58 protein-coding genes, 8 tRNA genes and 4 pseudogenes (1 of these 70 running past the window's edge) are annotated in these 54,704 nt (G+C 62.0%); 19 read left to right on the top strand and 51 right to left on the bottom strand.

The features are described 5' to 3' along the window. From ACQ4MM_RS11245 to dbpA, 4 genes are all read left to right on the top strand, one after another. On the top strand, positions 1-410 hold the 3' portion of the coding sequence (locus ACQ4MM_RS11245; protein WP_431477442.1) for a hypothetical protein. It extends 139 nt beyond the left edge of the window; only the last 410 of its 549 coding nucleotides appear in the window; its start codon lies off the left edge, out of view; the stop codon is at positions 408-410. A gap of 46 nt (positions 411-456) precedes the next feature. Next, positions 457-2,118, top strand: a complete 1,662-nt coding sequence (locus tag ACQ4MM_RS11240) for an acid phosphatase (protein ID WP_431477441.1) — start codon at positions 457-459, stop codon at positions 2,116-2,118. Between the two features lie 82 nt (positions 2,119-2,200). Then, positions 2,201-2,434: a hypothetical protein gene (locus ACQ4MM_RS11235; protein ID WP_431477440.1), complete on the top strand. Its 234-nt coding sequence runs from the start codon at positions 2,201-2,203 to the stop codon at positions 2,432-2,434. 3 nt (positions 2,435-2,437) lie between these two features. Next, positions 2,438-3,847, top strand: coding sequence for an ATP-dependent RNA helicase DbpA (gene dbpA / locus ACQ4MM_RS11230; RefSeq protein ID WP_431477439.1), 1,410 nt, complete (start codon positions 2,438-2,440; stop codon positions 3,845-3,847). A gap of 39 nt (positions 3,848-3,886) precedes the next feature. On the opposite strand, the gene ACQ4MM_RS11225 is transcribed toward dbpA, so the two are convergent. From ACQ4MM_RS11225 to apbC, 21 genes are all read right to left on the bottom strand, one after another. Then, a complete protein-coding gene (locus tag ACQ4MM_RS11225) occupies positions 3,887-5,464 on the bottom strand; it encodes an amidase (RefSeq protein ID WP_431477438.1) in 1,578 nt (525 codons plus the stop codon). 133 nt (positions 5,465-5,597) lie between these two features. Then, a complete protein-coding gene (locus tag ACQ4MM_RS11220; RefSeq protein ID WP_431477437.1) occupies positions 5,598-6,173 on the bottom strand; it encodes an elongation factor P in 576 nt (191 codons plus the stop codon). A gap of 65 nt (positions 6,174-6,238) precedes the next feature. Next, complete coding sequence (gene earP / locus ACQ4MM_RS11215) at positions 6,239-7,378, bottom strand: elongation factor P maturation arginine rhamnosyltransferase EarP (protein ID WP_431477436.1); 1,140 nt, start codon at positions 7,376-7,378, stop codon at positions 6,239-6,241. 47 nt (positions 7,379-7,425) lie between these two features. Beyond that, positions 7,426-7,501: transfer RNA gene (locus ACQ4MM_RS11210), tRNA-Glu, on the bottom strand. 28 nt (positions 7,502-7,529) lie between these two features. Beyond that, positions 7,530-7,605: transfer RNA gene (locus tag ACQ4MM_RS11205), tRNA-Glu, on the bottom strand. A gap of 39 nt (positions 7,606-7,644) precedes the next feature. Beyond that, the gene (locus ACQ4MM_RS11200) at positions 7,645-7,980 is read right to left on the bottom strand and encodes a cytochrome C oxidase subunit IV family protein (RefSeq protein ID WP_431477435.1); all 336 of its coding nucleotides are present in this window, start codon (positions 7,978-7,980) and stop codon (positions 7,645-7,647) included. Between the two features lie 9 nt (positions 7,981-7,989). Beyond that, a complete protein-coding gene (locus ACQ4MM_RS11195; RefSeq protein ID WP_431477434.1) occupies positions 7,990-8,646 on the bottom strand; it encodes a heme-copper oxidase subunit III family protein in 657 nt (218 codons plus the stop codon). A 3-nt stretch (positions 8,647-8,649) separates the two neighbouring features. Then, positions 8,650-9,255 (bottom strand): cytochrome c oxidase subunit 3, encoded by a 606-nt coding sequence (locus ACQ4MM_RS11190; RefSeq protein ID WP_431477433.1) that lies wholly within the window; start codon positions 9,253-9,255, stop codon positions 8,650-8,652. Then, entirely contained in the window at positions 9,252-11,060 is a 1,809-nt protein-coding gene (gene ctaD / locus ACQ4MM_RS11185; protein WP_431477432.1) for a cytochrome c oxidase subunit I, read from the bottom strand. Before ctaD ends, ACQ4MM_RS11190 begins: the two co-directional genes overlap by 4 nt. A gap of 11 nt (positions 11,061-11,071) precedes the next feature. Further along, positions 11,072-12,169, bottom strand: a complete 1,098-nt coding sequence (locus ACQ4MM_RS11180) for a cytochrome c oxidase subunit II (protein ID WP_431477431.1) — start codon at positions 12,167-12,169, stop codon at positions 11,072-11,074. A gap of 81 nt (positions 12,170-12,250) precedes the next feature. Then, complete coding sequence (locus ACQ4MM_RS11175; RefSeq protein WP_431477430.1) at positions 12,251-12,754, bottom strand: hypothetical protein; 504 nt, start codon at positions 12,752-12,754, stop codon at positions 12,251-12,253. 113 nt (positions 12,755-12,867) lie between these two features. Then, positions 12,868-12,943 (bottom strand) — tRNA-Glu (locus tag ACQ4MM_RS11170). Between the two features lie 30 nt (positions 12,944-12,973). Beyond that, a tRNA-Ala gene (locus ACQ4MM_RS11165) sits at positions 12,974-13,049 on the bottom strand. Positions 13,050-13,074: 25 nt separating this feature from the next. Beyond that, positions 13,075-13,150 (bottom strand) — tRNA-Glu (locus ACQ4MM_RS11160). Positions 13,151-13,188: 38 nt separating this feature from the next. Continuing rightward, a tRNA-Ala gene (locus tag ACQ4MM_RS11155) sits at positions 13,189-13,264 on the bottom strand. 26 nt (positions 13,265-13,290) lie between these two features. Further along, positions 13,291-13,366 (bottom strand) — tRNA-Glu (locus ACQ4MM_RS11150). A 36-nt stretch (positions 13,367-13,402) separates the two neighbouring features. After that, positions 13,403-13,478, bottom strand: a tRNA-Ala gene (locus ACQ4MM_RS11145). A 75-nt stretch (positions 13,479-13,553) separates the two neighbouring features. Continuing rightward, positions 13,554-14,948, bottom strand: coding sequence for a glutamate--tRNA ligase (gene gltX / locus ACQ4MM_RS11140; RefSeq protein ID WP_431477429.1), 1,395 nt, complete (start codon positions 14,946-14,948; stop codon positions 13,554-13,556). Between the two features lie 132 nt (positions 14,949-15,080). After that, the gene (locus ACQ4MM_RS11135) at positions 15,081-15,467 is read right to left on the bottom strand and encodes a DUF4399 domain-containing protein (protein ID WP_431477428.1); all 387 of its coding nucleotides are present in this window, start codon (positions 15,465-15,467) and stop codon (positions 15,081-15,083) included. Positions 15,468-15,477: 10 nt separating this feature from the next. Next, positions 15,478-16,569 (bottom strand): WD40/YVTN/BNR-like repeat-containing protein, encoded by a 1,092-nt coding sequence (locus ACQ4MM_RS11130; protein ID WP_431477427.1) that lies wholly within the window; start codon positions 16,567-16,569, stop codon positions 15,478-15,480. Then, the gene (apbC, locus tag ACQ4MM_RS11125; protein WP_431477426.1) at positions 16,569-17,651 is read right to left on the bottom strand and encodes an iron-sulfur cluster carrier protein ApbC; all 1,083 of its coding nucleotides are present in this window, start codon (positions 17,649-17,651) and stop codon (positions 16,569-16,571) included. The genes ACQ4MM_RS11130 and apbC overlap by 1 nt, the downstream gene beginning before the upstream one ends. Before the next feature lie 82 nt (positions 17,652-17,733). On the opposite strand from apbC, the gene metG reads away from it, so the two are divergent. After that, complete coding sequence (gene metG / locus ACQ4MM_RS11120; RefSeq protein WP_431477425.1) at positions 17,734-19,884, top strand: methionine--tRNA ligase; 2,151 nt, start codon at positions 17,734-17,736, stop codon at positions 19,882-19,884. 2 nt (positions 19,885-19,886) lie between these two features. Beyond that, positions 19,887-20,366: a GNAT family N-acetyltransferase gene (locus ACQ4MM_RS11115; protein ID WP_431477424.1), complete on the top strand. Its 480-nt coding sequence runs from the start codon at positions 19,887-19,889 to the stop codon at positions 20,364-20,366. Positions 20,367-20,399: 33 nt separating this feature from the next. Here ACQ4MM_RS11115 and ACQ4MM_RS11110 read toward each other — a convergent pair whose 3' ends face one another. The 3 genes from ACQ4MM_RS11110 to ACQ4MM_RS11100 form a co-directional block, all read right to left on the bottom strand. Continuing rightward, positions 20,400-20,906, bottom strand: coding sequence for a hypothetical protein (locus ACQ4MM_RS11110; protein ID WP_431477423.1), 507 nt, complete (start codon positions 20,904-20,906; stop codon positions 20,400-20,402). Positions 20,907-21,134: 228 nt separating this feature from the next. Then, complete coding sequence (locus tag ACQ4MM_RS11105) at positions 21,135-22,037, bottom strand: DMT family transporter (protein ID WP_431477422.1); 903 nt, start codon at positions 22,035-22,037, stop codon at positions 21,135-21,137. Between the two features lie 29 nt (positions 22,038-22,066). Beyond that, on the bottom strand, positions 22,067-22,246 hold the full coding sequence (locus ACQ4MM_RS11100) for a hypothetical protein (RefSeq protein ID WP_431477421.1): 180 nt from the start codon (positions 22,244-22,246) through the stop codon (positions 22,067-22,069). A 183-nt stretch (positions 22,247-22,429) separates the two neighbouring features. Here ACQ4MM_RS11100 and ACQ4MM_RS11095 point away from each other — a divergent pair, with 183 nt between their 5' ends. Genes ACQ4MM_RS11095 through panC form a run of 4 tightly spaced genes read left to right on the top strand, consistent with a single transcriptional unit; the run spans position 22,430 to position 25,489 of the window. Beyond that, positions 22,430-23,437, top strand: coding sequence for a porin (locus tag ACQ4MM_RS11095; RefSeq protein WP_431477420.1), 1,008 nt, complete (start codon positions 22,430-22,432; stop codon positions 23,435-23,437). Between the two features lie 51 nt (positions 23,438-23,488). Further along, positions 23,489-23,698, top strand: a complete 210-nt coding sequence (locus ACQ4MM_RS11090; protein WP_431477419.1) for a DUF3460 family protein — start codon at positions 23,489-23,491, stop codon at positions 23,696-23,698. A 21-nt stretch (positions 23,699-23,719) separates the two neighbouring features. Then, positions 23,720-24,640 carry a segregation and condensation protein A gene (locus tag ACQ4MM_RS11085; RefSeq protein ID WP_431477418.1) on the top strand — a complete coding sequence of 307 codons (921 nt, stop codon included), beginning with the start codon at positions 23,720-23,722 and terminating at the stop codon, positions 24,638-24,640. A gap of 9 nt (positions 24,641-24,649) precedes the next feature. Then, a complete protein-coding gene (gene panC / locus ACQ4MM_RS11080) occupies positions 24,650-25,489 on the top strand; it encodes a pantoate--beta-alanine ligase (RefSeq protein WP_431477417.1) in 840 nt (279 codons plus the stop codon). A gap of 13 nt (positions 25,490-25,502) precedes the next feature. Here the strand turns inward: panC and ACQ4MM_RS11075 are convergent, their stop codons facing one another. Both ACQ4MM_RS11075 and ACQ4MM_RS11070 read right to left on the bottom strand, forming a co-directional pair. Next, positions 25,503-25,757 carry a hypothetical protein gene (locus ACQ4MM_RS11075; protein WP_431477416.1) on the bottom strand — a complete coding sequence of 85 codons (255 nt, stop codon included), beginning with the start codon at positions 25,755-25,757 and terminating at the stop codon, positions 25,503-25,505. Positions 25,758-25,894: 137 nt separating this feature from the next. Next, positions 25,895-26,242 (bottom strand): hypothetical protein, encoded by a 348-nt coding sequence (locus tag ACQ4MM_RS11070; RefSeq protein WP_431477480.1) that lies wholly within the window; start codon positions 26,240-26,242, stop codon positions 25,895-25,897. Here ACQ4MM_RS11070 and ACQ4MM_RS11065 point away from each other — a divergent pair. From ACQ4MM_RS11065 to ACQ4MM_RS11045, 5 genes and pseudogenes are all read left to right on the top strand, one after another. Further along, positions 26,217-26,561 (top strand): annotated as a pseudogene (locus ACQ4MM_RS11065) (exo-alpha-sialidase); the annotation flags it as partial. The gene ACQ4MM_RS11070 and the pseudogene ACQ4MM_RS11065 sit on opposite strands and share 26 nt — an antisense overlap. 70 nt (positions 26,562-26,631) lie before the next feature. Next, complete coding sequence (locus ACQ4MM_RS11060) at positions 26,632-27,150, top strand: exo-alpha-sialidase (RefSeq protein WP_431477415.1); 519 nt, start codon at positions 26,632-26,634, stop codon at positions 27,148-27,150. Next, positions 27,147-27,800 carry a hypothetical protein gene (locus ACQ4MM_RS11055; RefSeq protein ID WP_431477414.1) on the top strand — a complete coding sequence of 218 codons (654 nt, stop codon included), beginning with the start codon at positions 27,147-27,149 and terminating at the stop codon, positions 27,798-27,800. The genes ACQ4MM_RS11060 and ACQ4MM_RS11055 overlap by 4 nt, the downstream gene beginning before the upstream one ends. Beyond that, on the top strand, positions 27,794-28,597 hold the full coding sequence (locus ACQ4MM_RS11050; protein ID WP_431477413.1) for a hypothetical protein: 804 nt from the start codon (positions 27,794-27,796) through the stop codon (positions 28,595-28,597). The genes ACQ4MM_RS11055 and ACQ4MM_RS11050 overlap by 7 nt, the downstream gene beginning before the upstream one ends. A gap of 4 nt (positions 28,598-28,601) precedes the next feature. Continuing rightward, complete coding sequence (locus ACQ4MM_RS11045) at positions 28,602-30,566, top strand: LTA synthase family protein (protein ID WP_431477412.1); 1,965 nt, start codon at positions 28,602-28,604, stop codon at positions 30,564-30,566. A 49-nt stretch (positions 30,567-30,615) separates the two neighbouring features. On the opposite strand, the gene ACQ4MM_RS11040 is transcribed toward ACQ4MM_RS11045, so the two are convergent. The 15 genes from ACQ4MM_RS11040 to flhD form a co-directional block, all read right to left on the bottom strand. Continuing rightward, on the bottom strand, positions 30,616-31,827 hold the full coding sequence (locus ACQ4MM_RS11040; RefSeq protein WP_431477411.1) for an EAL and HDOD domain-containing protein: 1,212 nt from the start codon (positions 31,825-31,827) through the stop codon (positions 30,616-30,618). A gap of 76 nt (positions 31,828-31,903) precedes the next feature. Further along, entirely contained in the window at positions 31,904-32,293 is a 390-nt protein-coding gene (cheY, locus tag ACQ4MM_RS11035; RefSeq protein WP_028104141.1) for a chemotaxis response regulator CheY, read from the bottom strand. A gap of 121 nt (positions 32,294-32,414) precedes the next feature. Beyond that, a complete protein-coding gene (locus ACQ4MM_RS11030; RefSeq protein ID WP_431477410.1) occupies positions 32,415-33,494 on the bottom strand; it encodes a protein-glutamate methylesterase/protein-glutamine glutaminase in 1,080 nt (359 codons plus the stop codon). Positions 33,495-33,513: 19 nt separating this feature from the next. Beyond that, positions 33,514-34,134: a chemoreceptor glutamine deamidase CheD gene (cheD, locus tag ACQ4MM_RS11025; RefSeq protein ID WP_431477409.1), complete on the bottom strand. Its 621-nt coding sequence runs from the start codon at positions 34,132-34,134 to the stop codon at positions 33,514-33,516. After that, positions 34,115-34,963: a CheR family methyltransferase gene (locus tag ACQ4MM_RS11020; RefSeq protein WP_431477408.1), complete on the bottom strand. Its 849-nt coding sequence runs from the start codon at positions 34,961-34,963 to the stop codon at positions 34,115-34,117. Before ACQ4MM_RS11020 ends, cheD begins: the two co-directional genes overlap by 20 nt. A gap of 29 nt (positions 34,964-34,992) precedes the next feature. Then, a complete protein-coding gene (locus ACQ4MM_RS11015; RefSeq protein ID WP_431477407.1) occupies positions 34,993-36,702 on the bottom strand; it encodes a methyl-accepting chemotaxis protein in 1,710 nt (569 codons plus the stop codon). 46 nt (positions 36,703-36,748) lie between these two features. Then, entirely contained in the window at positions 36,749-37,228 is a 480-nt protein-coding gene (locus tag ACQ4MM_RS11010) for a chemotaxis protein CheW (protein WP_431477406.1), read from the bottom strand. After that, complete coding sequence (cheA, locus tag ACQ4MM_RS11005) at positions 37,225-39,456, bottom strand: chemotaxis protein CheA (protein WP_431477405.1); 2,232 nt, start codon at positions 39,454-39,456, stop codon at positions 37,225-37,227. The genes ACQ4MM_RS11010 and cheA overlap by 4 nt, the downstream gene beginning before the upstream one ends. Before the next feature lie 14 nt (positions 39,457-39,470). Beyond that, entirely contained in the window at positions 39,471-39,836 is a 366-nt protein-coding gene (locus ACQ4MM_RS11000) for a response regulator (RefSeq protein ID WP_055936079.1), read from the bottom strand. Positions 39,837-39,872: 36 nt separating this feature from the next. Further along, positions 39,873-40,421, bottom strand: coding sequence for a chemotaxis protein (locus ACQ4MM_RS10995; RefSeq protein ID WP_130311381.1), 549 nt, complete (start codon positions 40,419-40,421; stop codon positions 39,873-39,875). A gap of 7 nt (positions 40,422-40,428) precedes the next feature. Continuing rightward, a complete protein-coding gene (gene motB, locus ACQ4MM_RS10990; protein WP_431477404.1) occupies positions 40,429-41,373 on the bottom strand; it encodes a flagellar motor protein MotB in 945 nt (314 codons plus the stop codon). A gap of 18 nt (positions 41,374-41,391) precedes the next feature. Beyond that, complete coding sequence (motA, locus tag ACQ4MM_RS10985) at positions 41,392-42,252, bottom strand: flagellar motor stator protein MotA (RefSeq protein WP_431477403.1); 861 nt, start codon at positions 42,250-42,252, stop codon at positions 41,392-41,394. 95 nt (positions 42,253-42,347) lie between these two features. After that, positions 42,348-43,115 (bottom strand): class I SAM-dependent methyltransferase, encoded by a 768-nt coding sequence (locus ACQ4MM_RS10980; protein WP_431477402.1) that lies wholly within the window; start codon positions 43,113-43,115, stop codon positions 42,348-42,350. Further along, positions 43,090-43,644 carry a flagellar transcriptional regulator FlhC gene (flhC, locus tag ACQ4MM_RS10975; protein WP_431477401.1) on the bottom strand — a complete coding sequence of 185 codons (555 nt, stop codon included), beginning with the start codon at positions 43,642-43,644 and terminating at the stop codon, positions 43,090-43,092. The genes ACQ4MM_RS10980 and flhC overlap by 26 nt, the downstream gene beginning before the upstream one ends. Before the next feature lie 10 nt (positions 43,645-43,654). Beyond that, on the bottom strand, positions 43,655-43,972 hold the full coding sequence (gene flhD, locus ACQ4MM_RS10970) for a flagellar transcriptional regulator FlhD (RefSeq protein ID WP_055936061.1): 318 nt from the start codon (positions 43,970-43,972) through the stop codon (positions 43,655-43,657). A 635-nt stretch (positions 43,973-44,607) separates the two neighbouring features. Between flhD and kynU the strand changes: the two genes are divergently transcribed. The 4 genes from kynU to ACQ4MM_RS10950 all read left to right on the top strand — a co-directional run bounded on the left by kynU (position 44,608) and on the right by ACQ4MM_RS10950 (position 48,081). Further along, positions 44,608-45,846 (top strand): kynureninase, encoded by a 1,239-nt coding sequence (kynU, locus tag ACQ4MM_RS10965; RefSeq protein WP_431477400.1) that lies wholly within the window; start codon positions 44,608-44,610, stop codon positions 45,844-45,846. Positions 45,847-45,854: 8 nt separating this feature from the next. Beyond that, positions 45,855-46,694: a tryptophan 2,3-dioxygenase gene (gene kynA, locus ACQ4MM_RS10960; protein ID WP_431477399.1), complete on the top strand. Its 840-nt coding sequence runs from the start codon at positions 45,855-45,857 to the stop codon at positions 46,692-46,694. After that, on the top strand, positions 46,691-47,410 hold the full coding sequence (locus ACQ4MM_RS10955; protein ID WP_431477398.1) for a ribonuclease T2 family protein: 720 nt from the start codon (positions 46,691-46,693) through the stop codon (positions 47,408-47,410). Before kynA ends, ACQ4MM_RS10955 begins: the two co-directional genes overlap by 4 nt. Positions 47,411-47,490: 80 nt before the next feature. Further along, on the top strand, positions 47,491-48,081 hold the full coding sequence (locus ACQ4MM_RS10950) for a CHRD domain-containing protein (protein ID WP_431477397.1): 591 nt from the start codon (positions 47,491-47,493) through the stop codon (positions 48,079-48,081). Here the strand turns inward: ACQ4MM_RS10950 and ACQ4MM_RS10945 are convergent. The 10 genes and pseudogenes from ACQ4MM_RS10945 to ACQ4MM_RS10900 form a co-directional block, all read right to left on the bottom strand. Further along, positions 48,058-48,523: pseudogene (locus tag ACQ4MM_RS10945) on the bottom strand (carboxymuconolactone decarboxylase family protein). The gene ACQ4MM_RS10950 and the pseudogene ACQ4MM_RS10945 sit on opposite strands and share 24 nt — an antisense overlap. Positions 48,524-48,613: 90 nt before the next feature. Continuing rightward, complete coding sequence (locus ACQ4MM_RS10940) at positions 48,614-49,189, bottom strand: GGDEF domain-containing protein (RefSeq protein ID WP_431477396.1); 576 nt, start codon at positions 49,187-49,189, stop codon at positions 48,614-48,616. Further along, the gene (locus ACQ4MM_RS10935; protein ID WP_431477395.1) at positions 49,108-49,656 is read right to left on the bottom strand and encodes a PAS domain-containing protein; all 549 of its coding nucleotides are present in this window, start codon (positions 49,654-49,656) and stop codon (positions 49,108-49,110) included. The genes ACQ4MM_RS10940 and ACQ4MM_RS10935 overlap by 82 nt, the downstream gene beginning before the upstream one ends. 36 nt (positions 49,657-49,692) lie before the next feature. Then, positions 49,693-50,550: an RNA polymerase sigma-70 factor gene (locus tag ACQ4MM_RS10930; RefSeq protein ID WP_431477394.1), complete on the bottom strand. Its 858-nt coding sequence runs from the start codon at positions 50,548-50,550 to the stop codon at positions 49,693-49,695. Next, positions 50,547-50,855, bottom strand: a complete 309-nt coding sequence (locus ACQ4MM_RS10925; RefSeq protein WP_431477393.1) for a response regulator — start codon at positions 50,853-50,855, stop codon at positions 50,547-50,549. The genes ACQ4MM_RS10930 and ACQ4MM_RS10925 overlap by 4 nt, the downstream gene beginning before the upstream one ends. A 214-nt stretch (positions 50,856-51,069) precedes the next feature. Beyond that, positions 51,070-51,270 (bottom strand): annotated as a pseudogene (locus ACQ4MM_RS10920) (ATP-binding protein); the annotation flags it as partial. Between the two features lie 271 nt (positions 51,271-51,541). Then, positions 51,542-52,630: pseudogene (locus ACQ4MM_RS10915) on the bottom strand (GAF domain-containing protein); the annotation flags it as partial. Further along, positions 52,627-53,076 carry a hypothetical protein gene (locus ACQ4MM_RS10910; protein ID WP_431477392.1) on the bottom strand — a complete coding sequence of 150 codons (450 nt, stop codon included), beginning with the start codon at positions 53,074-53,076 and terminating at the stop codon, positions 52,627-52,629. The pseudogene ACQ4MM_RS10915 and the gene ACQ4MM_RS10910, both read right to left, overlap by 4 nt. 5 nt (positions 53,077-53,081) lie before the next feature. Next, complete coding sequence (locus ACQ4MM_RS10905) at positions 53,082-54,089, bottom strand: ABC transporter substrate-binding protein (RefSeq protein WP_431477391.1); 1,008 nt, start codon at positions 54,087-54,089, stop codon at positions 53,082-53,084. Further along, positions 54,082-54,704 (bottom strand): sensor histidine kinase (locus ACQ4MM_RS10900; protein ID WP_431477390.1); only part of this gene is annotated, 623 nt, incomplete at its 5' end. The genes ACQ4MM_RS10905 and ACQ4MM_RS10900, both read right to left, overlap by 8 nt.

Genomic DNA, 54,704 nt, shown 5'->3' with positions numbered 1-54,704 from the left:
GGTGCGCCGACCATGCCATGGCGACGCCGCCGAAAATCGTCGCACGCCTGGTGCGCGGTGCAGACCAGGCGGCCAGCGCCGAAACGCTTGCCCGGCTGGGCGCTGCCAGCGCAGATGTCAAATACCGCCGCGTGCAGCTTTACTGTGGCACTCACCTGTTTTCCGAGGCCGACAACTGGTACGTCCCGAGCCGCCTGACGCCTGAAATGAACCGCCTGCTGGAGCAAACCGACACGCCATTCGGCAAGGCGGTGCAGCCATTGGGGCCATATCGCCGCACATTCTCCAGCACCATGCTGCACTCGCCAGCCGCCCTGTTCGAACATGCCGCGGTGCTGTACTCCGCCACCCACCAGCCTATCGCCGAAGTACGAGAGACCTACCAGCGCGGTGCCCTCGCCTTTTTGTAGTTGAACTGTCACAATTGCACGCGACAAGAACCGCAAGGAGCAACGCGTGAACGACGAAACGAAGAAAGTGACACAAGACCTGCCGGCCAGCCCTGCGCGCCGCCGCATCTTCCAGGCAGCGGGCGCCGCCGGCCTGGCAGCCAGCCTGCCAGGCGTGACGGCCGCCCCGGCCGCGAAACCGGCCAAGCCGGCCAAAGCCATCTCGCTGGACGACAAGCTGCAGGCCAACGTCAAGAACGTGGTCGTGATCTACCTCGAGAACCGCAGCTTCAACAACCTGTTCGCCGATTTCCCCGGCCTGGCCGCGCCGATGTCGGCCCTGAAGCCAGCCGATTACCAGCAGCGCGACTACGACGGCAGCATCCTGCCGACCCTGCCGAAAGTCTGGGGCGGCCTGGTGCCGGTCCCGCAGGATATCGCCGGCAAGCGCTATGAACTGAAAGAAGACCAGCTTGCCGGCCTGCCGAACGCGCCCTTCAAGCTGGTCGATGCCGAAGGCAAGCCGCTGCCGGAATCCGTTATCACGCGCGACCTGTGGCACCTGTTCTACCAGAACCAGATGCAGGTCAATGGCGGCAAGAACGACAGCTTTGTCGCCTGGGGCAACACCGGCGGCATGGTGATGGGCTACTACAGCGAGATGGAAAAGAACCTCGGCCTGTGGCAAGTAGCGCGCCAGTACACCCTGTGCGACAACTTCTTCATGGCGGCCTTTGGCGGCTCTTACCTGAACCACCAATTCCTGGTCTCCGGCCGCTGCCCGGTTTACCCGGATGCCGCCAACAGCCCGGCCAAGCGCAAGATCGCGGTGCTGTCCGATGGTCCCACCGGCCACACCCTGGCGCTTGATCCAAAGAGCCCGAAATCCGCCCTCGAAGGCAGGCCGCATTATCTGAACGATGGCGCCATCACGCCGGACGGCTTCGCGGTCAACACCATGGCCCCGCCCTACCAGCCAAGCTGGGTGCGCCCGGCGCCGGGCGGCGACCCGATGCACGCCAATCCGGAAGACCCGAGCTACCTGCCGCCGCAGACGTATGACACGATCGGCGACCTGCTGTCGCGCAAAGGCGTGAGCTGGGCATGGTACGGTGGCGCCTTCCAGGCGGCGCTGGATCACAAGGGCGGCGGCACCAAGCCAAACTTCCAATACCACCATCAGCCGCTGAGCTACTTCAAGCAGTTCGCGCCAGGAACCGCCGAGCGGGCCGCCCACATCCGCGATGGCGGCCTGGGTGACAGCCCGATTTCGAACAAATTCCTGGCCGATGTGGTGGCGGGCAAGCTGCCGGCGGTGAGCTTCTACAAGCCGCAGGGCAACCTGAACCTGCACGCGGGCTACTCGGATATCGAATCGGGCGACCAGCACATCGTCAACGTTCTGGAACACCTGAAGAAATCGCCGCAGTGGGAAAACATGGTGGTGGTGGTGACCTTCGACGAAAACGGCGGCTGGTGGGACCACGTGGCGCCGCCGAAAGGCGACCGCTGGGGCCCGGGCTCGCGCATCCCCGCCATTATCGTGTCGCCGTTCGCCAAGAAATCGACGGTGGATCACAGCTTCTACGACACCACTTCGATCCTGCGCTTCATCACCCGCCTGCATGGCCTGCCGTTGCTGGAAGGCCTGGCGGAGCGAAACAAAGCCTTCGCCGAGCGCGGTGCGTTGCCGCCGGGCGACCTGACGGGGGCCCTTGCCTTCCGTTGACATGGTTGCCCGTGTTACAATCCGCCGGTTCTAAAAGGAAGCCCGACTGATTCAGCCGGGCTTTTGTTTTCTGCGACAAATAATGAGAGATAAAAAAGACAACGCGACAATCGACCTGCCAGGCTTCGAGCCTGCCGAGCCGATGACGGCGGAAGCCAAGCTTCCACCGCCGCCGCGCGTTCGCCGCTCTCCGCGCAAACAGGAACAACTCGAACTGCTGGGCGAATTCGGTCCGACCGACGCCAGCGGCCTGCCAATCTGGCAGAATGATCCCAACCTGGACCTCACCGGCCTGCCCATCTGGCGGCGGGACTAAAAAATGACCTCTTTCGCTACCCTGCCACTGTCCGAAAAACTCCTTGCCAACCTGGACTCGCTGGGCTACCGCGAAATGACCGAAATCCAGGAGCAAAGCCTTCCATCGATCATCGAAGGCCGCGACCTGATTGCACAAGCCAAGACCGGCAGCGGCAAGACGGCGGCTTTCGGCATCGGCATGCTGTGCAACCTGAATACCGCCTGGTTTGCCGTGCAAAGCCTGGTGCTCTGCCCTACCCGCGAACTGGCCGACCAGGTGGCCAATGAACTGCGCCGCCTGGCGCGCTGCGTGCCCAATGTAAAGGTGGTGGTGCTGACCGGCGGTACGCCGATGCGCCCGCAAATCGCCTCGCTGGAATTCGGCGCCCACATCGTGGTCGGCACGCCTGGCCGCGTGCGCGATCACCTGTCGCGCGAATCGCTCGACTTGTCGAATGTGCGCACCCTGGTGCTCGATGAAGCGGACCGCATGACGGACATGGGCTTCTACGACGAGATCGCCGGCATCGTGCGCGCCTGTCCCAAGCGCCGCCAGACCCTGCTGTTCTCGGCAACCTATCCGGACGACATCCGCCAGGCGACGGAAGCCTTCCTGGCCGACCCGGTCGAAGTGACGGTGGAAGCGCAGCACAGCGGCGGCCAGATCGAGCAGCGCTTTTACGAAATCGGCTTCGACGACCGCGACAAGGCCGTCGGCAAGCTGCTCAAGCACTACCAGCCGGCTTCCGCGATCGTCTTCTGCAACACCAAGGTGCACTGCAAGGAACTGCTGGATGAACTGCACGCGGAAGGCTTCTCGGCGCTGGCGCTGTACGGTGAACTGGAACAGCGCGAACGCGATGAAGTCCTGGTGCTGTTCTCCAATCGCAGCTGCTCGATCCTGATCGCCACCGACGTCGCCGCGCGCGGCCTCGATATCGCCAACCTGGAAGCAGTGATCAACGCCGACGTGTCGCGCGACACCGAAGTGCACATCCACCGCATCGGCCGCACCGGCCGCGGCGGCGAAAAAGGCCTGTCGCTGACGCTGTGCGCGCCGAACGAGAAGAAGTGGGTCAAGCTGATCGAGGACTACCAGGGCGCGCCTGTCGAATGGCACGATCTCAAGGAGCTGGCGGAAGACGAATTCGTGAACGCCGAACCGGCGCCGATGCTGACCCTCTGCATCTCGGGCGGCAAAAAGGAAAAGCTGCGCGCCGGCGACGTGCTCGGCGCCTTGTGCGGCGACGGCGGCCTGGCCAAGGAACAAGTCGGCAAGATCAACGTCACCGAATTCCAGACCTACGTCGCCCTCGACCGCCGCATCGCCCACGAAGCATTCGAGCGCCTGAAGGCCACCAGCACCACGCAGGGCGGTGACTTCGGCAGCTTCAAAGGCCGCAACTTCAAGATGCGCTTTATTGACGTCTAAAAATGTCCACTTTGGGGTCAGGAACCAAAGTGGACATTTTCAGGTCCGGATCGAAACGCTGGCCGGGAATTGCGGCGCGCGGCGCACCATCGTCGCCTGCTCGAAAGCGTAGGCCATTCCGATCAGTGCCGCTTCGCTGAAGGCTGTGCCGACGAAGGATAGTCCGACCGGCAGGCCACGCACGTAGCCGGCGGGCACTGTGACGTGCGGGTAACCGGCAACTGCTGCCGGCGAAGAAAAGCTTTTTGGATAGTGGTCGCCGTTGATGAAGTCCGTCAGCCATGCCGTGCCGTCGGTAGGTGCGACCAGGGCATCCAGTTCGTGCGCTTTCAACACCAGGTCGATGCCCTCTTCGCGCGAATAGCGGTGGTTGTTGGCCAGCGCATCCTGGTAGGCCTGGCTGTCAAGGCCCGGCTTGGCTTCAGCGCGCTCCAGATACTCCTGGCCGAAGTATGGCAGTTCGAGCTTGGCGTTCTGCTTGTTGAAGGCGATCAGGTCTGCCATGCTCTTGACCTTCGCGTTCGGCGCGTAGTCGCGCAGGTAAGCAGCGAGGTCGACTTTGAATTCGTGCAGCAGCACTTCGGTCTCGCTGTCGCCGTACTTCTCGGTATTCGGCACCTGCACGTCGACCAGGATTGCACCCTGCGCCCTCAACGCTTCCAGCGCCTTCTCGATCTCGGCATCGACGCCATCACTGCCGCCGAAGAAATTGCGGGCAACGCCGAGACGTTTGCCGCGCAAGCCATCGCGCTTCAGGGCGGCAGAATAATCAGCGGCCTTGCCAGCGCCATCCTGCGTGGCGGGATCGCTGGCATCAACCCCGGCCATCGCAGCCAACATCAGCGCGGCGTCGAAAACGCTGCGCGCCATCGGGCCGGCGGTGTCCTGCGAATGAGCGATAGGAATGATGCCGCTGCGGCTCACCAGGCCGATGGTCGGCTTGATGCCCACCAGGCCGCAGATCGATGCCGGCGACACGATGGAGCCGTCGGTTTCGGTGCCAACCGCCAGCGTCGCCAGCCCGGCGGCAATCGCGGCGCCGGAACCGGAGCTGGAACCGCTGCAGTTGCGGTCAAGGGAATACGGATTGCGGGTAAGGCCGCCGCGCGCACTCCATCCGCTGACCGAATGGCTCGAGCGCATATTGGCCCACTCGCTCAAATTGGTCTTGCCGATGATGACCGCGCCGGCCTCGCGCAAGCGCGCCGCCACGTGGGAGTCGCGCGCCGCCCGAATACCGGCCAGCGCCAGCGATCCGGCAGTGGTGCTCATGCGGTCCGCAGTCGCGATATTGTCTTTCAGGAGTACCGGGATGCCATGCAATGGGCCGCGCACACGGCGCTGGTGGCGCTCGCGATCCATCTCGCGCGCGATCTTCAGCGCCTCCGGATTGATTTCGATGATGGCATTGAGGCGGGGGCCGGACTTGTCGATCGTATTGATCCGGGACAGGTATTGCGAAGTGAGCGCGTGGGAGGTCAGCTTGTTCGCGGCCATCAGCTCCTGCTGGTGCTGGACACCGGCATCGAGCACCGACGGCACCGCGGCCTGCGTGCGCGGCAAAGTAGCTGCGCCACTGGCAGCCAGCCCCAACTTCACGAAACCCCTTCGATCCATCTGGTACGCCCTCAGTCAAGAAAAGCACAAACCAGTAGAATACCAGCAGTTTGCAAGTAATTAATACTGCCTAAAAGCAAAAAAGCCCGCTTGCGCGGGCTTCCTATTGCGTAATTGCAACAAACTGCTGCAATTAGCCGCGAACGACCTTCTTGAACTCGTGGGTACGGGTATCGATCTCGACCACGTCGTCTTGCGACACGAACAGTGGCACCTGGATCGAGAAATTACGGCCTTCGATGGCGTTTTCCAGTTTCGCTTCTTTGGTCACGTTACCGGAAGTGTTGCCCTTGACTGCTGGCTCCGAGTAAATGATCTGGCGCGCGATGGTGGTCGGCAGTTCAACGGAGATGGCCTTGCCGTCATAGAAGACAGCTTCGCATTCCATACCGTCTTTCAGGTAGTTGACGGCTTCGCCCATGTTCTCTTCTTCGATTTCGAACTGGTTGTACTCTTCGTCCATGAATACGAACAGTGGGTCAGCGAAGTACGAGTAGGTCACTGGCTTCTTGTCCAGAACCACCACGTCGAACTTGTCGTCGCCGCGGAACACGTTTTCCAGCGGGGAGCCGGTCAGCAGGTTCTTCATCTTCCATTTGTAGGTGAAGCCAGTGCGGGACGAGCCGTTGACGTCGGAACGCAGAACGATGTATGGCTTGTCTTCAACCATGATGATGTTGCCGACACGAATCTCTTTTGCGAATTTCATAGCGAATATATACCGGTTAAGGGGAGTTGCAGTAACCGCACATTATAGCACGGGGTTGTAATGTATTACTTTAGTGATGCACAAAATTTAGTCAAATTCGTGGCCAGATCGCCGTTGGACAGGATTTTTTGTTGCCAGTCCGACGACTTTGCCGAAATTTCAGGCATCGCCGCAGCGAGGGCATTCCACAGGGTTGGCCAGTCACCTTCACCTGCATCATTCCAGCGCAGGGAGAACGCATCAAGCGCGCTGCCCGCCGCGTAACGCTGCAGGAAGGCACGCAACTTCTTATGGTGCAGGTTTTCATCTTGCGCGTAAATGTGCCAGATGAAGGATTTTCCAGCCCATTGCGCCCTCACCCAGGAATCTTCGCCGCGCACGAAGTTCAGGTCACAGGACCAGAGCAGCTTGTCGTAATCCTGTTGCGGCACGAATGGCAGCACGCGTACCGTCAGCGCACCTTGACTACGCACAGCGCCAGGCAGCGCAGGCTGGCCGAGGAAATTTGCAACGGCGTCGCTCGCCACGCCCTCCGGCACCAGGCAAGTCACTGACTGCTCACCGCCGCACCACGCCGCGAACAATTCGGCAACTGGCGCGTAGGGATAGCAGAACAACGAAACCTTCATGGCGGCCGCCTCGGCTTCCGTTACCCCCAGCGAAGACAGGAAAGCCGGCACCGCAGCGGGATCGGAGAGATAGGCAAGGCGCTCGGCTTCAAGTCCTTTTTCGCACAGGAGGCCGCCGGTTTTTTCGGTGAAGCCGGGGAAGAAGAAATACTTCGTCAACGGCAGGCGCGGATGCTTGGACGGCAAGCTGTGACAGCCCTCCACCCACTCTTCCGCACTCAAGCCTTCCAGATTCAGCCATACCGGGCGCTGCGGGCGCTGCGCCATCGCGGCGATATAGCCAAGCGGGATATCGCAGCCGAAGAATTCGATCACGATGTCAGCCACATCGGCGGCACTGAACTCGCCTTCTTGCGAAGCCCAGTGGCGCACGGCGATATGGTCGACTTGCTGCCGCTCGGCAGCGACATCGATTTGCGGACAGATGCGCCGGAACGTTTGCATGTCGTCGACCCACAGCGTGACGGCGATGCCGTGTTCACGCTGTAGCTGGCGCGCCAGGCGCCAGCAAATGCCGATGTCGCCGAAATTATCGACAACTTTGCAAAATAGATCGAGAGACAAGCTGGTTGACATAGGCCGGAAAATGAAAAAGCCGCACTAGGCGGCTTCATTCTAATCTGTGGCGTCCCCACGGGGATTCGAACCCCGGTACTCACCGTGAAAGGGTGATGTCCTAGGCCTCTAGACGATGGGGACCCTGGACTTGCACTACGCTTGTATGACTTGGCGTCCCCACGGGGATTCGAACCCCGGTACTCACCGTGAAAGGGTGATGTCCTAGGCCTCTAGACGATGGGGACGTCGTAAAAGCGTGCGCGAATTATATCAGCGTGCAAGCCTCATTTCAAGGGCGCAACGGCGAAGTGTTCGATGCGATTTGTATTCACATAATGTGACTCCGCCGACATCATCCCCACCAGCACGAGAATCGCCAATGGCGGCAAGGTAATTGCGAAGATCAGCGCCAGCCTCTCCCACTTCATATGCATGAAGACCGCGACGATAAAGCCGGCTTTCAGCATCATCAACATCAGGATCAGCGACCAGCGCAACAAGCCATGCACGTGGAAGAAGTCCACCAGGTAAGAGAAAAAACTCAAAACGAACAGCAGTATCCAGACCTTGACGTAGGTCCCTATCGGGTGCTGCTGATGTGCGGCGGTAGCTTCGGACATGACGGCCTCCTACCAGAGATAGAACAAAGCAAAGATGAATACCCAGACAAGGTCGACAAAGTGCCAATACAGGCCGGTGATCTCGACGATGTCATAACCCTTTTTCTCGTAATGCCCGTTCAGGACCCGCCGCGCGATGATCGATAAATAGATCACGCCAGCTGACACGTGCAGCCCGTGGAAGCCGGTGATCATGAAGAAGCATGAGCCGAATTGCGCCGCACCCATTGGATTGCCCCACGGCCGCACGCCTTCGTGAATCAACTTGCTCCATTCGAAAGCCTGCATGCCGACGAACAGCAACCCAAAGCCCGCCGTAGCCAGCATCAAGATCGCCGCCATCTTGCGGTTGCGCTGGTAGCCGTAGTTGACCGCCATTGCCATCGTGCCGCTGCTGGTAATCAGCACGAAGGTCATGATCGCAATCAGGATCAGCGGGTAGTTGGTACCGGCGATCGTCAGTGAAAACACTTCGCTGGGATTGGGCCAGGCCGTGGTGGTGGCCATGCGCACCGACATATAGCCGGTGAGGAAAGTGCCGAAAATAAAGGTGTCGCTCAGCAGGAAGATCCACATCATCGCCTTACCCCACGGGACGCGAAACGCGACGCGGTCACCCGCCCAGTCGGAGACGAAGCCTTTCAAATCGTTGGTGCCGGTATCCATACCTCACCTCACTGGAATGCCTATCGTTGTGCAGAAGGCCCTGACAAACTCCGGCGTCACCAGATACAGCAAGGCGAACACCGCCAGCCAGAGGACAAACAGGAAATGCCAGTACTGCGCGCACAGGCCGATTGCCTCCCCTGCCCGGCGCAGCGCGAACGTGCCCGCCACCATGCCGCCCAACACGTGCAACGCATGCAGGCCGGTGATCAGGTAGAAGAAGCTGTTGGCGGGATTGCCCGCCACGCCATAGTCGGCGGCTGTCATCGCCTGCCATGCGTAGAGCTGGGACAGCACGAACATCGCCGACAACACCAGCGCGCCAATCGACGTGCTGCGCGCTGCTTCACGCCGGCCGGCTGCGACGTGGCGCCGCGCCAGCTCCCACGCCAGGCTGCACAGCACCAGCAAGCCGGTACTGCAATACAGTTGCCATGGCACGTAGGCGATCGGCCGCCAGTCTTCATACGCAGCGCGCATCATATAAGCGATGCCGAACAGGCCGAACAAGGTGGTGACCACCACCATGAAGATCCACAGGCCGATGCGGCGCGCATCGCCGGGCTGACCTTGAAAACCGCCGCCGCGCAGCGTAGCGTTGGCGCTCATTTCGGCACCTCCGCAGGATCATGCAGCGGGGCCGAGCGCGCCGGAGGATGCGAAGGCGGCGGCGCATGCGGGTCCGGCCCGTACTCTGGCCCGGCATTTTGCGGAATGTAATCGCCGCCAGGTCCGTCGACACCATATTCGTAAGCGCCGCGATGCACGGACGGCAGTTCAGGACCCCAGTTGCCATGCTCCGGTGGCGTGTGCGGCGTGAACCACTCCAGGCTGGCGGCGCGCCATGGATTGCCGCCAGCCACCGTGCCTTTGCGCGCGCTCCACGCCAGGTTCCACAGGAACAGCAGTTGCGCCACGCCGACGATCAGCGCCGCCACCGAGATAAAGGCATTCAGCGTATGCGCCGACTGCGGGATGAAGGTATAGTTCTCATAAGCGTAATAACGGCGCGGCATGCCGAGAATGCCAAGGTAATGCATCGGGAAGAAAATCGCGTAAGCGCCGATGAAGGTGATCCAGAAGTGCGCCTGCCCCAGCGTTTCGCTGTACATGCGGCCCGTCACTTTCGGGTACCAGTGATACAGGCCGCCGAACACCGCCAGCACCGGCGACACGCCCATCACCATGTGGAAGTGTGCGACCACGAAATAGGTATTCGACAGCGGGATATCGACACTGACGTTACCGAGGAACAGGCCAGTCAGCCCGCCGATCAGGAAAGTGCTGATAAAGCCCAGCGCAAACAGCATCGGCACCGTCATATGGATGTCGCCGCGCCACAGTGTCAGCGTCCAGTTATAGACTTTCAGCGCCGTCGGCACTGCAATGATCAGGGTGGTGGTGGCGAAGAAGAAGCCGAACCAGGGGTGCATGCCGCTGACGTACATATGGTGCGCCCACACCACGAAGCTCAACGCGCCGATGATCACGATCGCCCACACCATCATGCGGTAGCCGAAGATGCACTTGCGGGCATGTACGCTGATCAGGTCCGAGATCACGCCGAAAGCCGGCAGTGCAACGATGTACACTTCCGGGTGGCCGAAGAACCAGAACAGGTGCTGGAACAGCAGCGGACTGCCGCCTTTGTAATCGAGCTGCTGCCCCATCGAGACCAGGGCCGGCATGAAGAAGCTGGTGTGCAGCGTCTTATCGAACATCATCATTACTGCGCTGACGAACAGCGCCGGGAATGCCAGCAGCGCCAGGATGGTCGCCACGAAAATACCCCATACCGACAGCGGCATGCGCATCAGGGTCATGCCGCGCGTGCGCGCCTGCAGCACCGTCGTCACATAGTTCAAGCCGCCCATCGTTGCCGCAACAATGAAGATCGCCAGCGACACCAGCATCACGATGATGCCCCACTCCACGCCCGGCGTGCCGGGCAGGATCGCCTGCGGAGGATACAGCGTCCAGCCGGCGCCCGTGGGACCACCCGGCACGAAGAAGCTCGCGCACAGCACCACCACCGCCAACAGGTAGAACCAATAGGAGAGCATGTTCAGAAACGGGAACACCATGTCGCGCGCCCCGACCATCAGCGGAATCAGGTAATTCCCGAAGCCGCCGAGGAACAGCGCCGTCAGCAGGTACACCACCATGATCATGCCGTGCATGGTGATGAACTGGTAATAGCTGTTCGGGTCGATGAACTGGAATTTGCCGGGGAAGCCGAGCTGCAGCCGCATCAGGTCCGACAGGATCAGGCCGACGGTGCCGATGAACAGCGCCGTCAGCGTGTACTGGATCGCGATAACCTTGTGGTCCTGGCTCCAGACATATTTGGTCCAGAAGCTTTGCGGGGCATGATGGCCTTCATCGTCGTGGCCGTGCTCTTCACCATAAGACATGCGAGGTCTCCTCAGCGTACAGTCTTGATGTAGTCGATCATCGCCGCCATTTCCTCATCGCTTAGCGGATTGGGCGGCATGATGTTCGGGAAGCCCTTGACCACTTTGGCCTTGGGGTCGTTGATGGACTGCTTCAGGTAAGCCTCGTCCACTGCGATGGTGGCGCCGCCTTCCAGCGTTTCCTGCTTGCCAAACAGGCCTTTCCAGCTCGGGCCAACGCCCGGCGCACCGTCCACGCTATGGCAGGCCACGCAGCCTTTCGATTGCGCGATCAGCCTGCCCTGCTTGCCCGGTTCCGCCGGTCCGCCGACACCACCGACCGCGCCATGACCGCTGAAAGTCGGCTGCTTCGCCAGCCAGGCATCGTAGACGGCCTGCTCCTCGACCACCACCGCGCTGCGCATATTCGAGTGCCCCACCCCGCAAAGCTGGGCGCACAGCACTTCGAAGCGCCCGGCCTGGGTTGGCGTCAGCCAGAACTGGGTCACCAGCCCCGGCACCATATTCATGCGGGTGCGAAATTGCGGCACATAGAAATCGTGCAGCACGTCCTGTGCGCGCAGCAGCACTTTGACCGGCTGGTTGAGGGGAATGTGGATTTCGCTGCCGTCGACCAGCACATCATCCTGCCCGGCCGGGTCTTGTGGATCGATGCCGAAAGGGTTGGTGGCATTAATGAAGCGCACATCCGTCACGCCAAGCCTGCTGTCCTTGCCCGGCAAGCGGAAATGCCAGTCCCATTGCTTGCCCATCACCTCGAACACGCTGGCATTCGGCGGCGGGTCGATCAGCTTCGCATACACATGCAGGCCCGGCGCCAGCATCGCCACGATACCAAGCGAGGTGGCGCCGATCAGCCACCACTCCAGCTTGCGGTTATGCGACTCCGCCGCGGCACGATGCCCCTCGCGGTGGCGGAACTTGACCACGGCGTAAGCGACAAACAGGTGAATGATGATGAAGAGAGCGGCGCAGATCACGAGCGTGATCATCAGGGCATCGTCCATCGCCTGCCAGTTGGAGGCTATGGGAGTCAGCCACCATGGGCTGAGCCAGTGAAAAATAATCGCGCCAAGAACAATCAGAATAAGGGAGATTGCCAACGCCATAATGATAAGCCCGGTTAGTTATGGGAAAACTACACACGGCTACGCCCCGCTCGATGGCGGGGCGCACTTGCTAAGGCTTATTCACTCGCGTTTTTCTGGCCTCTCCAACATGCGGTAGAACATTGCACAGCAGGCGCCAAAGATGACGTGGGCGCCAAAAGTGGCCCACCCTCGCAACTCGGCAAACCAGGTGAAGGCGCCGGACATGCCGTAGAAATTCAGCACATACAGCAGCACGCCGAAGGCTGCGCCGACCAGGGTCACCAGGCCCAGGCTCGAATCGAGCTGGAATGGTGCGATGATGGCCGCCAGCATCATGGCGAAAGTAATACCGAGGATATAGTGGACTGCCAGCGCTGCGATCACGACTGTCAGGTCGTAGCCGGAAGTTTGCAGCACCTCCCAGCCCATGACCATCGCCGCTACCATCCGGGTTGTCAGCCATCGGTCACCGCCTTGCACGGTGGCCCACATCAACTCCATCAACATCAGGATACCGCCGGCTCCGAAACCGGCGATGGCTGCGGCCGTCCAGTCAGCCTGGCGCGCCACCCAGCGATGCGATTGCAACACGCGAAGTTCCATGAGTTCCTCCTGTGCAGGGTCCGTAACTCATATTAGTACGCAAACCACGAAGATGCAAAGGAGTTAAGCTTGCACGTTTTTTAGGCAGGCTTAAATGGAAGTAAGAAGAATTGTGGCGTCCCCACGGGGATTCGAACCCCGGTACTCACCGTGAAAGGGTGATGTCCTAGGCCTCTAGACGATGGGGACCTGTTGGACTATTGCTACGTTGTGCCTTGTTGGTGGAGGTAAGCGGGATCGAACCGCTGACCTCTTGCATGCCATGCAAGCGCTCTCCCAGCTGAGCTATACCCCCCTGGGCACAACATAATGCGAAAAGCTGGCGTCCCCACGGGGATTCGAACCCCGGTACTCACCGTGAAAGGGTGATGTCCTAGGCCTCTAGACGATGGGGACCATATGGACTTTCCGTTACTACTCAATCTCTGCCGCGTTGGTGGAGGTAAGCGGGATCGAACCGCTGACCTCTTGCATGCCATGCAAGCGCTCTCCCAGCTGAGCTATACCCCCATGCTGGCACAGATTGTTACTGCTCTTGGCGTCCCCACGGGGATTCGAACCCCGGTACTCACCGTGAAAGGGTGATGTCCTAGGCCTCTAGACGATGGGGACCCTGGACTAACTTTTACTGCTTTTCCTTCGCAAAACTGGTGGAGGTAAGCGGGATCGAACCGCTGACCTCTTGCATGCCATGCAAGCGCTCTCCCAGCTGAGCTATACCCCCGTTTTGCAAGGAGACAGAAGTATAGCAGCCCTTTTTTAAAATGCAAATGCCAAATTGCAAGATTGTCGAAAATATTTACGCAAACTTGGCCAGGCGGGCTGCCACGGTGTCGCGTCCGAACAATTGCAGCACGGCATCGATCGCCGGAGTCTGCAGTTGGCCGGCCACCATCAGGCGCAGCGGCATGGCCAGCTGAGGCATCTTCAGGCCGTGCGCGGCCAGCACTTCCTTGATCATGGCGGCGATGGCTTCCTTGGTCCACTCGACGGTCGCGATACGCGCGGCGAAGTCGGCCACGGCTGGCTTGACGGCATCGGTGTAATGCTGGGTCATCAGTGCGGCATCCGGGTTTGGCGCGCGGTAGAACAGCATTGCCGCTTCAGCCAGTTCGTTGATGGTATTGGTGCGGTCTTTCAACAGCGCCAGCACCAAGGGCAGCTCAGGCGCACCTTCCAGGCTGCCGCCTTCGGCCAGCAGCTTGGGCGTGACCAGTTCCGCCAGGCGGGTATTGTCGGACTGCTTGATCCAGTGGTTGTTGACCCATGCCAGTTTGTCGTAGTTGAACTGGGCCGGCGAAGCGGTCAGGCTCTCCAGGTTGAACCACTGGCAGAACTGCTCCATCGAGAACAGCTCGTCGTCGCCGTGCGACCAGCCCAGGCGGGCCAGGTAGTTCAGCATGGCTTCCGGCAGGTAACCCTGGGCCGGGTATTCCATCACGCTCACGGCGCCGTGGCGCTTGGACAGCTTGGCGCCGTCGGAACCCAGGATCATCGGCAGGTGGCCGTATTGCGGCAGCTCGGCGCCGATCGCGCGCAGGATGTTGATCTGGCGCGGGGTGTTGTTCACGTGGTCGTCGCCGCGCAGCACGTGGGTGATCTTCATGTCCCAGTCATCGACTGCCACGCAGAAGTTGTAGGTCGGGGTGCCGTCAGGACGGGCGATGACCAGGTCATCCAGTTCCTTGTTGGCGATGGTGATGGTGCCCTTGACCACGTCGTTCCAGGTCACGTCGCCATCCAGCGGGTTCTTGAAGCGCACCACAGGCTTGCGGTCGGCCGGAATGGCCGGCAGGGTCTTGCCCTCTTCCGGACGCCAGGTACCGTCGTAGCGCGGCTTTTCGCCGGCTTCGGTGGCCTTGTCGCGCATGGCCTGCACCTCTTCCGGCGACGAATAGCAATGGTAGGCGGTGCCCTCGTTCAGCATTTGCGCCACCACTTCGCGGTAGCGGTCCATGCGCTGCATCTGGTAGAACGGGCCTTCGTCGTGGTCCAGGCCCAGCCATTTCATGCCGTCCAGGATAGCTTGCACGGCTTCCGGGGTCGAACGCTCCAGGTCGGTATCCTCGATACGCAGCACGAAGGTACCGCCGAAGTGGCGGGCGAAGGCCCAGGAATACAGCGCAGTGCGCGCGCCGCCGACGTGCAGGAAACCAGTCGGGCTCGGAGCGAAACGGGTACGGACTTGAGTCATTTCGAATTGAATGCAGAAAATGTAAAGGCGCTATTCTACCGGAATGAAAGTCGGGGTCAGCTCCGGCTTCTCGAGGAGCTTTGCGCTTCGCGCAGAGCAAAATGTCCGATTGCCGGAGCTGACCCCGACTTTTTACTTAACAGTGACGGTGATGGATTTCGACAGGCCGGGGCCGTAGCTTTGGTGGGCGCCGTTGGCAAACTGCATGGTCAGTTTGTAGTTGCCTGGCGGCAGGGTGACGTCGGTTTCGGTCTGGCCTTTGCCGAAGTGCAGGTGCTTTTCGTCGAAGGGAATCGATTCGCCGACTTTCATGCTGTCGCCGTTGATGATCAGGTGGTGGTGGCCGGTATTGCTGTCCATGCTGCCGGCTGGCTTCACTTCCATCCCGGTGACGGCGAATTTGACCTTGAACGGGCTGCTGACTACTGCGCCATTCTTGGGCTCGGTGAAGTCCACCGTTTGCGCTGCCGCAGCGCCGGCAACCAGGGCCATTGCGAGTGCCGCCAGAATCTTCTGCATGTCTGTCTCCTTATCTTAGAGGGGGTCCTGCGTACTTGACGATCAAGCCTTTCGGCCCGACTGCCCATCCAGCACCGGTGGCGGAAAAACCAACGGCATTCAGTTTCGTTTCCTTCTCGATAATTGTCCAGCTTTTGCCGCCGTCCCGGGTGTAACCGGAACCGGCCAGGCCGACGGCGACGAAGCTGTTGCGCGTCCCTGGAATGGGCGCCACGGCCGACATGAAACCCGTCGGCAGGATCTGCGCCGGCGACCAGACCGCGCCGCCGTCGCTGCTGAGCGCGCCGTTCAGGGTGCCCAGCGCGGGTTCTTTATAATCGCCGCCAGCAATCAGCCCATGTCCGCTGCCGGCAAAGCCTACCGAGAAAGCGCCCTTGCTTGCCGCTGCAGCCGGAATCGGCAGCGTGGCCGGCTGCCAGCTCTGTCCGCGGTTGGCCGAGCGGAACACCCGCGCCTGCGCGGCGCCGCCCGTGACGAACCAGGCATTGCCGTCCGCACCGACGCTCAGGCAGGTGCCGCTGGCGGCAAACGCGCCCTCTTGCGGCAACGCTGCCAGGCCTTGCGGATCATTCGCGGGCTGCCAGCTTTCGCCGCCGTCCGTCGTCAACAGGATCTGGAAGGCGCCGCGCACCGGGTCACCGAAAACCATGCCGTTGCGCGCGTCCCAGAACGCCATGGCATCCCAGAACCCTTCCGCATCCTGATTCACCACCAGCAGCTGCCAGGTGGCACCGCCATCCCGCGTGCGGTACATGCGCGATGCGGCGCCGGGGCCGGCACCCATCACGATTGCGGTTTGGGCGTCAAACGCTTCGACGTCGCGGAAGTCGAAAGCTTCCGCGCCAGGGACCGCCAGCAAGGTCCAATGTTCTCCATCGACGGTACGCAGCACCGTGCCTTTGGCGCCGCTGGCCCAGGCCACCTTGTCGCTCAGCACGGACAGGCCGCGCAATTCGGCCGTCGCCGCGTGCTGCTGCGGCGCCCACGCCGCCACGCGCGCTGGCACGGCCGATTCGGCAACCGGAGGCAGCGTCGAGCAGCCTGCCAAGGCTGCCAGGCCGGCCAGTGCGGCAATTGCCGCGCGTGGGAGCGCGCTTCGCATCAGTCGTGCTTGATAACGATGCTAGGGAACTTGCTGCTCAAATCCTTGGCCTTCTCGGCCACCTTCACTGCCACCTTGCGTGCGATCGCCTTGTAGATCGCCGCTTCGGCGCCATCCGGCTCGGCGACAACGGTCGGCTTGCCGGAGTCGGCCTGCTCGCGGATCGCCAGCTTCAGCGGCAGCGCACCGAGGAAGTCGACGCCAAAGTCGGCGCACATTTTCTCGCCGCCGCCATGGCCGAAGATTTCTTCAACATGACCGCAGTTCGAGCAGATATGGGTGCTCATGTTCTCCACCACACCCAGGATCGGGATGCCGACTTTTTCGAACATCTTCAGGCCCTTGCGTGCATCGAGCAGCGCGATGTCCTGCGGCGTGGTCACGATCACGGCGCCGGTCACCGGCACTTTCTGCGACAGTGTCAGCTGGATGTCGCCGGTACCAGGCGGCATGTCGACAATCAGGTAATCCAGGTCGCGCCAGTTGGTCTGCTCCAGCAGTTGCTGCAAGGCCTGGGTCACCATCGGGCCACGCCACACCATCGGTTCGTCCGGGTCGATCAGGAAGCCGATCGAGGAAACCTGGATGCCATGGCCTTCCATCGGGTCCATGGTCTTGCCGTCGGACGTGGTCGGACGACCGGAAACGCCCAGCATCATCGGCTGCGACGGGCCGTAAATGTCGGCATCCAGCACGCCGACCGAGGCGCCTTCGGCAGCCAGCGCCAGCGCCAGGTTGACGGCGGTGGTGGACTTGCCGACGCCGCCCTTGCCGGAAGCGACGGCAATGATATTCTTCACGTTCGGCATCAGCTTCAAGCCGCGCTGCACGCTGTGCGAAATGATTTTGCTGGCCACGTTCAGGTTGACCTTTGCGCCCAGCGGCTGCAAGGCAGCCAGCACGTTGGCGCGGATCGACTCGATTTGCGACTTGGCCGGATAACCCAGCTCGATATCCAGGCTGATTTCCCCGCCTTCCACCTTCAGGTTGCGGACCGACTTGGAGGAGACAAAGTCCTTATTACTATTAGGGTCAATTACTTTGGACAGTGCTGATTTGACGTCATCTACAGTGATACTCATGCAATTCTCCATTGGTGATGGCGCAGTCTAGCGCATCCACTGGTAAAATGCTCTTTTTATCCACCTTACAAGCGCATCAATTATGACTCGCAAGCTGTTCGTCACCACTGCCCTGCCATACGCAAACGCTGCCTTCCACATCGGCCACATGATGGAGTACATCCAGGCCGACATCTGGGTCCGTTTTCAGCGAATGCAGGCCGAAGGCGACGGTTTGCGCGAGGTGCATTTCGTGGGCGCCGATGACACCCACGGCACCCCGATCATGATCGCCGCTGAAAAGGAAGGCATCACCCCGCAGGAATTCGTGGCCAAGATCGCCGCCGGCCGCCCGCAGTACCTGGACGGCTTCCATATCGCCTTCGACAACTGGTACTCCACCGATTCGCCTGAAAACGTGGAACTGTCCCAGGGTATCTACCGCAAGCTGCGCGACGCCGGCCTGATCCAGACCAAGACCGTTGACCGCTTCTTCGACCCGGTCAAGGGCATGTTCCTGGCCGACCGCAACATCAAAGGCGAGTGCCCGAAGTGTCACGCCAAGGACCAATACGGCGACAACTGCGAAGTGTGCGGCGCGGCTTACCAGCCGACCGAGCTGATTAACCCGTTCTCGGTCTTCACCAACGCCACCCCGATCCTGAAGCCTTCGGAACAGTACTTCTTCAAGCTGTCCGACCCGCGCTGCTTCGAGTTCCTGCGCGGCTGGCTGAACACCCCGGGCCGTTTGCAGCCGGAGATGGTGAACAAGGTTTCCGAGTGGCTCGGCGAAGCCGGCGAAAAGCTGGCGGACTGGGATATCTCGCGTGACGCGCCCTACTTCGGCATCCCGATCCCGGATGCACCAAACAAATATTTCTACGTCTGGCTGGACGCTCCGGTCGGCTACCTGGCTTCGCTGAAGAACTACTGCGGCAAGAAGGGCCTCGACTACGACGCGCTGCTGGCCGATCCGGGCACGGAGCAGATCCACTTCATCGGCAAGGATATCGTGTCCTTCCACCTGCTGTTCTGGCCTGCCATGCTGGAATTCGCCAAGCACCCGACCATCGACCGCATGAAGGTTGCCGTGCACGGCCACCTGACCGTGAACAACGAAAAAATGTCCAAGTCGCGCGGCACCGGCATTTCGCCGCTGCGCTACCTGAACCTGGGCATGAATCCGGAGTGGCTGCGCTACTACCTGGCCTACAAGCTGAATTCCCGCGTCGAAGACCTGGACTTCACCGGCGACGACTTCGTGGCGCGTGTGAACTCGGACCTGATCGGCAAGTTCGTCAACATCGCTTCGCGTTGCGCGGGCTTCATCGCCAAGAAGTTCGACGGCAAGCTGGCCTCCGAACTGTCCGCCTCTTCGCAGGAATGGATCAAGAAGGCCCTGGTGGCCGAAGACGGTTCCGAGCGCCAGGCTTCCATCGCCGCCAACTTCGAAGCGCGCGAATTCGGCAAGGCCCTGCGTGAAATCATGGAAATCGCCGACGTGGCCAACCGCTTCGTCGACGAGAACAAGCCATGGATCCTGGCCAAGGACGAAACCAAGGTCGCCGAGCTGCACGACGTCTGCACCGCTGCCCTGATCCTGTTCCGCCAGTTGACCGTCCTGCTGTCGCCGGTATTGCCTGGCGTGGCCACCAATGTGCGTGCCTTCCTGAACGATGCCGCCTACAGCTGGGCCGATACCTCGGTCGCATCCGGCGCCGCATGGCAACCGATGCTGGGCCGTACGATCGGCGCCTACAGCCACCTGATGACCCGTGTCGATGCCAAGATGATCGAAGACCTGTTCGATGCACCTGCTCAGCAAACCGCATCCGCTCCGGCGCCAGCCGCCGCTGTCGAAGCAGCGCCAGCGCTTGAGGCTCCAGCCGCCGGCGACATCGAAGAACTGGCGCCTGAAATCTCGATCGACGACTTCTCCAAGATCGACCTGCGCATCGCCAGGATCGTCAACTGCGAACACGTGGAAGGTGCCGGCAAACTGCTGCGCCTGACGCTGGACGTAGGCGAAGGCCGCTACCGCAACGTCTTCTCCGGCATCAAATCGATGTACCAGCCAGAAGACCTGGTCGGCAAGCTGACCGTGATGGTCGCCAACCTGGCGCCGCGCAAAATGAAGTTCGGCGTGTCCGAAGGCATGGTGCTGGCGGCGTCCGCCAAGGATGAGAAAGCCAATCCAGGCATCTATGTGCTGAATCCGTGGCCTGGCGCCGAGCCAGGCATGCGTGTCCGTTAAGCATGGACATAATCGTTCGCGAAGCGACTGCTGAAGATGCGCCCCTGATCGCCGAGCTCACACGCAAAGCGTGGGCCGGCAAGGTCAGCGTCACCTCCAGCGGACACCGTGAAACCGCCGTCTACGTCGCCGACCACTTGCGCGACGGCGGCGGTTTTATTTTGCTCGACGGCGAAACCCCGATCGGTTCCGTGCGCTGGCTGCCGCTCGACGCGGAACCCGACGTGTGGGAAATCCTGCGCATGGGTGTCGTGGCCGGTTACCGCGGCACCAACATCTCGCAGCACCTGCTGGAAGCCGTGATCCATCACGCCCTGGCCGCCGGCATCGAAGAACTGCGCCTCGCCGTGCGCAGCGACCAGCCGAAGCTGATCGACTTCTACACCGCCTACGAATTCACGCTCGCCGAAGAGCTCGAGTACTCCCACGCCAATCCGCTCGAGCCAGCCCCGCTGGTCATGCGGCGCCATCTCCGGCATTAGCGGGTGCAGACGCATGTACGACTTGCGTCGAATTCACCCTCCGCGTTTGCCCGCAACCTTCTTGGCAGGCCTTCTGGCTTCATCAACGCTGGTCCATGCCGCAAGGCTGAATAACGTAAATGGGAAATAGAATAGCAACAGCAGCTTCAGCTGCTCTTCGCGCGAAATGGGCGCATCCGGCCGCGTCGTGAAAATGGCTGGATTATCGGCCTGATAGGTTACCGTCAAATGGGCAACATCACTGAGGGATGCAGGGCAATGGCGCAGCATCGCGACGCCCTGATATTCCACACCAGCCACACTAAACGTGTAATGCGCCTTGCCAGACCTGCCTGAACATTCAATGCGTATCGAGGTCGGTGCGATAGTCCGGCCATTCGCTTCCACGCGGACCGCCTCTTGCCGCACAGGTTCATAGGCGAAATATCCAAGCCAGGCAATCGCAGCTGGGAGCGTGACCCGCAAAATCAAACCAATCGGCAGGAAGCACAAGATCGTCCCGCCAACGACCATTAATACGGCACAAAGAAAACCATTCATGCCGAAATTATAAACGGGGGGCGCGCATCGCCCTCGGCAAAAAAGTCCGCCGCCGGCAGGCGCGCCAACATTTGGCGTGTTCAGGCCGCTATTTGGCTTGCCGCTGCAATCGGTTTAGGGGGCTTGGGCGGCGGCTTCTGGCAGCCAGTCAGGGCGATGGCGGCCGCAAGGGCAGCAAGGACGAGGATACGCATGGCAACCTCCGGCAAAGATCTGAAATTATCAGATTCAACGCCGGGCCGTCGCACGGCCCGAGGAGATAATAATTCCGCCGACGATCAGGATAAATGCGATCGCGTGATAGATTTTCGGCGCATCGCCGAGAATGAAGGAAGAGAGCAGCGCGGTAAATAAGGGCGTTAAATTCACGAAGAAAGACGCTACCGCCGGCCCGGCCTGTTGAACCCCAGCCCCCCAACAACGGAATGCAATAATAGCCGGCCCAACCGCGACATAAGCCAATGCGGCAATCAACGGCCAGCTCCAGTTAATCGACGCGGAGGATAACGCCGCCTCGCCCGCAGCAAATAAGCCCGACCAGACTGCGCCAAATGCCACCTGCGCCAACAGGAAACTCGCCCAATCGCTGCGAATATCAGCCGGGGCGGTGGTGCGGGTTAATAGCCAGCTATATAAAGACCAGGCGATCGTCGCCAGGATCATGAATATATCGCCGGCCACCAGGCGCAATTCCATCAGATGCGACCATTCGCCGCGTGCCAATACCAGGAGTACGCCGGCAATCGACAAGACCGCCCCGGCAACCTGGCGCCGCGACACGCCGGCGCCAAAGAAAAGCCAGCCGGTCAACATCATCCACACCGGCATGCCGGACGCCACCAGCGTCACATTGATCGGGGTGGAGCTTTGCAGGGCAAGGTACTGCAGCGCGTTATACAGCCCGATGCCGAGCAAGCCCAGCAGCGTAAAGCGCTGCCAGTTTGCCCAAAGCCCGCTGTCGCGCCGGAAAATCGGCCCTGCAAATGGCAGCAACAGGACGAACGCAATCGCCCAGCGCAGGAAGTTCAGCATGATCGGCGGCACATCGTGCGCCACCATGCGCCCCACGATCGCGTTCCCCGCCCAAAGCAGTGGCGGAATGGTCAGAAGTATTGCTGTGCGGGCTTTCATGGTGCCCGCAAGGATACGCTATTTCTGAACTAACCGCGCTTGGCCTTCTGCTTCGCCCCACCGCCCGCGCCTTCGCTGCTGCCGGCCTTGGTGCGCGAGGCTTCGTTCTTGGTGTTGCGTTTGGCAGTGTCCTTGTTGCCGGTATGGTCGGACTCGACGGTCTGCACGGATTGACGGTTCTGATTGCTGAGTTGTTTGTTCTGAGCCATGGCGGCCTCCTTTGGCGGAATCGAACCATCACTGTGGGCCGCACACCAATGCCGGTCTGTGCGCTGGCAAACGGGCGTGGCGGCACGCCCACGGCTAGGGAAGTTTTCCTTGTCGCCGAACTGGGCAGCAGTGACAATGGGGGCGCAGTACGAGGCCTAAACAACAATATTAAGAAGGTATCCATGAAACGACTGCTCCCAGCCCTCACCCTCCTCCTTCCCGTCGCCGCTTCGGCGCAAACCCAGGTCAATGTGTATGGCGTGGTCGACGCCTTCGCCGGCCGCACCGCCACTGCCAGCGCGCCGCAGGCCGTGACCGCAGTCAACAGCGGCGGCATGATCACCTCCTACTACGGCTTTTCCGGCACGGAAGCACTGGGCGGCGGCTTGAAGGCCCAATTCCAGATCGAAGGCTTCTTCCGCGGCGATACCGGCGAGGCGGGACGCTTCCCGGGCGAGGCCATGTTTGCCCGCAATGCCAACGTCGGCCTGGCCGGCGGATTCGGCATGGTGCGCATGGGGCGCATCGCCAACCCCTTGTTTGTGGCGGCCGGCCAGATCAACCCATTCGGCCCTTCAACCCGTTTTTCGCCGCTGATCAACCAGATTTACACGGCTGCCGGCGGCAATGCGACACTGGGCGATACTGGCTGGAGCAACTCGATACAGTACGCCTCGAACCCGGTGCACGACACGACTTTCGTCGCCCAATACTCGCTGGGCGAACAGCCCGGTGCGCACAACAACAACTGGGCGGCAGTCGCCAAATATGCCGGAAAGGAGCTGGCCGTGACGCTGGGCGGCGTGAACGTGCGCTTTGGCCCCGGCCTGGGCGCGGCCGTGCCGGAGCAGCGCAGTTACCTTGCCGCCGCGTCCTACGACTTCAAGGCCATCAAATTGTTCGCCTCCTATTCCGACCACCAGGCCAAGCTCAGCGACCGCGACGCCCACTCGGTGCACGCCGGTTTCACGGTGCCGACCCATGGCGGGGCAGGACGCTGGATGGTGGCCTGGTCGCGCCTGACCGAGAAGGCCAAGGTGGTGCCGGAATTCCATCGCGACACCGGCGCCGCTGGCTATGACTACAACCTTTCGCCGCGCACGGACGTGTACGCGGTGCTGATGTACGACAAGATTAGCAACGCTAGCAAGGGAAATACCTACGTCGCTGGCATTCGGCATCGTTTCTGACGAGAAAAGACGGTAAAATGTCCCGTTGCTGAACCCAGTTATTTTCACGATATGAAATTCCTCAAGCAGAATCACAAATACGAGTCCGACCATTCCTTGTTCATCAAGGACCTGAAAGCCAAGAACGCGGAAATCGAAGCTGGCCAGCAAGCCGGCCGCGCCATCCTGTGGGACAAGCCTTCGACATCGCTGGACGACCAGGCCCGTGACAAGGCTTCGGCAGTCAAGCAACAGGCTTACGTGTACCAGAACAAGGTATAAGAGCCCGGGACGGCACACAGCATGTCGCCAAAAGACGCGGTGGACGAACAAGCCGAACAGGCTGAACTCGCTGTCGCCGCGGATTTGCCGCCTGATGCAGGCGGGCCAAGCAGCGGCGCGCAAGATGCGCCACCCGATGCGAGCGCCCCGGCGGAAGCCGAAGGCGCCGCTTTTGCACGCCTGTATGGCGAGCCGGTGCTCAAGCTGCCGAACGACCTGTATATCCCGCCCGACGCGCTGGAAGTCATCCTCGAAGCGTTCGAGGGCCCGCTGGACTTGCTGCTGTACCTGATCCGCAAGCAGAACTTCAATATCCTCGACATCCCGATGGCCCAGGTAACGCTGCAATACCTGAGTTATGTCGAAGAGATCCGCAAGACCAACCTGGAGCTGGCGGCAGAATACCTGCTGATGGCGGCCATGCTGATCGAGATCAAGTCGCGCCTGCTGCTGCCGCAGCGCCAGCACGACCTCGACGTGGAAGCGGAAGACCCGCGCGCGGAACTGGTGCGCCGCCTGCTCGAATATGAGCAGATCAAGCTGGCCGCCTATGACCTGAACACCCTGCCGCAGGTCGGCCGCGACTTCGTGCGCACCCAGGTCTTCATCGAACAAAGCCTGGTGCCGACCTGGCCGGAAGTTGAAGTGGTGGACCTGCAGGATGCCTGGCGCATGCTGATGAAGCGTGCCACGCTGAAACAGCACCACAAGATCACCCGTGAGGAGCTGTCGGTGCGCGAGCACATGACCTCCATCCTGCGCAAGCTGCAATCGAGCCGCTTCATCGAATTCACCGAGTTGTTCAACCCGGAATCGCCGCCGCCGGTGGTGGTGGTGAACTTTGTCGCGATGCTGGAGCTGGCCAAGGAAACCCTGATTGAAATTACCCAGGCGGAGCCATTCGCACCGATTTACGTGCGTCTTGCGTATTCGCCTGCCTGACTAAAAACTATGAAAATCATCTCCAATATCGAAGAACTGCGCGACCAGCTCAGTGGCCAGTTGCGTACTGCATTCGTCCCGACCATGGGCAACCTGCACGAGGGTCACCTGTCGCTGATGCGCCTGGCCCGCAAGCACGGCGACCCGGTGGTGGCTTCCATTTTCGTGAATCGCCTGCAGTTCGGCCCGAATGAGGATTTCGACAAATACCCGCGCACCTTCCAGGCTGACGTGGAGAAGCTGGAGAAGGAAGGCGTCTACGTGCTGTTCGCGCCGACCGAAAAGGATATGTACCCGGAGCCGCAGGAATACCGCGTGCAGCCGCCTGACGGCCTGGGCAATACGCTGGAAGGCGAGTTCCGCCCCGGCTTCTTCGGCGGCGTGTGCACCGTGGTGACCAAGCTGTTCTCCTGCGTGCAGCCGAAGGTGGCCGTGTTCGGCAAGAAGGATTACCAGCAGCTGATGATCGTGCGCAATATGGCGCGCCAGCTTGGCATGCCGACCGAAATCGTCGCCGCCGAAACCTATCGCGCCGACGATGGCCTGGCCCTGTCTTCGCGCAATATGTACCTGTCGGCCGAAGAACGCGCCGAAGCGCCGGCGCTGTACCGCGCACTGAACCAGGTGGCCGATGAGGTGCGCGGCGGCCATCTCGACGTGTTCCAGCTGGAGCATAAGGCAATGCAAGAGCTGGCCAGCCGCGGCTGGAAGCCTGACTACATCTCGATCCGCAAGCGCAACGACCTGCAGCCGCCCAACGCAGGCGACCTGGCGCAAGGTGAAAAACTGGTGGTGCTGGCCGCCGCCAAACTCGGCACCACCCGCCTGATCGACAACCTCGAAATCTGAGCGGCCGCACTCCTCAGCGCAGAGCCTCGGCGACCTGGTCGCCGAATTCCATCCCATGCAATTGCGAAGCCAGCTGGATGGTGCGCATTGCACAGATTTCGACCGCCGGCGAGCCCGGCTGTTGCAGGCAATGCCCCTGGTGCAGCAAAGCAAACTCTTCCGCCTGGGCGTTGGTGCCATGCGCGGAAGCCAGTGCCGCAACCAGCGCAATGCCAATCGCGATTTGTACCTTGAGCGACAACGTCCAGCGGTAACGAATGAAGAACATGGCGCCTCCTGAAAGCGAGCGTGTTCATGATGCTACCCAGACAATATTTCCGCTTAATGACTCCAACCGTTGATTTGGCGCAACTATCCAAGTGAACTTCAACCGGCTTTATCAGAAAATTCCCACAATCCCTTTCTTTATTGTAGGATGCTCCACTTGTGAATTTTCACTTGCAGACTGAGGGATAACAGCATGGAATTCGGGTTGGGCGCTAGCGCCATTACCACGGCTGACAGCGCCCACGACCGTGGCAGCAGCGCGTCCCTTTTTGCAAAGCTATTTTGCCTGGCAATCCTGATCCTTGCCACTGGTGTCGAATCGAAGCGCTGGATCAGCGCACGCCACGCTAGTTCGGCCATGCTGGTTACCCCGGCCCAACCCGGCAAGGTCAGCTTCACTCCCCGCAGCGCCACGCTGCTGCCGAAGCCACCCAACGCTCCTTCCGCCCACTCCAGCGCCATGACACCGCTGCCTGGCGGCAGCATGGCTGCATTCTGGTGGGCTGGCAGCCGGGAAAGCGGTCCGGACGTGAAAGTCTATGCCTCGCACTGGAAAGACGGTAAATGGGCCCAGCCTTGGGAAGTGGCCAGCCGCGACGCCCTGTCGGCCGCTTTGGGCTATGGCGTGCGGCGTGTCGGCAACCCGGTCGCCTGGGCGTCCACCGAAGGGCGCATCAACCTGTTCGTGGTGGCAACCGGCCTTGGCGGTTGGGCCGCCTCGCGCGTGGTCCAGATGGTATCCGATGACCTGGGCAAGAGTTTCACGGTCAAGCGCGTGCTGCCGATGTCGCCCCTGTTCAATACCAGCACGCTGGTGCGCACCACCCCCGGTCGGCCTCGCCGATGGCGGCTGGCTGCTCCCTGCCTATTTCGAGATGGGCATCAAATACCCGCTGATGCTGGCCTTCGACCAGAACGGCGACCCGCGCTGGATTTCGCGCATCGGCAGCCGCATTTCAACGCTGCAGCCAGCCATCGTCCCGTTCTCCGCCTCCGAGGTACATGCCTGGATGCGCGATTCGAGCAGCGAACAGCGGGTGCAGCATGCACGCAGCAGCGATGGCGGCGTCAACTGGGATGACCTGCCTGCGCTTCCGCTGCCGAACCAGAGCACGTCCCTCAGCGCGCTACGCCTCAGCAATGGCAGTATCGCCATGCTGCATAACCACGTGCTGCCGGGCGGCTCGGACCGCAACGTGCTGCGCCTGTCGACCACCAGCGATGGCCGCAACTGGACAACCGTGACCGACATCGCCCACGGCAGCGCCGGCGAGGAATTTTCCTACCCCGACTTGCACCAGGTCGGCGATGAGCTGCACATCACCTACACCTCGCGCCGCGAAGCGATCGCCCATCATGTGATCGAACTCGATTTCAACGGGGGGGCGGAATGATCCTGCCCGAGCTGCTCCTGCAAAGCACGTACGGCAAGGTGGCCTGGGGCATCGTGCTGGCAACCCTGGTGGTCAGCCTGCTTCCCGCCGCCCGCCAGCTGTCGCGGCGCGCTACCGCCCAGCTGCTGGGCGTGATGACCGTGCTGACGCTGCTGCCCGGACAATTCTCGCCGGCCTACTGGATTGCCCTGGCGCTCCAGTGGCCAAGCGGTTTGCTGGTCGGCCTTTGCCTGGTGCGCCTGGCCCGCCCCTGGTGGCCGGCCCCCGCCAATCGCGGCCTGTCGGTTGCCCTGGCCGGCGCGATCGCGCTGTTTGGCGCCGTCCTCTATTTAGATGCGCTGGGCTTGCTCTCGCTCGGGCTATACTTCTGGGGCTTCGGCCCGCGTGGCGCGCCGCTGTTTGCGCTGGCTGCCATGGCGCTGTGCGTGGCCTGGATCATCCAGGGCCGCTCGCGCCCGCAAGCCTTTGCCGTGCTGGGCGCCCTCACCCTGTTTACCTTGTTGCGCCTGCCCACCGGGAACCTGTGGGATGCCCTGCTCGATCCAATGCTCTGGATCTGGGCCGTAGTGACGCTCGCGATTCGCGCCTGGCGCAAACGGCAACGCAATCTTGTAACGAACAAAATCAATCAAGGAGTAGGTTCGTGTTAAATCGTAAATGGTATTCGCATCCGGTGCTGTTGACCGGAATCGCCATCAATCTATTCGTACTAATCCTGGCAGTGTCGGTGAAGGGGTCGCCCGAACAACTGATGCGCGTGCTGACCGAGGACGGCATCGTCGAGTGGATGCAGTTCCTGTGCTTTGCCATGACTGCAGGCCTGCTGGTGTTTGCCGCTATCGAACGCTGGAAGCGCAACGGCTTCGACCTGGCCACGCTCGGCATGCTTGGCCTGGGCCTGCTGGTCGCCGCGGCGGCGATGGAAGAGATCAGCTGGTTCCAGCGCATCCTGCACGTACAGTCTTCCGAATTCTTCCAGCAGAATAACCGCCAGGGCGAAACCAACCTGCATAACCTGGCCATCGGCAAGGGCGGCAGCATCCACAAGACCATCATGCTGAAGATGATCCTGCTGGCCGGCCTGACCCACAACGTGATCCTGCCGCTGCTGGCGCGTAGCCGCCCTGCCGTGCGCAACTTCGTCGAAAAATTCGGTGTGTACCTGCCGCCGCTGCCGGTTTCCCTGGCCTACCTGGTGCTGGTGGCGCTGTCGCACGTGCTGATCGAGCATCCGCGCAAAGGCGAACTGGGCGAACTGTTCGGCGCCGTGCACTATATGTCCACCATCTTTGCCGCCTACTTCCTCGGCTTTGGCTACAGCCAGCCTGCGCTCTTCCAGCAGACGGCGGAAGCACGCCTGGTGGATAAACTGTTCAGCTGCCTGATGGTTTTCCTGCTGCTGACCGCGTGGCTGCTGAGCGCCGGCGCCGGCGCCATGATGGGTTAACAACATGAGCCGCGTCGCAGCCCGCCTTGCCCGCCTGACCCAATGGGCCGGTCCTTACGCTACCCTGGTGCAGATGGTGCTTGCCGGGCTGGCGATCCTGTCGGTTTCCCGTCTTTGCCTGGCGGCCTGGCAATGGGAGCGCGTCAGCGCCACTGGCATCCTGGGCGAAATGCTGGTGCAGGGCGTGCGCGCCGACCTGATCCTGCTCGGCTACCTGCTGGCGCTGCCGCTGTTGCTGGCGCCGTTCCTGGCGCAGCGCTACTCGGCGCGCGCGTGGAAGCTGTTCAGCATCAGCTGGGCCAGCCTGGGGCTGCTGTTCATCATCTTCATGGAACTGTCCACGCCGCAGTTCATCATGCAATACGATTTCAGGCCGAACCGCCTGTTCATCGAATACCTGTCCTATCCGAAGGAAGTCGCCGCCACGCTGTGGAACGGCTTCCGCCTTGCCGTCATTCTCGGCATCAGCGGCACCGTCCTGCTGAGCGTGCTGGTGTTCCGCCTGCTGAAGTCGGCCTCCGCCGGCACGGCGATGTGGTCGCCCAAGCTGGTGCTGCTGACCTGGCCGCTGCTGGTGCTGCTGGTGGGCTTCCAGATCCGTTCCACCACGGAGCACCGTCCGGCCAATCCGGCGACCTTTGCACTGACCGGCGACGCCATGGTGAACTCGCTGATCATCAACTCGCCGTGGTCGGTGATCGACGCGATGGCATCGATGCGCAAGGAAGCCAATTCCTCCGAGATCTACGGCAAATTCCCGCGCGAAAAAGTGTTCCCGGCGGTGACCGCTGCCCCGTGGCTGCGCGACTACCAGTTCCCGCAAGCGGAGCTGCCTACCCTGCATGCGCAGCAAGCCGCAATCCAGCGCGACAAGCCGCTCAACCTGGTGATCGTGCTGGAAGAAAGCCTGGGCGCCACTTTCGTGCAATCGCTGGGGGGCTTGCCCGTCACGCCGGAACTGGAAAAGCTGAAGAACGAGGGCTGGTGGTTCGAGCAACTGTATGCCACCGGCACCCGTTCGGTGCGCGGCATCGAGGCTGTGGTGGCGGGCTATGCGCCGACCCCGGCGCGCAGCGTCGTCAAGCTCTCGCTGGCGCAGCAGAACTTCTACACGCTTGCGCTGGGCCTGGGCAAGCAGGGCTACCACACCGAGTTCGTGTATGGCGGCGAAGCGCACTTCGACAATATGCGTAGCTTCTTCACCGGCAACGGCTTCCAGAACGTGGTCGACCGCGACGATATGAAGCCGAAATTTGTCGGCAGCTGGGGCGCATCCGATGAAGACCTGTTCGACAAATCGCTGGAACGCCTCAAGCAGCTGCATGCGCAGAAAAAGCCGTTCTTCAGCCTGATCTTCAGTTCCTCCAACCATGAACCATTTGAATTCCCGGATGGGAAGATCGAACTGCACGATCCGGCCAAGCAGACGGTGAACAACGCCGTCAAGTACGCCGATTACGCGCTGGGCAAATTCATCGCCGAGGCCAAGAAGCAGGACTATTGGAAGGACACGGTGTTCCTGATCGTGGCCGACCACGACAACCGGGTGTACGGCAACAGCCTGATGCCGATCAAGAAGTTCCATATCCCGGGCCTGATCCTGGGTGCGGACGTGGCGCCGAAGCGCATCACGACCCTGGCCAGCCAGATCGACCTGGGCCCGACCCTGCTGTCGATGATCGGCATTTCAAGCAGCCACCCGATGATCGGGCGCGACTTCGTCAAGGACAGCACCACCCCGGGCCGCGCGATCATGCAGTTCGACAATTACTTCACCTGGCTCGAAGGCGATACCGCGACCATCCTGCGCCCGAGCCAGGAACCGCTGATCGGCCGCTACGACTTCGCCAAAGGCGAGTTGCAGCTGACCGACACCAAGCCGACCGAAGCACAGGTCGAACAGGCCATGGCGCATGTGATCGCCCCTTCGCTGATGTACCGCGAACAGCGCTACCGCTTGAGCAAGTAATTCTTCAGTGGGAAATGAGGAGCGCCCGGGACCGGGCGCTCCAGGACGCTCAGGCGGTAACGCTTTGGGTCCAGGCCAGGGCCGACAGGTGGGCCTTGTTGACATCCTCCGGCGACAGCGAGAGCGAATCGGCCAGCGAGCTGACCAGGTTCGAGTTCAGCTCGCAGGCTTCCGCCAGCGCCAAGAACGGGCCGTATTTGCCGCCGCGCGTCAGCAGCGCCTTCACCACCTCGTCGCTCAACTGGATCTCTTGCAGCACATCCTTCATCGGGATGCCCAGCAGGCGGTCCAGCAGCGAGAACATGCCGGCCACGAAGATATTCTCCGCATCAGCCTTGCCCAGCGCCTTCTGGCCCAGCAATTCGGCCAGGCGGCCGCGCACCACGGCGGTTTCCAGCAGCACCGGCGAGAAGCCGGAGGTGGAAGCGGTCGCCAGCAGCAGGGTCAGCCAACGATACATCGGCTGGTAGCCAAGCAGCTGGATCGCCTGCTTCAGCGACTGCACTTCGCGGCCGGCACCGAAACCGGCCGAATTGATATATTTCAGCAGCTTGTACGACAGGGCCGCATCGCGCTTCAGCACGCTTTCCAGTTGGGCCACGTCGGCGTTGGCATTCACCATCTGCATCAACTGCAAGATGATGGTCTGCGACGGATTCAAGCCCTGCCCTTCGCTGCCCGGGCGCGGCGTCAGGTGCAGCTTGCCGACAAAGGCATCCAGCCCGAGGGCCGCGCAGGCATCGAAATCGGACCAGGTGCTGACCGGCCGGCCCACCATGCGGATATTGGAAGTCTTCAGCAGGGAATAGGCGCGCGCTTGGGCGGCCACATCGGCGCCGGTAAAGCGTACTTCGACGTACGAGCAAATGGTGCCCAGCCGGCTGCCCACGCGCGCCAGGTCGGCTTCGCGCAGCAGGATGCCGACACCGCCGGCCCGCAGGCCCTGCACCGCCGCCAGCGTGGTCGGATTGGCCAATTCGGACGTCTTCAGCGACAGCACGGTGTGCTCGGGCGGCAGGTCGAACATCGAATCGGTCGACAGCATGCCGGGCACGGCTTGCAGGAACAGGGTTTTCTGCTTCAGCAGCCAGCCGTGTTCGGGGTGGTTCACCTGGCTGGCGACGAAGCCGACCAGGCCTTCGAGCTCTTCCAGGGTGGGGACATGGGCAGCAGCTTCCTGCAGCCATGTAAGTTCGTAGCCGACCACGCGCTGCTCGGGATCGAGCAGGGGTTCACGAACCAGGAAATGTGTCTGATGCATACGTGGTCTTATGCTTGACTCAGGAGGGAACGGCAGCGGCCAGGGCCGCCGCCGCCAATTACTTGCAAAGCCGGGATCAAGCGCCGAGCTTTTCGAAAATCTTGTTCAGCTTTTCATCCAGGGTGGCGGCGGTGAACGGTTTCACCACATAGCCGTTGGCGCCAGCTTGTGCCGCCGCGATGATGTTTTCCTTTTTGGCCTCGGCGGTCACCATCAGCACCGGCAGTTTGGCCAATGCCGGGTCGGCACGGATGTTCTGCAGCATGGTCAGGCCATCCATATTCGGCATATTCCAGTCGGACACCACGAAGTCGAATTGCTCCGCGCGCAGTTTTGCCAGCGCCATCACGCCGTCTTCTGCCTCGTCCACGTTGGCATAACCCAGTTCTTTCAAGAGATTTCGAACGATGCGGCGCATCGTCGAGAAATCGTCAACAACCAAAAATTTCATCTTTGGATCAGCCATGAATTGCTCCGTTGTTTCTACTTACGCGGTTATTAATTGAAGTGGTGTTACCAGCAAGTTGTAGGATAGCATTTTCGTTGCTCCAAGGCGAACTTACAATCCCAAAACTGCCATTCCCGTGTCAAACGCGCAATGCACGCGAGCCATGCTGGGCAAGATAACCCAATACCATGCCAGGCAGCGCCTGCAAGGCCCCGACTTCATGCGTTGCACCAACGGCAATCGCTTCGCGGGGCATGCCGAACACCACGCAGCTCGCTTCATCCTGCGCGAAATTATACGCCCCGGCGTTCTTCATCTCCAGCATGCCAGCGGCACCGTCCTTGCCCATCCCGGTCAGGATCACGCCAACCGCGTTTTTACCCGCATTCTGGGCCGCGGAACGGAACAGCACATCGACCGACGGGCGGTGGCGGTTGACCGGCTCGCCCTGGTCGAGCTTGGTCATGTAATTGGCGCCGGAACGGGTCAGCAGCAGGTGCGAGTGGCCGGGGGCGATATAGGCGTGGCCCGGCAGCACACGCTCGTTGCCCTGCGATTCCATCACCGAGATCTTGCACAGCGAATCGAGGCGCTTGGCGAACGATTTGGTGAAGCCCTCCGGCATGTGCTGGGTGATCAGGATGCCCGGGCAGTCCGATGGCATCTGCATCAGGAATTCGCGGATGGCTTCCGTGCCGCCGGTGGAGGCGCCGACAATGATCAATTTTTCCGAAGACATCAGTGGGTTCCGTAATTGCGGCAGCTGCACGCCTGCTTCGCCGGCGCTGCCGGCCGCAGGCAGCGTGCGCGCCCGCACCCGGGCCTTGGCGGCGGCCCGGATCTTGTCGGAGATCAGGTCGGCGTATTCGCGCATGCCGGACTGGATCGAAATCTTGGGCTTGGTGACGAAGTCCACCGCACCCAGTTCCAGCGCGCGCAGCGTGATTTCGGAACCGCGCTCGGTCAGCGAGGACACCATCACCACCGGCATCGGGCGCAGGCGCATCAGGCGCTCGAGGAAATCGAGGCCGTCCATCTTCGGCATTTCGACGTCCAGCGTCAGCACGTCCGGGTTGGTCTGCTTGATCAGGTCGCGCGCCACCAGCGGATCGGGCGCCACGCCCACCACTTCCATGTCCGGCTGGCTCTTGATGATCTCGCTCATCACGCTGCGGATCAGCGCGGAGTCGTCGCAAATCAGGACTTTGATCTTGTTCATTGTGTACACCTGGTTTTATTCAGAACAGCTCGACCTCGCCCGCCACCGGCTTGGCCTTGAGGCGGTTGGCGTAGTCGTTTTCACGCTGCGCCAGGGTGTCGTTATGGGTTTGCATCAGTTTCTTGACCAGCACCTTGCCGGTCTTGGGGAAGAAATACACCTTGCGCGGGTAGATGTCGCAAAGGTCTTCGGCCACGATCCGGATCTTCTCGTTTTTCAGGAAGCTTTGCACGAAGGCGGCATTGCGTTCGCCAACGTTGATTGCGGTGAAGCCTTTCAGCACGGCGCCGCCGCCAAACACCTTGGCTTCCAGGTTATCGCGCCGCGCGCCCGCTTTCAGCAGGTCGTTGATCAGCACTTCCATCGCATAGGTGCCATAGCGCGCCGACGCCGACACCGGGCTGCCCTGGTCGGCGCCGCCATCTGGCAGCATGAAATGGTTCATGCCGCCCAGGCCCGTCAGCCGGTCGCGGATGCAGGCCGACACGCAGGAGCCCAGCACCGTCACGATCAGCATGTCCTTCTGGGTGTAGTAGTACTCGCCCGGCAGGATCTTGGCCGCGTCGCAGTCGAAGGTCCGGTCGTAATAGACATTGGTCGCGAATTGTTCTTTATCCATGTCATGCCCTCTTGCGCTCATCGAGCTCGTAGACAGTCTTACCGCGCAACTTCAAAGCGTCCGACACGTAAAGGAAGTTTTCGGAGTGGCCGGCAAACAGCAGGGCATCCGGTTTCATCAGGGGCACAAAGCGCGACAGGATCTTGCGCTGGGTCGCCTTGTCGAAGTAAATCATCACATTGCGGCAGAAAATCACGTCGAAACCGGGACGGATATCCCACTTCTCATCCAGCAAATTGAGCTGGCGGTAGGTGATCAGCGAGCGCAGTTCCTGGCGCACGCGCGCCATGCCTTCGTTGCCGCCGCGCCCTTTCAGGAAGAAGCGGCGCTGCTGCTCGGGCGACAGCTTGTCGATCCGTTCCATCGGGTAGACGCCGTTGGCGGCGGTGGCCAGCACATTGGTGTCGATGTCGGTGGCCAGGATGTGCACCGGCGGCGTCAGCGTATTGAACGCTTCGCAGCAGGTGATGGCGATCGAATACGGTTCCTCGCCGGTGGAACTGGCGGAACACCAGATATTGATGGTCTCCCCGCGCCTGGCCTTGACGTGCTCGGCCAGCAGCGGGAAGTGGTGCGATTCGCGGAAGAACGAAGTCAGGTTGGTGGTCAGCGCGTTGGTAAAGGCTTCCCACTCGCCGTTGCCCAGGCGCCCTGCTTCCAGGTCGTCCAGGTAGCGCACGAAACTGTTGATGCCGGTGGCGCGCAAGCGTCGCGCCAGGCGGCTATACACCATCTCCTGTTTGGAGTCGGCCAGCGCAATGCCGGCCCGCTTGTAGATTATTGCGCGGACCCTCTCAAAATCCTTGCCGTTGAAGTCGAACTCTTTCACGGTCTCTTTGGTCAGCGCCATTTTTATAGCTCTCCGCGGTTACATGGACTTTAAAACTCTTCCCAGTCGTCGCCCGATGGGGCGGCAGCCGCAAGCTTCTTCTTCGGTCCCTGCGCGGCCGGGGCGGCCGGCACCACCGCCGTGCTGCGCGCCGGTGCCGCCGGTGCCGCCGGCTTGGCCTTGCGCGGCGGCGCCGCGCGCTTGGCGAATTCGTCGCCGGCCAGCTTGAAGATCGATACCGCCTGCGCCAAATTGTTGGCCTGGTCCTGCATCGATTCTGCGGCGGCGGCGGCTTCCTCCACCAGCGCGGCATTTTGCTGCGTCATTTCGTCCATCTGGCCGATGGCGGCGTTGACTTCCTCGATGCCGTGGCTCTGTTCCAGCGTGGCGGCGGTGATTTCGCCCATGATGTCGGCCACCTGCTTGATCGAGGTCACGATCAGGCCCATGGTCTGGCCGGCTTCATCGACCAGGCGCCCGCCCGCATCGACCTTGTCGACCGAGTCGTCGATCAGGGCCTTGATTTCCTTGGCTGCCGCAGCAGAGCGCTGCGCCAGGTTGCGCACTTCGGACGCCACCACGGCGAAGCCGCGGCCCTGTTCGCCGGCACGCGCCGCTTCCACGGCCGCATTCAGCGCCAGGATATTGGTCTGGAAGGCGATGCCGTCGATCACGCCGATGATGTCCACGATCTTGGTCGACGATTGCTTGATCGAGCCCATGGTATCGACCACTTGCGATACTACGTGGCCGCCCTTCTCCGCCACCGACGATGCCGATACCGCAAGCTGGTTGGCCTGGCGCGCGTTGTCGGCATTCTGCTTCACCGTGGAAGTCAGGTTTTCCATCGACGATGCGGTTTCCTCCAGCGAAGAAGCCTGCGATTCGGTGCGGGCCGACAGGTCGGCATTGCCGGTTGCGATTTCCTGCGAGGCGGTGGTGATGGTGTCGGTCGAGGCGCGCACCTGGCCGACAGTCTTGACCAGGCTGTCGTTCATGTCTTTCAGCGCTTGCAGCAGTTCCGATGTCTCGTCCTTGCCTTCCACCGTCACCTGCGAAGTCAGTTCGCCCGCAGCCACTTTCTGCGCCACTTCCACCGCGCCCGACAGCGGACGGGTAATCGATTTGGTGATCACCAGCGCGAACAGGATGCCGACGCCGACTGCCACCGCCGCCAGCACCACCATCCACAGGGTCAGGTTACGGTCGGCCTTGTTCGAGCTTTCCTTGAAATCGGCCACCGCCGCCTGCTGCAGTTCCACCAGCTTGTTCAGCGCAGTCAGGGTCTGCTGCTGCAGCGGGTCGATGCGGCCGGCGATGACTTTGGCCGCGCCTTCGGCGTTGAAGGCCATGATCTGGCCCATGGCTTCCTTGAAGGCCGCGTCGACGTCGGTCTGCAAGGCGGAGATGTCGTTCACCACCTTTTTCTCGGCGTCGTTCAGGCCCAGGCTTTGCAGCTTGGCGCGCGCCGCATCGTAGCGGGCGCGGTTGGCCTTGACCTTCTCTTCTTCCTTCTGCATCAGGCTGACGTCCGACTGCAGGCCGATATTGCGCATGGCGATGCCGGTTTCCAGCATCGCGCTCTTCATCGACTGCGCCTGCAGTTCCTTGGCGCCGGAGACGTCCAGGCCGGTCATCAGGGCCGCCTTGTTGCGGTAGTTCAGCACATTGGTCAGCAACACGGTGCCCACCAGGATCAGCAAAATGATCCCGAAACCGAAACCAAGCCGTGTCCCTATCTTGTATTCGCGCACATTCATTTTGTTCTCTCCCCTCGTATCCTGATGGATCTGTATTTTTTATGTCTTACGCTGCGAGTTTTTCGCTCAAGCCCATTTCCGGGCTGGACATCAGGCGCTGGATATCCACCAGGATCAGCATGCGCTCATCGATCGTGCCGAGGCCGATCATGTACTCCGAGCTGAAAGCGGTGCCCAGGTCGGGCGCCGCCTTGATCTGCTCCGCCGTCAGCGAGGTCACGTCCGACACCGAATCGACCACCATGCCTACCACGCGGCCGTTGATATTGAGGATGATGACCACGGTGAACTGGTCGTACACCGGTTCGCCCAGCTTGAATTTGATGCGCATGTCCACCACCGGAATGATGATGCCGCGCAGGTTGATCACGCCCTTGATGAATTCGGGCGCATTGGCGATGCGGGTCACCGCTTCGTAGCCGCGGATTTCCTGCACTTTCAGGATATCGATGCCGTATTCTTCGGAGCCCAGCTTGAAAGCCAGGAACTCCTGGACGGCTGTGCCGGCGCTTGTCGCCTCGCTCATGGTTCTTCCTTCACAAAGTTTGATTCGTCAACCAGCTGGCGCGACGAGCGCACCAGCGCCGTCACGTCCAGGATCAGCGACACGCCGCCGTCGCCGAGGATGGTGGCCCCGGAAATTCCGGTCACCTTGCGGTAATTCGATTCCAGGTTCTTGACCACCACCTGCTGCTGGCCCACCAGTTCGTCGACGAACAGGCAGGCTTTCTTGCCTTCGGTTTCCACGATCACCAGAATGCCCTGGCATGGATCGGTGAAGCGCGGTGCGATATCGAAAATCTGGTATAGCGGGATCAGCGGCAGGAATTCGCCGCGCACCTTGATGACCCGGCCCTTGCCGCTGATTTCCTTCACGTCTTCCGGCGCCGGCTGCAGCGATTCGAGCACGAAGCCAAGCGGCAGGATGTACACCTCTTCGCCGGTCTGGATCAGCATGCCGTCCAGGATGGCCAGCGTCAGCGGCAGGGAAATCGAGATCGTGGTGCCAAAGCCTTTGGCGGAACGGATGTCGACCGTGCCGCCCATGGCGGTAATGTTGCGTTTCACCACGTCCATGCCGACCCCGCGGCCGGACACATCGGTGACTTGCTCGGCGGTCGAAAAGCCCGGCGCGAAGATCAGCTGCCACACCTCGGCGTCCGTCATATTATCGGACAGCGGCAAGCCGTTCTGGCGCGCTTTTGCCAGGATCCTGTCGCGGTTCAAGCCGCCGCCATCGTCCGATACTTCGATGATGATGCTGCCGCCCTGGTGCGAGGCGGACAGGAACAGGCGTCCGGTTTCTGACTTGCCGGCCGCCTTGCGCACGTCCGGCATCTCGATACCGTGGTCGATCGAGTTGCGCACCAGGTGGGTCAGCGGATCGACGATGCGTTCGATCAGGCCCTTGTCCAGTTCGGTGGCGGCGCCGCTGGTGACGAATTCGACCTTCTTGCCAAGCTTGGTGGCCAGGTCGCGCACCATGCGCGGGAAGCGCGAGAACACAAAGTCCATCGGCATCATGCGGATCGACATCACCGATTCCTGCAGGTCGCGCGTGTTGCGCGTGAGCTGGGAAATGCCGCTCATCAGCTTCTCGTGCAGCACCGGGTCGAGGCTGCCGGCGCGCTGCTCGATCATCGCTTGCGTGATCACCAGTTCGCCCACCAGGTTGATCAGCTGGTCGACTTTTTCCACCGACACGCGGATCGAGGACGATTCGCCTCCGGCCGGCGCATGGGCCTGTTTTTCCGCTTCCTTGCGGGCGGCTTTCTTTTCCAGTTCTTCGCTCGGCTTCGCCGCTTCCGCCGGCGCATCCTGGATGCCGGCCTGGGCGCGGATCACTTCCAGCGGCTGGAAGAAGCCATAACCGCGCGCATCTTCGGTGGCAGCGCCGGCATTGCTGCGGATTTCGTCGAGCGGCTGGAAGAAGCCGTAGCCTTCGCCATCCGCCGCGGGGGCGGCGGCGCCAGCCCCAGCACCTGCACCAGGCAGGGGGTCGAAGAAGCCATAGCCCTGCTGCGCTTCCTTGCGTTCGCGCTCGGCGTTCTCACGGGCGGCCTGGGTCGGGCTCAGGGCCGGCTGTTCGCTGACCGTCATCTGGTCGGCATCGATCACGAAGGAGCAGATCGCCACGATATCGTCCAGCGATTCGAGCGTGGTGACGATCATGGCGTGGCGCTCGGCGTCCAGCGGCACCAGTTCCACGTGGCCCATCAGGCCAAGTTCGGCCGCCAGCGCCTCCACTTCACGGTGCACCATGGGCGGCAGTTCCAGGCGGTAGCGCTTGCCGCCGCGGTGGTCCACCGACTGCGCTTCGGGCGTGCTGAAGCCCGACGCCACCGGCGCCATCGCTTCGATGTGCACGTCCTGCGCCAGCTCCTGCAGCATCATGCGCACGTCGCCCACCGCTTCCTGGTCGACCGCGCTGCCCAGGCGGTGCCCGTCCAGCTGCATCTTCAGGATGTCCTTGGCGGCCAGGAAGGCGTCGACGTGGGTCGCGGTCAATGCCATCTCGCCCTTGCGGATGCGGTCCAGCAGCGTCTCCAGCACGTGCGTGACTTCGGTCATGTCGGTCACGCCGAACGTCGACGCGCCGCCCTTCACCGAGTGTGCGGTCCGGAAAATCGCGTTCAAGTCTTCTTCACTGGGCGACTCGATGTCGACGCCCAGCAGCAGACGCTCCATTTCAGCCAGCAGTTCTTCCGCTTCATCGAAGAAGACCTGGTAGAACTGGCTAATATCGATGGTCATGCCACACCCCTTTATTAGCCGATGACCTTCTTCACTACCTCAATCAAGCGTTGCGGGTCGAAAGGCTTGACCAGCCAGCCATTCGCGCCGGCGGCGCGGCCCTTGGCCTTCATCTCGTCGGACGATTCGGTGGTCAGCATCAGGATCGGGACCTTGGCGTAGGACGGTTGCTCACGCAGCAGCTTGATCAGTTGCAGGCCATCCATGCGCGGCATGTTCTGGTCGGTCAGCACCAGGTCCACGGTTTGCAGCTTGGCCTTTTCCAGGCCATCCTGTCCGTCGACTGCTTCCACCACCTGGTAGCCGGCTGCCTTCAGGCTGAAAGCCACCATCTGGCGCAGCGAGGAGGAGTCGTCGACTGCAAGAATTGTTTTAGCCATCTTTTTTTCTCACTTAGTAAAATTTTTAGTGTGTATTCAGAACAGTTCGATGTCGCCGCTTTCCAGGTGCTTCTGGCTGACCGCCTTGCGCAGCACGCTGCGCAGTTCCAGGCTCTGGATTGCCAGCGCCATGCTGACCTTGCTAAGCAGGTCCACGATCTCGTCGCTGCCCGATTCCGGCACCACTTCGGCGCCGTGCGCACCCAGCGTGCCGAGGAATTCCCGCAAGCCGGTGACGCGCTTCAGGGTGCGGTCGATCAGCTGGCTGGTCATGTCCTGGAACTGCATGCTGGTAATGGCGGCATTGACATAGCCGCTTACCTGTTCGTTCATTTCCTTCAGGCGTGCCTTGTCTTCGGCCGACGGGTCACCGCCTTGCAGCAGCAGCTCGATGGTGGCCTGCTGCGCGCTCACCGCTTCATGGATCGCCATGAAGTTGCGGGTCAGCTTGTCGATCGCCTCCTCCAGCAGCAGATTGGTCTGCAGCAGGTCGGTCTCGACTTCCGTCAGGTGGCGCCGGCCATGATCCGACACGCCGGACAGCAGCCGTTTCACATGGGAGCCAAGGATCTTCTTTCTTGTCATAAAGTCTCTATTTCTTCCCTGCCGGCGCAGCCGGTGCCGCTGACGCCGCGGCTTGCGTAGCTTCCGTATCGAGGCCCACTTGCAATTTGCCGCCGTCACGCAGCACATTTTCCTCGGTCCGCTTGTTCATCACAATGATGCTGATGCGGCGATTGATCGGGTTGAAAGGATCGGCACGATCCAGGTGGGCGGCGCTGGCCAGGCCCACCACGCGCAAGATCTTATTGTCGGCCAGTCCGCCATGCAGCAGCGCGCGGCGCGAAGCATTGGCGCGGTCGGCCGACAGTTCCCAGTTACTGTACCCGGTTTCGGTGAAGTACGGCGTGGAGTCGGTGTGGCCGGACAGGCCGATCTTGTTCGGCACGTCGTTCAGGGCCGGCGCAATGGCTTCCAGGATTTCGCCGGCATACGGTTGCAAGTCGGCCTTGCCGGCATTGAACATGGGGCGGTTTTGCAGGTCGACGATCTGGATGCGCAAGCCTTCGCTGGTAAAGTCCAGCAATAATTGCTCTTTGAACTTCTTGAGGTCGGCATTGGTATCGATGGTCATTTCGATCCGGGCGCGCAAGGCTTGCAGGCGCGACTTCTCTTCCGCCTCGAGCGCCTTCTTGGCGGCGTCGAGGTTGTAGGATTTCGACTGCGCCGGATCGTCCGTCATCTTGACCTGGCCGGTACGGCGCGACAAGTCCGAGCCCCCGCCCTGGATCACCGAAGAACTGTCGCCGCTGCCGGAGCCGCCTTGCATGGCGACTTTCAGCGGCGTCTTGAAGTATTCGGAAATACCGTTCAGGTCGCCCTTGGTGGTCGAGCCGAGCAGCCACATCAGCAGGAAGAACGCCATCATCGCCGTCACGAAGTCGGCGTAAGCGATCTTCCAGGCGCCGCCGTGATGGCCGCCTCCGCCTTTCTTGATCTTCTTGACGACAATGGGCCGCAGGCCTTCTTCAGCCATGGCTGGTCCTCGCTTCCATTACTTCGACTTCGATTTCTTGATATGTTCTTCCAGCTCGGAGAAGCTGGGGCGCTCGGTAGAGTACAGTACCTTGCGGCCAAACTCCACGGCCAGTGCCGGGGCATAACCATTCAGGCTGGCCAGCAGCGTGACTTTCACGCACTGGAACATCTTGGTCGACTCTTCCAGCTTCTGCTCCAGCAGGCTGGCCAGCGGGCCGACGAAACCGTATGCCAGCAAGATACCGAGGAAGGTACCGACCAGCGCGTGCGCGATCAGCATGCCCAGCTCGGACGGCGGGATGCCCACCGATTCCATGGTGTGCACCACGCCCATCACCGCCGCCACGATACCGAAGGCCGGCAGGCCATCGCCCAGCTTGGCGATGCAATGCGCCGGCACGTGGCCTTCCTGGTGGTGGGTATCGATCTCATTGTCCATCAGGTTCTCGATCTGAAAGGCATCCATATTCCCCGACACCATCAGGCGCAGGTAGTCGGTCATGAATTCGATGATATGGTGGTCTTCCAGTACCGAAGGATATTTGCTGAACAGGGGGCTGTCTTCCGGCTTGTCGATATCGCCTTCGATCGACATCAGGCCTTCCTTGCGCACCTTGGACAATACGTCGAACAGGAGCGACATCAGCTCCATGTACAAGTCCTTGGTGTAGCGTGATCCTTTGAACAAGGTCGGCAGCGCAGCCAGGGTGGCCTTGATCGACTTGCCGTTATTGCCAACAAAGAAAGCGCCTGCCGCAGCGCCGCCGATCATCAGCAGCTCCAGCGGCTGGAACAGGGCGGCCAGGTGGCCGCCGGACAGCGCGAAACCACCAAAAACGGAGCCGAGGACGATGAGGTAACCGACAATGACTAACAAGCGCGCGATCTCCCCGAAAGCTAGTTAACAGCAATAATATTCCACAGTGGAACTACAATAACGTGAAGCCGCCTCTGCGGCAAGGAAAACAGGCTCTAAAATGCTCTTAAATAAAGGAGTGGACCACCCTCTGTGGTGCGGATGGTCTTGATGCCGCTGGCCTCTGGAATTTCAAATTCATAACTGGCAAGAAAACTGCCGGCGCGCATCTCGCGCTGGGCCTTGCTCCACAAGGCCGGCATGGCGGCCGGCGACAGGTAGGCAAACACCAGGTCGTATTCTGCAAAACTTAACTGGTCATAGTCGCCACGCACGAACCGCGCGCGGCTGCCCGACAGCGCGGCGCGCAAGCGCGAGACCAGCCAGGGCACCGGCGCCAGTTCAATTCCTGCAACGTCCGATTCGGGCCGCGCGGCGGCCATATGCAAGGTAAAGCCACCGAGGCCGCTGCCGATATCGATCATGCGCAGCGCCCTGCCCGGCGGCAGTTCGGCCAGCACGGCGCGCCACACGGCGGGATTCGAGGGGTAGTAAGGGACTTGCGTGCGGTAGGTGGACCAGTACCAGCCCAGCAAGAGCAGGAAGGCGGCAGCCGCCAGCCATGGCGGCAGTTGCAGCGCCAGTCCGGCCAGCAGGGCGATGGGGAACAGCAGCTGGATCGGCAGCCACCAGCGCGCCAGGCCGACCTTCCAGCCTATGCCGGCGGCCAGCAAGCCTTGCAGCAGCGCGGCCTGCAGCAGCGTCAGGCCATGTCCCAACGCGTCAAGTGCAACAGCCAGCGCGGCGCATGGCAGCAGCGCGCCGGCCTGCACCAGCAGCGCCAGGAAGGCGGGAGCTTTAAGCAGCGACCGCTTCAGCGGCATCCCTGGCCTTGCGAGTCTTGCCGGCGCGCGAAGGCATATGGCACAGGCCGCACTTGTAGTCGCGGTTCAGGTCCATCACGTCGACCACGTACTTGCCCTTGCAGCAGGTGCAGGCTTTCAATTTCAGCATTGGCCTGTCGCTGCCGGAGAATTTGATCAAGGTCCAGGCGCGGGTCAGCGAGAGCAGCGGCTCTTCGCCGGCGGCCGGCGGCATTTGCTCCAGGTAGAGCTGGTACGCCTTCATCACGGCGTGGATGCCGCTGGCGCCTGCGTGCTCGACCAGGAAATTGTGGATATTCAAGAACAGCGAAGAGTGGATGTTCGGCTGCCAGGTCAGGAACCAGTCGGTCGAAAATGGCAGCATGCCTTTCGGCGGCGACACACCCTTCAGCTCCTTGTACAGCTTGAGCAGGCGTTCGCGCGACAGCGATACCTCGGTTTCCAGCAATTGCAGGCGGGCACCCAGGTTGATCAGCTCGATGGCAAGCTGGATTTCCTGCGCTTCGGTCACCACACTCTTCTTGCTCATAGTGCGCTCCTTAAGCGATTTCTTCAACAGCCTGGCCAGCCATCAGGATGGCGGCGTGCGACTGGGCCAGCGAACGGTCCTTATTGTAATTGGTCAGCATGCCGAGGATGGCGCTGTCGTCGAAGCGGAAACGGGCCAGCATCATGTTGCCGCCCGCCAGCTTCAGGATCTGGGCATTGCTCATGCCTTCGATCAGGTCGGCGATGTCGGCGGAAATGCCGAGGCGGAAGATCGCGGTGACTTTGTCGGCGCGGATCATCTGCTGCGCCAGCATCAGGTAGCTCAGGTTCGCATCGCGGATTTCAGCCATCATGTCGTTTGCGGTCATGTCCATCTCCAGTCAGTTTCAGCTTGCAACGAAATTTTCGTTGCTGGTGAGATACATTCTGCTGGAGACGCGACAAAGCGCAAAGAGGTGGCACGCTGTATTTGGAGTCAGGAATAGGCGAAGTGACCCCGTAGGATTTTGTCCTACAGAGGGCCACCCATAGAGGGGCAACGCCAGTATTGGCGCGGGTTTGCGGGGTGTTCGGTCACGCTGAAAACGCAGCAGCCGAGGGTAAAAAACGATATCGCTGCGATGCTTTTTCGCGACATCTGAACTGGTAACGGCAGGGTTTTGGAGAACTTTAGGGTTCCGAGCAAAAAATTTTACGATTTTTTCACTTAGTCCAAAATGCCGAACAACAAGCCTTTTACCGGGCTTCTAAAATCGGTAACGGCAGCGGCCCGGGGAACTTTAGGGTTTTTTGAAAAAATATTTGAAAATTTTCTGATTCTTTTAAAATCAATGACTTGAAAGACAAAACCGGTGAGACTGGGTCAGACCCAAGGGTCTGACCCCGGCCTGCGGCAGCCGCGTAAGCGGGTCGGACCCTTGGGTCTGACCCGGGTTTACCGGTTTTAGGCGATCAAAAGGTTGCTACAATCTCACTTTGTTTAAGTCTCAAGGAAAGCGCCCGCATGATTTCCCGTACTGACTGCCTGGCCCGCGACGCTGCGGACACCCTGGCGCCGCTGCGCGAGCAGTTCGACTTGCCTGCCGGAGTGATTTATCTCGATGGCAATTCGCTGGGCGCCCGACCCAAAGCCGCCCTCACCCGCGCCACCGAAGTGATCACCAAGGAATGGGGCAAGGACCTGATCACCAGCTGGAATAGCGCCGGCTGGTTCGAGATGCCCAAGCGCCTGGGCGACAAGCTGGCCCCGCTGGTCGGCGCCAAGGCCGGCGAAGTGGTGGTCACCGACACCACTTCGATCAACCTGTTCAAGGCCCTGGCCGCGGCCGTGCACGCGCAAGCGCACACCGGCCGCAAGGTGATCATCACCGAGCGCTCGAACTTCCCGACCGATATCTATATGGCCCAGGGCCTGACTTCCTGGCTCGGGCGCGGCTATGAAGTACGCCTGGTCGACAGCCCGGACCAGCTGCCGGCTGCCATTACTGCCGAAACGGCCGTGGTCATGCTGACCCACGTGAACTACCGCACCGGCTACCAGCATGATATGGCAGCCACCAGCGCCCTGGCCCACCAGCATGGCGCCCTGATCGTGTGGGACCTGGCGCATTCGGCCGGCGCGGTACCGCTCGACCTGCACGCGGATGGCGCCGACTTCGCCGTCGGCTGTACCTATAAATACCTGAATGGCGGCCCTGGCTCGCCGGCCTTCATCTGGGTCCCGCAGCGCAAGCAGGATCAGTTCAGCCACCCGCTGTCCGGCTGGTGGGGCCACGCCAATCCCTTCGCCATGGCGCCCGACTTTGCGCCAACCAAGGGTATTGGCCGCGCGCTGTGCGGCACCCAGCCGGTTACTTCGCTGGCGATGGTGGAATGCGGCCTGGACGTGTTCGCACAAACCAGCATGGATGCCGTGCGCGCCAAGTCGCTGGCCCTGACCGACCTGTTCATCGCCCTGGTGGAACAGCGCTGCGCCAATCACCCATTGGGCCTGGTCACCCCGCGCGAACACGCGCGCCGCGGCTCGCAAGTGAGCTTCACCCACCCATACGGCTACGCAGTGATGCAAGCGCTGATCGCGCGCAGCGTGATCGGCGACTACCGCGAGCCGGAAATCATGCGCTTCGGCTTCACGCCGCTGTACACCAGCTTCGCCGACGTGTGGGATGCGGTCGAAGTCCTGAAACAGATCCTGGACGATAAAGCCTACGACATCACTGCCGCCCGCGGCGCTGTAACCTGAGACACGCTATGACCGAAGAAAAGAAAGACGCCGCCTGGCACGGGGCGCAGATGGACTTCTCCAAGTCCATGAGCTATGGCGATTACCTGGGCCTGGAAAAGATCCTGAGCGCGCAACACCCGCTGTCGCCCAACCACAATGAGATGCTGTTCATCGTGCAGCACCAGACCAGCGAATTGTGGATGAAGCTCATGCTGCACGAGCTGCACGCCGTGCTCGATCACCTGCGCCGCGACGACCTGCCGCCGGCCTTCAAGATGCTGGCCCGCGTGGCGCGCATCATGGACCAGCTGGTGCACGCCTGGGATGTGCTGGCCACCATGACGCCGCCCGAATACACGGCGATCCGCCCTTACCTGGCATCGTCGTCCGGCTTCCAGTCGCACCAGTACCGCGAGATCGAATTCATCCTCGGTAACAAGAACGCCAATATGCTGGCCGTGCACCAGCAGGCGCCGGAAGCGCATGCCCTGCTCGATGCGGCGCTGCATGCGCCCTCGCTGTACGACGAAGCGATCCGCCTGCTGGCACGCAATGGCCTGCAGATCGATCCGCAACGCCTGGACGGCGACTGGACCCAGCCTACCGTGGCCAACGAGTCGGTCAAGGATGCCTGGCTGGAGGTGTACCGCGACACCACGCGCTACTGGGCGCTGTACGAACTGGCGGAAAAACTGGTGGACATGGAGACCGCTTTCCGCTTCTGGCGCTTCCGCCACGTCACCACGGTGGAACGCGTGATCGGCTTCAAGACCGGCACCGGCGGCACCGCCGGCGTGTCCTATCTCCGCAAGATGCTGGATGTGGTACTGTTCCCGGAATTGTTCGCTTTAAGGACCGCATTGTGAAACGCTTGTTCGCTGCCTTGCTGGCTGCGGCCTGCGCGCTGCCTGCAATGGCACGCGACGACCGCCCCGGTGTTTTCGATTATTACGTGATGTCGCTGTCCTGGTCGCCGGAGTACTGCGCCGGCCGTGGCGGCGGCGACCCGGCGCAGTGCGCCACCGGCCGCCAGCTTGGCTTCGTACTGCACGGCCTGTGGCCGCAGTTCGAGCGCGGCTATCCCGAAAGCTGCGGCCGCAGCAGGATTTCGAACAGCCTGCGCGACCAGTACGAATCGCTCTACCCTTCGCCGAAACTACTGTTCCATGAATGGAACAAGCACGGCTCCTGCTCCGGCCTGGCGCCGCAGGATTACCTGGCATTGAGCGCCAAGCTGCGCGACAGCCTGAAAGTCCCGGCCGCTTTTGCGCGCCCACAGCAGCCGGTGCGCGTCACGCCGGGCCAGTTCGAGGCTGAATTCCATAAAGCCAATGCGTGGCTGGCCAGGGACTCCGTGCTGCCCGTGTGCGGCTCCGGCGGCCGTTTCCTGCGCGAGGCACGCGTATGCTTCAGCAAGGACGGCAAATCCCGCAGTTTGCTCGCAAGAAGCCATCGCCTACTCGCAGAAGAGCTGCGGCCAATCGAACTTCCTCATGAAGAACGTTCGATAAGCGTCTTGATGCTAGGCCAAGCTGTTGCTAGCATTCGTGCGCCGCACCAGGCGCGCTTGAAGCGACAATAGGCGCGCTGTACTGCGCGCCTGCTTGTCGCAACACGGGGGGATCCGTTGTCGCGGGCTCGCGAACATTGAGGAGCCACCGAATGGGAACTCATCTGAAAAAGGGGCTGGCGACGCTGGCCCTGCTTGCCGCTTGCGGCGCCGCGCAAGCGGATCCGCTTGTCTTCAACGCCGCACTCAGCGGCGCGGCGGAATCACCACCCAACGCTTCGGCAGCCATGGGCGATGTGACCGTGCTGTTCGACATCGACAACCACTACATGACCATTGCAGCCAGCTTTACCGACCTGGAAGGCTTGAGCGGGGCTGCCCACATCCATTGCTGCACCGCCGTGCCGGGTGACGGCAATGCCGGCGTTGCGACCATGCTGCCAACGTTCATGGGCTTCCCGGCCAATGAAACCAGCGGCAGCTACGCCTCGTTCTTCGACACCTCGCAGGAATCGTTCTGGAACCCGGCTTTCCTGACCAATCACGGCGGTACCACGGCAGGCGCGGAAGCGGCGCTGATGGCCGGGCTGAATGCCGGCGCCGCGTATTTCAATATCCACTCGAGTGTCTACCCGAGCGGTGAAATCCGCGGCTTCCTGGCGGCGCCGATTCCCGAGCCGGCACAGATCCTGATGTTGCTGGCCGGCTTGCCCTTGCTGTTACTGCGGAAAAGGGAAAATTAGCGAGGGATCGGGTTTGCGCGACGCGACGTTCAGCATATTCCAGGGAGCGGATGACCGCAACCACGAAGCCCAGTTCCGCGATCTCTTCGTCGGAGAAATGCTCTTTGACACGGGCAAACGCTGCGTCGTCGGGATCGCGGACTGGAATTGCATTGATCAACTCAGACCATTCCAGCGCAGCGCGTTCGCGCTCGCTGAAGAATGGCGCTTCGCGCCAGCCGGCCACCGCATTCACATGGCGCGGCTCGACGTCCATCTTCAGCAAATCCTGGTAATGCATGTCGATGCAAAAGCCGCAGCCATTGATCTGCGATACGCGCAGCAGGACCAGGTCCACCAGCTTCTTGCCCAGCAGTTCGCGGTTCAGGCCATTCGACAGCGCCAGCAGGTTCTGGAACGATTTCTGGGACAGCTGGAAGTAGTTGTAGCGCAGGGTGCTCATGAAAAATCCTTTCGGTCTGATGGTCAAGACCGCACTGTGCGGCCTTCTTATCCATTAGACGCGGCAGCGCGCCGGTTTGTGACAGCCTGGCTAAAGTTTTTTTTCCGCTGGACCCGGAAAGCTGCAGACCCGGTCGCGCCCGGCGCGCTTGGCGGCATACAGGGCGGCGTCGGCGCGCTGCAGCAGCTCGTCCAGCAACTCGCCCGGCTGATGCTCGGCCACGCCGGCGCTGATCGATATTTGCATGGCCGACAGCGCCCCATCGAAGCGCATGCCGCGCACTTCGCTGCGTACCCGTTCGGCAAATTGCAGGCTATGCTGGAGGTCGAGCTTGGGCAGGAACACGGCGAATTCGTCGCCGCCGTTGCGCACCGCGATGTCGATGCGGCGCGTGTGGCTGTTCAATAGAGCGCCGATACGCTGCAGTACCAGGTCGCCGGCCAGGTGGCCATGGTTGTCGTTGATGTGCTTGAAACGGTCGACGTCGAACACCAGCAAGCCGACCCGCTCGGCCGGGTCGCGCTCATGCTGCTGCAACAGCCGGGCGGCGGCATCTTCCATATAGTAGCGCGTGTACAGGCCGGTCACGGCATCGCGCACCGCCAGCTGGTAGTATTTGGAGCGGTCCTTTTCCAGCGCGCTGTTGTCAAGCTGGGCGCGCCGCAAGTCTTCATAGGCCGACAGCAGCTGCTGGTGCGCCCTGCTCCAGTTCGTGCTGCTGGCGCGCCCTCGGTGGTGACGTCTTCATAGATCGTCACGAAGCCCACCACCCGCCCCTGCTCGTCGCTCATGGGACGTCCCGTCACCTGCAATACCGTGCCATTGGCGCGCGTGCGCCGGAACCGGTGCGGCACGAACTGGCGCGCCAGGCCGATCCGCTCGCGCACCTGGGTTTCCGGATCACCCGGCCCGAATTCACCGCGCAGGGCATTGAAGCGGAACAGGTCTTCCAGCAGCACGCCCGGTTGCATCAGGCTGGCGGGGAAATCCAGGCATTGGCAAAAAGTGTCGTTCCAGAACTTGAACTGCAGGTCGCGGTCGATGATCGACAAGCCGACCGGCAGGTACTGTATGGCGCGCAGCAAGTCCGCCACCCCAACCTGCATGCCGCGCTCGCGAATTTCGCTCAACATGTCGGGATCCTCCGCAGCGTACCTGCCTGAGCAACGTCAATTGATAATATGCGCCAATTTGTCCGGGTTGCGCACCACGTAGATGCCGGTGATGCGCTGGCCGTCGGTGGCAAAACCTTGCGCCGACTCCAGCTGGCCGTCCACGAAGCGCAGCAAGCCAGGCTCGCCATTGACCATGGCGGCGCGGTACTCGATGGCGCCCAGCTTGTGCATGCCGGCATACAGCGCGGCAATCTTGTCCGGATCGGTAATCACGATGCCGAAGGACTTCACTTTGCCGCCGCCGTCGCCCACCAGTTCCAGGTCCTGCGCCAGCAAGGCGCGCACTGCCGCCTTGTCGCCGCTGGACGAGGCTTGCACGAAGCGCTGCAGCAGCTGGCGGTGGGTGTCGGCCGGGATGTCAAAGCGCGACTGGCCCTGCTGCACGCGCTCGCCGGCCCGGCTCACCATCTGGCGGCAGGCCGCTTCCGACTTGCCAAGCTGCTCGGCCACCTCGTCGTAGTCGTAGTCGAACACCTGGCGCAGCAGGAAGGCGGCGCGCTCCTCGGGACCCAGGCGCTGCAGCAGCCACATATAGGCCAGCGACAGGTCGCTGGCCCGTTCAGCCTGGAGTTCCGGGGTTGCCTGCTCGACCGCGACCAGCGGTTCCGGCAGCCACAGGCCCTCATAGGCTTCGCGTTCGGCGATAGCGGCGCGCAGGCGGTCGATCGACAGGCGCGTGACCACCGTCACCAGCCAGGCTTCGGCCGATTGCACGCCGCTGGTATCGGCGCCCTGCCAGCGAATCCAGGCATCCTGCACCACGTCCTCCGCATCGGCCCGCACGCCGAGCATGCGATAGGCGATGGCAAACAACCGCGCCCGGTGCGCGGCAAATACAGTTGGATCGTTCATGACGCAGGACTATACCCGACCTTGTGCACTTTCAGCAGCACCTCGCGCAATTCGCGCACGCGCGGCGGCTTGCTCAATACTTCGTCCACGCTGGCAGGCTTGGCATCCACGTCGCCTTCCGGAATCAGGCGCTGGCCCCAGCCGGTAACCAGGATCACCGGCGTGTTCGGCGACAGCTCCTTGATGCAGCCGGCCACCTTGCGGCCGTCGACGTGCGGCATGCCCAGGTCCGCTGAACACCGCGTCGAACGGCTGGCTCGATTCCATCGAAGAGCGGAACTCGTCGATGCCGGCGGCGCCGCCATTGGCCGCCACCACCGTATGGCCATCGCGCTGCAGGATGGTGGTCATGGAAGCCAGCACCGCCGGGTCGTCGTCGATCACCAGCAGGCGCATCGGTTCGGCCACCGCCACCGCAGTGGCCGGCGCTTCCAGCGGCGGCATGGCAGGATGCGCCTGCGGCAGCGGGAAGGCCAGCGACACCGTGGTGCCCTGCCCGATCATCGACTCCACCTGCACCACGGCGCTGTGGCGCTCCGCCATCGAGTTGACGGTGGCCAGTCCCAGGCCGCTGCCGCGCTCGCCCTTGGTGGTGAAGAAAGGATCGAGACAATGGCGGCGCGTCGATTCGTCCATGCCGACGCCGCTGTCCACCACGTCGACGATGGCATGTTCGCCGGTGCTGCGGGTACGCAGGATCAGCGCACCGCCTTCGGGCATGGCATCGACGGCATTTGAACACCAGGTTGGTCAGCGCCTCGCGGATTTCCGGCTCCGAGCCCATCACGGCCGGCAGGCCGGGCGCCAGTTCCAGCTTCATCGAGATCACCACGCCGCGCTGCTGCGGCATATCGCTCCAGCGCGCGCGCGTCAGGTCGGCCACCTGCTGCGCCAGCACATTCAGGCTGACGCTGGCCAGCTCCATCTGCGGCTCGCGGCGGCGGTACAGTTCGCGCATGCGCGCCACCGTCGCCGCCACGTCGTCGATGGCGCGTGCGATCACCTGCAGGTGGTTGCGGCCGCTGGCGCTCAAGCCGGTTTCGGTTTCCAGCAAGGTTTCGGTGTACAGCGCCACCGGCGAAATGGCGTTGTTGATGTCGTGCGCGATGCCGCTTGCCATCTGGCCGAGGGCGCGCAGGCGCTCTTCGCGCGTGACCGACTGCTGGGTCGCATGCAGGGTGTGGTAAGCCTGCTGCAAGGCGCCGTACAACTGGGCCTGGCGCGCCGCCAGGGCCGCATGTTCGCTCAGTTGGCGCAGGAATTCGCATTCGCCGCTGGAGAAGGCATTCGGGACGGTACGCGCCACGGCCAACACGCCGAACACCACGCTCTCGGCCTGCAGCGGCGCCAGCACCAGGGAACACAGGCCGCCGCGCGCCAGCCGGTGCGGGAAAGGATACTCGTTGCCGCTGATGTCCGGTTCGTACACCAGCTGCCCTTTGACGCAGCGCGACAGGCCATTGTTGTCGATCGCAAGCTGGGCGCCCTCTTTCAGCGCCGCATCGCCCGGCAGCGCGGCATTGCCCAGGCCGACGCAGCTGGCCTCCAGCACTCCCTCCTGCAGCAGGAAGACGCAGGCAAAATCCACCGGCAACTGGTCTTCCAGGCTGCGCACCAGCACCTGCAGGATGCTGCGCAAATCCTGCCGCTCGCCAATCGAGCGCGTCATCTGGTGCAGCAGGCTGAGGCGGCCGAGCTGGGCCTGGACTTTCAGTTCGGCGCCGTGGCGCACCTCCATTTCGTCGTGCAGGGCGGAGTTCACGCTGACCAGTTCGTCGCGCGAGACGGTAGTCGCACGCAGGCGCTCGGTCATGGCATCGAAAGCGCGCGCCAGGTCGCCGACTTCATCCACCGTCTTCATATTCATGCGGAAGTCCAGCTTGCCCGAGCCCACCAGTTCTGCGCCGCGCCGCAAGCGTTCCAGCGGATGGGCGACGCTGCGGATGGTCAGGGCCAGCGCGCCCAGCACGGTCAGCGCCAGCAGCAGTCCCAGGCCGGCCGCCACCGCCGAGGCGTTCTGCTGGGCCTGCAGCACACCCTGCCGGCTGCGGCGCGCCAGCTCTTCGGCATCGCGGATCATGTCCTGGGGTGCGCGACATCAGCTGGCCGAACAGGCGCGCTTCCAGCAGGTGCAGCACCTCGGAGCGTTCCGGCGTAGCGCGCAGTTCCTGCCTGACCAGCAGCAGTTCGGAAAAAATGGCGCGCCAGCAGGGGCAGGTTTTCCTGCAGGTCGTGCAGCAGCTGCGCTTCCTGCTCCTCCCGGAACAAGTCGTCGCGCAGCAGCATGCCTTGCAGCGAATCCTTGCGCAGCTGCCATTGCACGTGCGAGCGCCGCTCCTGGGTTTGCGCATATTCGAGCGACAGGTAGCGCAGCGCCACCACGCCGCTGACGATTTCCCCGGCACGCTCGTTGCGCTGCAGCTCCTGTTTGACCTGGCGCGTGGCGCCGATCATCAAGAGCACGGCCAGCGCCACCCCGGCCACGCACAGCCACTGGGCCCACTTGAGGCGAGTGATAATTTTCATGGCGGCTAGTGGATCACGGTAACGGCAGTCGGCCGCACCTCGCCCAATCCTTCCAGGTACACATTGTCGAGGAAATTCGGTACTTCGCGCGAATTGGCCAGGCGGTTGCGGATGGCCCAGCGGGCCCGGTCTTCAAAGGCCAGCAGCAGCGACTGGTCCAGTTCCAGCCCGAAGTGGTAGGTCGGCCAGGCGGCCAGCACCTCGTCGCGGTTCAGTTTTGCGGTGGCCGGCAGCAGGGGCTGGGCTTCCTGCGGCGACTTCTCGCACCATGCCGAGCCCAGTTCGATCGCGTGCAGCAGGCGCGGGATGACAGCCGCCCGCTCGCCGGTAAAGCGCTGCAGCGAGACCAGGTTGTAGATGCTTTCATAGGCCTGCTCACCCGAGAAGCTGACCGCCGTATCGCCCAGCTGCCTGCGTATGGCGCCCAGGAAGGGCTCCCAGCCGGCCACCGCGTCGACGTCGCCGCGCTGCAGCGCCTGGCCCAGTTCTTCCGGCTTGTAGTTCACCATGGTGACTTCGCTGCCATCCATGCGCTGCCAGTTCAGGAACACGTCCAGCGTGAACTGGCCCGAGGTGCCCTGGGTGACGCCGATACGCTTGCCTTTCAGGCTGGCCGGCGTCAGCACCCCAAGGTCACGGCGGCCGATGATGCCGTGGTCCTTGCCGGTGCGGAAGAAGGTCGCCAGCACCTTGACCGGCACGCCCTCCATGGCGGCAAATACGATCGGGATGTCGGCCACGGTGCCGACATCGGCCTGGCCGTCGACCACCGCCTGCATCGACGCCTTGCCGCTCGAGAACGGTAGCACCTTGACCTGCAAGCCCTGCTCGGCGAAGTAGCCGCGCTGCTGCGCCGCCACCACCGCGCAGGTGCCGACATAAGCGGTATTGGCGGCAATCACCAGCGCCTGCGCCGGCCGCGCCGGCCGCCTTTGCTGCTGCCACAGCCAGGCCACGCCCAGCGCCAGCACGATGAACAAGACGGCAAGGACCTGCATGGTTCGGCTACGCATGGTGCACCTGTTGGGTGGTTTCCGGCGCCAGCGGCAGTTCCACCCAGAAGGTGCTGCCCTGGCCCGGCTGGCTCTCGACGCCGATGGCGCCTTGCATGGCCTCGACCACGCGCCGGGTCAGAGCCAGGCCAAGGCCGCTGCCCTCCTCGTCTTCGTCGCGCCCGAGGCGGTGGAATGGCTGGAAGATGTGCTGTACCTGGTCCGGTTCCAGCCCCGGCCCGGTGTCGCTGACGGAAATGCGCAGGCGGCTGCCTTCCGCTGCGGCGCAGGCCACGGCGACGCGGCCCTGGTCATGGTTGTATTTGATCGCGTTGGACAGCAGGTTGATCAGCACCTGCACCAGGCGCGTGCGGTCAGCCCGCAGGCGCTTCTCGGGCACCTCGCCGAAGCCGAGGCTGATATCGCGCTTGGCGGCCAGCGGCGTGACCATCATGCGGCATTCCTGCAATACGGTCGGCAAGTCGACCGCTTCCATCGCCAGCGGCACCTTGCCCGCTTCGATGCGCGCCAGGTCGAGGATTTCGTTGACCAGCTTGAGCAGGTGCTGGCCGGATTGCACGATATTGCGCGCAAAGCGCTGCTTTTCCAGCTGGGTGGCCGGCAGCTTGTCGGCCG

The sequence above is a fragment of the Massilia eburnea genome, assembly GCF_050709955.1.
Taxonomy (GTDB): Bacteria; Pseudomonadota; Gammaproteobacteria; order Burkholderiales; family Burkholderiaceae_D; genus Rugamonas; species Rugamonas eburnea_A.
Note: the sequence above shows the minus strand (reverse complement) of the source record. Positions and strands in the feature narration are given on the sequence as shown.

Coding starts and splice junctions, on each gene's coding strand:
- ACQ4MM_RS11235 (WP_431477440.1), top strand. CDS start 2,201: ATGAGAGATAAAAAAGACAACGCGACAATCGACCTGCCAGGCTTCGAG.
- dbpA (WP_431477439.1), top strand. CDS start 2,438: ATGACCTCTTTCGCTACCCTGCCACTGTCCGAAAAACTCCTTGCCAAC.
- ACQ4MM_RS11225 (WP_431477438.1), bottom strand. CDS start 5,464: ATGGATCGAAGGGGTTTCGTGAAGTTGGGGCTGGCTGCCAGTGGCGCA.
- ACQ4MM_RS11220 (WP_431477437.1), bottom strand. CDS start 6,173: ATGAAATTCGCAAAAGAGATTCGTGTCGGCAACATCATCATGGTTGAA.
- earP (WP_431477436.1), bottom strand. CDS start 7,378: ATGTCAACCAGCTTGTCTCTCGATCTATTTTGCAAAGTTGTCGATAAT.
- ACQ4MM_RS11200 (WP_431477435.1), bottom strand. CDS start 7,980: ATGTCCGAAGCTACCGCCGCACATCAGCAGCACCCGATAGGGACCTAC.
- ACQ4MM_RS11195 (WP_431477434.1), bottom strand. CDS start 8,646: ATGGATACCGGCACCAACGATTTGAAAGGCTTCGTCTCCGACTGGGCG.
- ACQ4MM_RS11190 (WP_431477433.1), bottom strand. CDS start 9,255: ATGAGCGCCAACGCTACGCTGCGCGGCGGCGGTTTTCAAGGTCAGCCC.
- ctaD (WP_431477432.1), bottom strand. CDS start 11,060: ATGTCTTATGGTGAAGAGCACGGCCACGACGATGAAGGCCATCATGCC.
- ACQ4MM_RS11180 (WP_431477431.1), bottom strand. CDS start 12,169: ATGGCGTTGGCAATCTCCCTTATTCTGATTGTTCTTGGCGCGATTATT.
- ACQ4MM_RS11175 (WP_431477430.1), bottom strand. CDS start 12,754: ATGGAACTTCGCGTGTTGCAATCGCATCGCTGGGTGGCGCGCCAGGCT.
- gltX (WP_431477429.1), bottom strand. CDS start 14,948: ATGACTCAAGTCCGTACCCGTTTCGCTCCGAGCCCGACTGGTTTCCTG.
- ACQ4MM_RS11135 (WP_431477428.1), bottom strand. CDS start 15,467: ATGCAGAAGATTCTGGCGGCACTCGCAATGGCCCTGGTTGCCGGCGCT.
- ACQ4MM_RS11130 (WP_431477427.1), bottom strand. CDS start 16,569: ATGCGAAGCGCGCTCCCACGCGCGGCAATTGCCGCACTGGCCGGCCTG.
- apbC (WP_431477426.1), bottom strand. CDS start 17,651: ATGAGTATCACTGTAGATGACGTCAAATCAGCACTGTCCAAAGTAATT.
- metG (WP_431477425.1), top strand. CDS start 17,734: ATGACTCGCAAGCTGTTCGTCACCACTGCCCTGCCATACGCAAACGCT.
- ACQ4MM_RS11115 (WP_431477424.1), top strand. CDS start 19,887: ATGGACATAATCGTTCGCGAAGCGACTGCTGAAGATGCGCCCCTGATC.
- ACQ4MM_RS11110 (WP_431477423.1), bottom strand. CDS start 20,906: ATGAATGGTTTTCTTTGTGCCGTATTAATGGTCGTTGGCGGGACGATC.
- ACQ4MM_RS11105 (WP_431477422.1), bottom strand. CDS start 22,037: ATGAAAGCCCGCACAGCAATACTTCTGACCATTCCGCCACTGCTTTGG.
- ACQ4MM_RS11100 (WP_431477421.1), bottom strand. CDS start 22,246: ATGGCTCAGAACAAACAACTCAGCAATCAGAACCGTCAATCCGTGCAG.
- ACQ4MM_RS11095 (WP_431477420.1), top strand. CDS start 22,430: ATGAAACGACTGCTCCCAGCCCTCACCCTCCTCCTTCCCGTCGCCGCT.
- ACQ4MM_RS11090 (WP_431477419.1), top strand. CDS start 23,489: ATGAAATTCCTCAAGCAGAATCACAAATACGAGTCCGACCATTCCTTG.
- ACQ4MM_RS11085 (WP_431477418.1), top strand. CDS start 23,720: ATGTCGCCAAAAGACGCGGTGGACGAACAAGCCGAACAGGCTGAACTC.
- panC (WP_431477417.1), top strand. CDS start 24,650: ATGAAAATCATCTCCAATATCGAAGAACTGCGCGACCAGCTCAGTGGC.
- ACQ4MM_RS11075 (WP_431477416.1), bottom strand. CDS start 25,757: ATGTTCTTCATTCGTTACCGCTGGACGTTGTCGCTCAAGGTACAAATC.
- ACQ4MM_RS11070 (WP_431477480.1), bottom strand. CDS start 26,242: ATGCTGCCGCCAGGCAGCGGTGTCATGGCGCTGGAGTGGGCGGAAGGA.
- ACQ4MM_RS11060 (WP_431477415.1), top strand. CDS start 26,632: ATGGGCATCAAATACCCGCTGATGCTGGCCTTCGACCAGAACGGCGAC.
- ACQ4MM_RS11055 (WP_431477414.1), top strand. CDS start 27,147: ATGATCCTGCCCGAGCTGCTCCTGCAAAGCACGTACGGCAAGGTGGCC.
- ACQ4MM_RS11045 (WP_431477412.1), top strand. CDS start 28,602: ATGAGCCGCGTCGCAGCCCGCCTTGCCCGCCTGACCCAATGGGCCGGT.
- ACQ4MM_RS11040 (WP_431477411.1), bottom strand. CDS start 31,827: ATGCATCAGACACATTTCCTGGTTCGTGAACCCCTGCTCGATCCCGAG.
- cheY (WP_028104141.1), bottom strand. CDS start 32,293: ATGGCTGATCCAAAGATGAAATTTTTGGTTGTTGACGATTTCTCGACG.
- ACQ4MM_RS11030 (WP_431477410.1), bottom strand. CDS start 33,494: ATGAACAAGATCAAAGTCCTGATTTGCGACGACTCCGCGCTGATCCGC.
- cheD (WP_431477409.1), bottom strand. CDS start 34,134: ATGAGCGCAAGAGGGCATGACATGGATAAAGAACAATTCGCGACCAAT.
- ACQ4MM_RS11020 (WP_431477408.1), bottom strand. CDS start 34,963: ATGGCGCTGACCAAAGAGACCGTGAAAGAGTTCGACTTCAACGGCAAG.
- ACQ4MM_RS11015 (WP_431477407.1), bottom strand. CDS start 36,702: ATGAATGTGCGCGAATACAAGATAGGGACACGGCTTGGTTTCGGTTTC.
- ACQ4MM_RS11010 (WP_431477406.1), bottom strand. CDS start 37,228: ATGAGCGAGGCGACAAGCGCCGGCACAGCCGTCCAGGAGTTCCTGGCT.
- cheA (WP_431477405.1), bottom strand. CDS start 39,456: ATGACCATCGATATTAGCCAGTTCTACCAGGTCTTCTTCGATGAAGCG.
- ACQ4MM_RS11000 (WP_055936079.1), bottom strand. CDS start 39,836: ATGGCTAAAACAATTCTTGCAGTCGACGACTCCTCCTCGCTGCGCCAG.
- ACQ4MM_RS10995 (WP_130311381.1), bottom strand. CDS start 40,421: ATGACAAGAAAGAAGATCCTTGGCTCCCATGTGAAACGGCTGCTGTCC.
- motB (WP_431477404.1), bottom strand. CDS start 41,373: ATGGCTGAAGAAGGCCTGCGGCCCATTGTCGTCAAGAAGATCAAGAAA.
- ACQ4MM_RS10980 (WP_431477402.1), bottom strand. CDS start 43,115: ATGCCGCTGAAGCGGTCGCTGCTTAAAGCTCCCGCCTTCCTGGCGCTG.
- flhC (WP_431477401.1), bottom strand. CDS start 43,644: ATGAGCAAGAAGAGTGTGGTGACCGAAGCGCAGGAAATCCAGCTTGCC.
- flhD (WP_055936061.1), bottom strand. CDS start 43,972: ATGACCGCAAACGACATGATGGCTGAAATCCGCGATGCGAACCTGAGC.
- kynU (WP_431477400.1), top strand. CDS start 44,608: ATGATTTCCCGTACTGACTGCCTGGCCCGCGACGCTGCGGACACCCTG.
- kynA (WP_431477399.1), top strand. CDS start 45,855: ATGACCGAAGAAAAGAAAGACGCCGCCTGGCACGGGGCGCAGATGGAC.
- ACQ4MM_RS10950 (WP_431477397.1), top strand. CDS start 47,491: ATGGGAACTCATCTGAAAAAGGGGCTGGCGACGCTGGCCCTGCTTGCC.
- ACQ4MM_RS10935 (WP_431477395.1), bottom strand. CDS start 49,656: ATGTTGAGCGAAATTCGCGAGCGCGGCATGCAGGTTGGGGTGGCGGAC.
- ACQ4MM_RS10930 (WP_431477394.1), bottom strand. CDS start 50,550: ATGAACGATCCAACTGTATTTGCCGCGCACCGGGCGCGGTTGTTTGCC.
- ACQ4MM_RS10925 (WP_431477393.1), bottom strand. CDS start 50,855: ATGGCGGCGCCGCCGGCATCGACGAGTTCCGCTCTTCGATGGAATCGA.
- ACQ4MM_RS10910 (WP_431477392.1), bottom strand. CDS start 53,076: ATGAAAATTATCACTCGCCTCAAGTGGGCCCAGTGGCTGTGCGTGGCC.
- ACQ4MM_RS10905 (WP_431477391.1), bottom strand. CDS start 54,089: ATGCGTAGCCGAACCATGCAGGTCCTTGCCGTCTTGTTCATCGTGCTG.